We start from the raw sequence: 57671 nt of genomic DNA, 5'->3' as shown, positions 1-57671 counted from the left end.
GGCCGCCGCGGCGTACTGAGCGGCGGTCGGCGGGCCCGCGGGACGGAAGCGGCCGACCAGCAGGGCCAGGAGGATGCCGAACGCGCAGAACAGGGCCAGGCCGACGGCCGCGCGAGCGAAGCCCGCCGCGAGGGCGTCCGCCGTCGCGGCCCCGGCGGCGTGGTGGTGGCTGTAGACCGAGTCGAAGAGGGCCGCGGTGACGGCGGTGAGGACCGCCGCCCCGACGTAACGGCCCATGTTGGAGATCCCGGAGGCGGCGCCCACCTGCTCCTTCGTCACGCACGCGGTGGCGACGGAGGACGAGGGGCCGTTGGCCAGGCCCAGTCCGACGGCGAGCACCACCAGGGGCGCGACGAACGTCGCGTACTCCCAGGAGGCGTCGACGAAGGCGAAGACGGCGAACGCGGCGGTCGCGATCCCGAAGCCGCCCGCGATGACGGCACGCGCGCCCACCTTGCCGACGAACCGTGTGATCAGGGGAGCGGTCACGACGATGCCGGCCGCCGCGGGCAGCGTGGCCACACCGGCTTGAAGAGGGCTCATCCCCAGGCCGTCGGCGTTCTGGAAGTACAGACTGCAGATGTACATGATCGCGTTGATGCAGCCGGCGACCACGAGGATGGCGACGCTCGAACCGACCAGGATGTTGTTGCGCAGCAGTGCCAGGTCGATCAGAGGGGTGCGGACCCGCTTCTCTACCAGGACGAAGCCGACCAGCGCCACGACCGAGCACGCGAAGCACACCAGCGTCGGGGCGCTGAGCCAGCCCCAGTCCGCGCCCTCGGTCACCGCGAAGACGAACGGGACGAGCACGGCGGCGATCAGCGCCGTACCGGCGAGGTCGACGGAACGGGGACGTGACGGGTCGCGGGACTCCGGAACGGCCCGCAGCGTCAGCGGCACGCAGGCGACCGCGATCCCCGCGTCGATCCAGAACAGCCCCTGCCAGCCGGTGATGTCGACCAGCACGCCGCCGAGCAGCGGCCCGGCCGCGGCGCCGGCAGCCGAGGCCGCGCCCCACAGGGACACCGCCCGCATCTGGGCCTCGCCCGAGGAACCCGCCGACAGCAGACTGAGCCCACAGGCCAGGATCGTCGAGCCGGCCGCGCCCTGGACCGCGCGGCCGGCGATCACGGCTCCGGCGCTGTCGCCCAGCGCGATCAGCACGCACGAGGCCACGAACAGCAACAGGCCGCAGAGGAAGATGCGCCGCCGTCCGAAGATGTCGCCCAGGGCGCCCGAGGTGACGATCACGGCCGCACCGACCAGGGAGTAGCCGGTGACGGCCCACTGCAGCGTCGCCAGGGAGGCGCCGGTGTCCTCGCTGATGGCCGGCAGGAGGATGCTGACCGCCGAGGTGTTCGCGTTCACGACGAACGCGGAGACGCACGTCGCCGCCAGCACCCCGCCGCCCGCGCGGGCGGGCGCAGCCGGGGAGACGTCGCCGGTGCCCCCGCTCACCGGCTCGCCCGCAGGTGCCGGGGGAGTCCGCGACGAAGATCCACGATGGTCACACAGCCTCCGACCCTTCATCACACCGGTCCGGGCACCGTAGGCGCGCCGCCGAGATTTCCTGTGCTCGCCTCTCCGTCCGGCGGACCGTGTTCACCCGCACAGGGGCCTGTGACGCCCCGCCCGCGCCCCCGCGCCCCCGGGGCCGCGGGGAGAGGGGAGAGGGGGACCGGTGGGGTCGGCCGGGGGAGGGGCGGGACGACGCGTCGGGACGACCGGAGTCGGCTTTCCAACCGCCCGCCCGGCAGGCCGCCGAACTCCTGCGCGGGAGCGGCGGGACCACGGTCCGGGCGGAGCCTGCTCTGCCGCTGACGCCCGGAGGGATCAGGGGAGGTCGATGTGCACGTTCGTCGACTTCACCCGGGCGGTCACCGTCACGCCCACGTCCAGCCCCAGCTCCTCGACGGCCTCGCGGGTCACCAGCGACACCAGCCGGTGCGGGCCCGACTGGACCTCCACCTGCGCGGCCACGTCGTCGACCCGTACGCCCGTCACGATCCCCACGAACGAGTTGCGCACGGAGGTCGAGACACCGTCCTCCGGAACGGCGTGGAGCCCCGCCCCCCGATCGTGTGCGAAGCGTGCCAGGGCGACGCCCTCGATCACCCGCTTGCCGGCCCCGTCCCGCTCCATGCCCAGCTTGCCGCCGTCCGCCCACCGGCGAACGGTCTCCGAACTCACTCCGAGCAGCTGCGCGGCCTGCCCCATGCTGTACGACGGCACGTTCTCACTCTAGATGAACCAGTCCGGTGTCCGGACTGGTCGCAGCCGGTCGAGCCGCTTCTCGACCTCCTGAACGAGGTCACCACGTCCACGAATGGATCGCCTTCCGGCACTCCGCCGGGGGACGGCCGGGGCGAACGCGCCCCTCAGCCGGCCACTCCCAGGAAGCGCAGCACCGCCAGGACGCGGCGGTGGTCGGCGTCGGTCTGGGGGAGGTCCAGTTTGGCGAGGATGCTGTTGATGTGTTTCGCCACCGCGCTCTCGCCGACCACGAGCTGGGCGGCGATACCCGCGTTGGAGCGGCCCTCGGCCATCAGCGCGAGGACCTCGCGTTCGCGGGGGGTCAGCCGGTCCAGCGGGTCGCTGGGGCGGCGGACCAGCAGCTGGGCCACGACCTGGGGGTCGAGCGCGGTGCCGCCGCGGGTCACGCGCCGCAGCGCCTCGATGAACTCCTCGACGTCCGCGACCCGTTGCTTGAGCAGATAGCCCACGCCGCTGGTGTTGGTGGCGAGCAGCTCGGCCGCGTAGCGCTCCTCGACGTACTGGGAGAGCAGCAGCACGGCCGTCCCGGGGCTGTTCTCGCGGATCGAGAGGGCCGCGCGGACCCCCTCGTCCGTGAAGCCGGGCGGCATACGGACGTCCACCACCGCCAGGTCGGGCCGGTGCTTCTCGACCGCCGCAAGGAGGCCCGGCGCGTCGCCGGCCTCGGCCGCGACCTCGAAGCCCGCCATCTCCAGCACCTTGACCAGGCCGATCCGCAGCAGTACGGAATCCTCGGCGATCACGGCGCGTCTCACGTCGTGCACGGCAGCTCCACATCGATCACGGTCGGTCCCCCTGTGGGACTGCTCATCCGGAAGGTCCCGTCCACGGACCCCACCCGCTGGGCGAGACCCTTCAGGCCGCTTCCGCGGGACGGATCGGCCCCGCCCACTCCGTCGTCGGCGATCACCACCCGCAGTATCGCGCCCAGCCGGCTCACCGTCACATCCGCCCGGGTGGCCTCCCTGGCGTGCTTCGCGATGTTCGTCAGCGCCTCGGAGGCGACGAAGTACGCCACCGCCTCGACGGCGGGCGTCGCGCGCTGCGGCAGGTGCGGCGGCAGGTCCACCCGGAGCCGTACGGGCAGCGGGGACCGGGCCGCGAGGCCGGACAGGGCGGCGTCGAGGCCCAGTTCGTCGAGGACGGACGGGTGCAGGCCGCGCACGAGGTCGTTGAGCTCCTCGATCGCCTCCTTCGCCTCCCGGTGGGCCGCGTCGATCACGACGAGCACCTCCGGCGGCAGGTCGGTCAGGGTCGCCCTGGCGATCCCGAGGTTCAACGCCAGTGACACGAGCCGCTGTTGGGCCCCGTCGTGCAGGTCCCGCTCGATGCGGCGCCGTTCGGCGTCGGCGGCGTCCACGGCTCCGGCGCGGCTCTCGGTGAGATCGGCGACCCGTCGCGCCAGGTCCTCGCTCGGGTCGGGCCCGAGCAGCGCCGGGCCGAGGTGGGTCTCCGCCCGCACCAGGGCCGCCGCGAGGGCGGGCACCGCGGCGAGAGCGGCCAGGCCGGCCACGGAGACGTACAGCGCCTGGGTGGTGTAGCCGGGGTGCTCGACGCGCCAACGCCAGGGGACCGCCCAGATCCACGCGTACACGGTGGCGCCGGCGAGTCCCGTGACGAGCAGCGACAGCACCAGCGCTTCCAGCCCGCCGAGCAGCGGCCCGACGGCGCAGTGGTAGCCGATCCGCCGACGCGGCCGCCGCCGTTCCGGGCGGGGTATGTCCACGCCGAGCAGCCGCCGGAAGCGCCGGCGCTGGGCCGCGGTGAGGAGCGGAAGGCAGCCCGCCCCGAGGGCCACCACGACGCCCAGGATCACCGGCGCCTGGTCGTCCCGCCCCTCGACGATCTCCCACCCGAGGCCGAAGACCGCGAACAGCACGCAGGCCATGAGGAGATGAAGCGGCACCCCCAGGGCGAGGAAGGACGTGTCACGGGCCACGCGGGTCAGCGCACGCCGGGTCTTGGGCGGGACGTTCATGATCCAACCGTAGGCGCACGGACGTACGGGCCGCCATGAAGCGAGTGTCCGGGAGGGGGGTGTAGCTGGTGCCACCCCAAGCCGGACAGGGGCGTTACTGACTCCCGGCCCGGAAGAGCGGAGCGTTGATCACGAGCCCGAGAGCCGGGTTCGTGATCCGGAAGGCAGCCCCGCCATGACCCTGACCGCCGTTCGCCCAGCATCCGTCGACGAGGACGGCCGGGCCGGCCGCGCCCCCCGGCACGGGGCAGGCTGTGCACCGGTCGGCCGGATCCGTCGCCTGCAGGGGCGCGTCCTGATCGGGGCCGGTCTGGCCCTGCTGCCTTGGCTCGGCTATCTGGCCGGCACACTGCCACCCGCCGAAGCGGCGGGCTGGGTCGTGCTCGACACCCTGGAGGCGGCCGCGCTGCTGGCGGCGGGGACCCGGGTCCTGCACGCCGACCCCTCCTGCCGCGCCCCGTCGGTGGCCGCGGCCGTGCTCCTCGCCGCCGACGCCTGCATCGACCTCGCCACCGCGAGTCCCGGTGCGGAAAGGGCTGTTGCCCTCGCCATGGCCGTGGGCGCGGAACTGCCCCTCGCGGCCCTGTGCCTGACGCTCGCCAGGTCCGTGGGACGCGCGCGTCCGGAGGAACGCCGCGCGTGACGGACGCGGTCCGGGACCCCGGCCGGGGTGCCCGGCCCGGTCGGTTCGACTACCCGTTCGGCTACACCCGCGGTCCGGGACACCCGCCGGGCTGCTCGGCCCGGTCGGTTCGACCACCCGTTCGGCTACACCCGCGGTCCGGGACACCCGCCAGGGGGCCCCGGACCTACACGGTTACGAGACGACTGCCGTTCGGCTACGCCCTTTCGCGGTCCGCCCGCCGCCTCAGCGGATCTCGACGAGGAGGTCGCCGCCCTCCACCTGCTGGATCCGGCTGATGGCCAGGCGGGAGACCCGTCCGCTCCGCGTGGCGGTGATCGAGGCCTCCATCTTCATCGCCTCGATGGTGGCCACCGTCGCACCCGCCTCGACCTCGTCGCCCTCGGCGACGGCCAGCGTGACCACGCCCGCGAACGGCGCGGCCACATGACCGGGGTCGGACCGGTCGGCCTTCTCGGTCACCGGGAGATCCGCGGCCGCCGCGTTGTCGCGCACCTGGATCGGCCGCAGCTGGCCGTTCAGGGTGGACAGGACGGTGCGCATGCCACGCTCGTCCGCCTCGCCGACGGCCTCCAGCTCGATGAGCAGCCGCACGCCGGGCCCGAAGTCGACGCTGTACTCCTTCCCGGGGCGCAGCCCGTAGAAGAAGTCCTTGCTGTCGAGCACGCTGGTGTCCCCGTACGCCTGGCGGTGCGCCTCGAACGCCTTCGTCGGGCCGGGGAAGAGGAGGCGGTTCAGGGTGGCGCGCCGGTCCTTGGCCAGGCCGGTGCGCTCCTCTGCGGTGAGGTCCTGCATCGGCTTGGGGCCGGCACGCCCCTCCAGTGCCTTGGTGCGGAACGGCTCGGGCCAGCCCCCGGGCGGCGTGCCGAGCTCGCCGTGCAGGAAGCCGACGACCGAGTCGGGGATGTCGAAGCGGTTCGGGGTCGCCTCGAACTCCTCCGGCGCCACACCGGCGCCGACGAGGTGCAGCGCGAGGTCGCCCACGACCTTCGACGACGGCGTGACCTTGACCAGCCGGCCGAGCATCCGGTCCGCGGCGGCGTACGTCGACTCGACGTCCTCGAAGCGGTCGCCCAGGCCGAGGGCGACGGCCTGCGTGCGCAGGTTGGAGAGCTGCCCGCCGGGGATCTCGTGGTGGTAGACGCGGCCGGTCGGCGAGTCCAGACCCGCCTCGAAGGGGGCGTAGATCTTGCGGACGCTCTCCCAGTAGGGCTCCAGGTCGCCGACCGCCTGCAGGTCGAGCCCGGTGGGCCGGTCGGAGTGGTCGGTGGCGGCGACGATCGCCGACAGCGAGGGCTGCGAGGTGGTGCCGGCCATCGAGGCCACGGCGCCGTCCACCGCGTCCGCGCCCGCCTGGATCGCCGCGAGGTACGTGGCGAGCTGGCCGCCGGCGGTGTCGTGGGTGTGCAGGTGCACCGGCAGGTCGAACTCCCGGCGCAGTGCGGACACCAGGGTGGCCGCGGCGGGGGCGCGCAGCAGACCTGCCATGTCCTTCACGGCCAGGACGTGGGCTCCCGCGGCGACGATCTTCTCCGCCAGCCGCAGGTAGTAGTCCAGGGTGTACAGCTTCTCCGCGGGGTCGGAGAGGTCGGAGGTGTAGCAGAGCGCGACCTCGGCGACCGCCGTCCCGGTCTCCCGTACGGCCTCGATCGCGGGCCGCATCTGGTCGACGTCGTTGAGCGCGTCGAAGATGCGGAAGATGTCGATGCCGGTGGCGGCGGCCTCCTGCACGAAGGCGTCCGTCACCTCGGTCGGGTACGGGGTGTATCCCACGGTGTTGCGGCCCCGCAGCAGCATCTGCAGGCAGATGTTCGGCACCGCCTCGCGCAGCGCCGCCAGGCGCTCCCAGGGGTCCTCGGCGAGGAAGCGCAGGGCGACGTCGTAGGTGGCGCCGCCCCAGCACTCCAGGGACAGCAGCTGCGGCAGCGTGTGCGCCACCGTCGGGGCGACGGCGAGCAGGTCCTTGGTCCGTACCCGGGTGGCGAGCAGCGACTGGTGGGCGTCCCGGAAGGTGGTGTCGGTGACCCCCAGGGTCGGCGACTCGCGCAGGCTCCGCGCGAAGCCCTCCGGACCGAGCTCGGCGAGCCGCTGCCGGGAGCCGGCGGCCGGCCGGCCGCCGGGCAGCGGGGGCAGCTTGTCGGCCGGGGCGACGAGTTCCGGACGGGGACCGTGCGGCTTGTTGACGGTGACGTCGGCGAGGTAGGTGAGCAGCTTCGTGCCGCGGTCGGCCGAGTGGCGTGCGGTCAGCAGGTGCGGCCGCTGCTCGATGAAGGCCGTCGTGACCTCACCGGCCTGGAAGACCGGGTCGTCGAGGACGGCCTGCAGGAAGGGGATGTTCGTGGACACGCCGCGGATGCGGAACTCGGCCACCGCGCGCCGGGCCCGGTCGACGGCGGTCCTGAAGTCCCGGCCCCGGCAGGTCAGCTTGACCAGCATCGAGTCGAAGTGGGCGCTGACCTCGGTGCCGGCGTGGGTGGTGCCGCCGTCGAGCCGGATGCCCGAGCCGCCCGGCGAGCGGTACGCGCTGATCATGCCGGTGTCCGGGCGGAAGCCGTTGGCCGGGTCCTCGGTGGTGATCCGGCACTGCAGCGCGGCGCCGCGCAGGACCACGGACTCCTGCGTCAGGCCGAGGTCGGCGAGGGTCTCACCGGAGGCGATGCGCATCTGCGACTGCACCAGGTCGATGTCGGTGACCTCCTCGGTCACCGTGTGCTCGACCTGGATGCGCGGGTTCATCTCGATGAAGACGTGGTTGCCCTCGGGGTCGAGGAGGAACTCCACGGTGCCCGCGTTGCGGTAGCCGATCTGCCGGGCGAACCTCACGGCGTCGTCGCAGATGCGCTGCCGCACGGCGGGGTCGAGGTTCGGAGCGGGCGCGAGCTCGATCACCTTCTGGTGGCGGCGCTGCAGCGAGCAGTCCCGCTCGTACAGGTGGATGACGTCACCCTCGCCGTCGGCGAGGATCTGCACCTCGATGTGCCGGGGGTCGACGACGGCCTTCTCCAGGAAGACGGTGGCGTCGCCGAAGGCGGACTCGGCCTCGCGGGCCGCGGCCTCGATGGACTCGCGCAGCGTCGCCGGGTCCTCGACCCGCCGCATGCCGCGGCCGCCGCCGCCGGCGACGGCCTTGACGAACACCGGGAAGCCGATGCCGTCGGCGGCCGCGACCAGCTCGTCCACGTCGGTGGAGGGCGCCGAGGAGCCGAGCACGGGTACGCCGGCCTCGCGGGCGGCGGCCACCGCACGCGCCTTGTTGCCGGTCAGCTCCAGGGTCTGCGCGGACGGGCCCACGAACGTGATGCCCGCCTCCTCGCACGCGCGCGCGAGCTCCGGGTTCTCGGACAGGAAGCCGTACCCCGGGTAGACCGCGTCGGCACCGGCCAGCCGGGCCGCCCGGATGATCTCCTCCACGGACAGGTAGGCCCGTACCGGGTGTCCGGGCTCCCCGATCTCGTACGCCTCGTCGGCCTTGAGCCGGTGGAGTGAGTTGCGGTCCTCGTGGGGGAACACGGCCACCGTGCGCGCACCTAGTTCATAGCCAGCGCGGAACGCGCGAATCGCGATCTCGCCGCGGTTGGCCACCAGCACCTTGCGGAACATCCTGATCCCTTCACCCTGCCGGTGATGAGCAGTACGGGTCCGACACCTCACCCGAGTACCCGCCGCCTCGGAGCGGCACTCGCCCGCGTCGTGCCCGGCTCGTCTCGGCCACGCTAAGGGCTGCGCGGCGGCGTTCTGAAGCTTCCACGACAGTGACATGGATCATCGCGTCGCGGGCCTCCGTGAGGGGCACGAGCAATGCCCCGCCGTCCGCGGGCCAGCGCGGTGAGGGGCGACCGGAGGTTCCGCGTCGTCGGCGGCCGGGCGGACGGTCGCGCACCGCGGGTGCCGTGCGGTCCGCCCAGCGGCACGGCCGGCGGGCGGGGCCCGTCCAGCGGCACGGCCGGCGGGTGGGGCCCGTCCGGCGGCACATCCGGCGCCCGGTCAGTCCGCGACCCGGACCGCGCGCGCCGGGCGGATGGCGGCGGCGCGGCGGGCCGGGCCCAGGGTGGCCAGGACCGACGCGGCGAACGTGGCCGCGGCCAGCCCGAGGATGCTGGTCCACTCGAGCGGGAAGCCGCCTTCGAGCCCCTCGAAGGCCGCGCTGTTGCGGTACATGAGCCAGGTGGTGAGGACCCCGAGGAGCGAGCCGAGCACGATCCCCTCCGAGGCGACGAAGGCGCTCTCCCAGAGGAAGGACCGCCGCACGGTGCGCGCCCGGAAGCCGAGGGCCCGCAGGATGCCGATCGTGCGGCGGCGTTCACGCACCGCCCGGACCATGACGACGCCGAGGCCGGTGATGCCCACGCCGAGCCCCAGGGCCAGGAAGCCCTGCATGAGCCGGAAGAAGGCGGTGCTGGAGTCGAACTGGTGGCGGATCTCGGATGCGATGGGCGTGGCGACCAGGCTGGACGACAGCTGCTCGCCCTGCAGCTGGGTCGCCAGGGCGTCGGGGGAGACCCCGGGCCGGGTGCGGACGAGGGCGGAGGCGGTCTGCGCCTGGTCCCCGAACAGTGCGCGCATGCTCCGCTCGCCCATCACCACGGGGTAGGTGGTCGAGCTGGCGCCGGTGCCCGGGTAGAAGACCATCCCGTTGTCGAGGACGCCGGCGATGATCTTCCGTTCGCCGAGGCCCGTCCGGGGGGCCGTGACGGTGAGGGTGTCACCGGGGTCGTAGTAGTCGCCGGCCGGGCCGCCGGTGCTCCCGAGGAAGCCGTCCAGGACGACGTACCGGGGGTCGGTGGCCAGGGCGTGCCAGACCGCGGGGTCGTCGGCCAGCCCGGGCAGGCGCTCGCGGAAGGTGATGCCGCTGATCGCGCCGTCCGGCACGCCGACGGCCGCGACGTCCAGCGGCTGCGTGCCGCGGTGCCCCGGGTCGCTTGCCCGGCCGGTGGCGTTGAGCAGCGGCGTGACGGCCGCGATGCCGGCGGCCGAGGGGCCGCCCCGCAATGCGGTGAGCAGCCGGTCGCCCGCGACCTGGGGGTTGTGGTCGAGCCGCAGGGAGTAGCCGGCCGTGGCGTCGGCGACGACGCCGTCGACACCGGCGCGGAGGATGCCGGAGATCTCGGTCAGCAGCACGAGGACGAAGACGATCAGCGTGTACATCACGAGCGTGGCGCCGGTGCGGAAGCGCTTCGCCAGCGGGTAGGCGACCGCGAGGCGCGCGGCCAGACCGGACTCGGACGGGCGGTCGAGCAGCCGCCGTACGGGGCGGAGCAGCGTCTTCTGGTTGTCGCTGACGAGCACCACGGCGGAGAAGGCGGCGAGGGCTCCCTGGATGACGTACACGGACATGGAGGGGGTGTCGAAGATCGCGGGACGCAGGACCGGAGCCAGCAGCGTCCAGACGAGCACGGCGCCCGCCACGAGCGTGGTGACGGCGTGCCGGGGCATCGCCCGCAGCAGGGCGGGGGTGGCGAACGCGAGGGCGAGGGCGGGCATGAGGTAGGTGCCCTCGGCCTGGCTGCGGGCGATCGCGGGGACGGCCGCGAGCGCGAACAGGACCGACAGGGTGCCGCACACGACGAGCAGCCTGCGGCGCGGGGGGCGCCCCGTCGACGCCGGCAGGTCCCGGATGGCGGCGATGATGTTGAACCTGCTGATGCGGACGCTCGTCCCGACGATGGCCGCGACGGCGATCAGAAGGCCCAGGGCCACGCCGTTCAGGATGCTGGTGGGGGTGACGGCGAATGCGATCCGGAGGCTGCTGCCGCCGACCGACCAGCCACGGAAGATCTCCGCGGCGACCACGGCGACGCCCCAGCCGACGGCGACCCCGATGGCCGCCCCCGGCAGCGCGGAGAGCAGGGCGTACGCCGCCCCTTCGAGGGTGAACGAGCCGACCAGGCGCGAACGCGTCATCCCGAGGGCCCGCACCATGCCCATCTGGGCCTTCCGCTCCTCGCCCAGCATGACGAAGATGTTCACCAGCAGCAGCGCACCCGCGATGATGCTGAAGCTGCCGATCATCAGGAACAGCGCACCGAGCGAGTCCCCGGCCTTCTCGGCGTCCCGCAGCACCGTGTGTTTCGGGGTGTCGACCGCCGCCCGGCCGGAGAGCGGCCCCAGGGCCCGGCGGATGTCCTGGGTGACCGTGCCGGTCAGGGCGTCCCCGCTCTCGACGCCGCCGCGGTTGGAGACGAAGGTGACCGAGCGGGGTTCCGTCCCGGCGGCCCGGGCGGCCGCGTCCAGGGTGCCCGGCGCCAGGAACGCGTCCCGGTTCAGGCGGCCGCCCAGCCCGATACCGGCCAGACCTTTCTCCGGCACCACGCGGTCCACCCGGTAGGTGTGCGGCGCGCCGAACAGATAGAGCGTGACCGGCTCCCCGGCTCCCACGCGCAGGGACCGCGCCAGCGGTTCGTTGATCACGACCCGGCCGGGCTCCGGGTTCGGCCCGTCGATCCCGGAGCCCCCGCTCCGGGCGCCGAAGCGGGCCGCCGCGTCGAAGTCCATCTGCCAGGCAAGGACGCGCGGTTCGGCGATCGTGCGGCCTCCGGCGCGGCTGACGCCCGACGCCTGGGTGGTCGTGGCGTTCAGGACGCCGTCGATGTCGGGGTCGCCGGTGAGGACGGCCAGACGCCCGGCGGTGGCGCGCCCGTTGGGGCCGGGCGGTGCGACGACGCGCTCGTCCACCGGACCCAGCGTGCGGTAGGCCTCCTGCCGCACCGAGAAGTCCAGTGTGTCGCCGACGACCAGGGCGCCGATGATGACGGCCGTCCCCAGGACCGATCCGCCGATCACCAGCGCGGCCTCCGTACGCCGTCGGGCGATTCGGCGGAAGGCCAGCCGGCGCGAGACCGGCTGCCGGACCGCGACCACGGCCAGCACCACGAGCACGAGCGCGAGGACGACCAGCAGCGGGGCCAGGAGGTTCGGGTACATCGTCAGCCCCGCGAGGTGTCGGTGACCGCGTCCGGGGCCGGGACGGACCGCCGGAGGTCGTCGACCAGCCGTCCGTCGCGCATCCGGATCAGCCGGGGGACCCGGCCCCCGATGGCGGCGTCGTGGGTGACCAGGACGATCGTCTGGCCCTCCTCCCGGTTCAGCGCGCACAGCAGGTCCATGACCTGGTCGGCCATCGCGCTGTCGAGGTTGCCGGTCGGCTCGTCCGCCCAGACGACGGCCGGCCGCCCGGCGAGCGCCCGGGCGATGGTCACGCGCTGCTGTTCACCACCGGAGAGCTCGCTGGGCCGGTGCTCGACGCGATGGGCGAGGCCGACCCGGTCGAGCATGGCCAGCGCCCTGCGCCGGGCCTCGTGCGGGCGCGTGCCCACCAGCAGCAGGGGGAGCTCGACGTTCTCCGCCGCGGAGAAGACCGGGATGAGGTTGAAGGACTGGAAGACGAAGCCCATCGTGCGGGCCCGGTGCTCCGTGCGTGCGGCGTCCGACATCGCGAAGAGGTCGTGACCGTCGATCTCCACCCGGCCGCCGTCGATGTCGTCGAGCCCGGACAGGCAGTTCAGCAAGGTCGTCTTGCCGGAGCCGGAGGGACCCATCACCCCCACGAGCTCGCCCTGGCGTACGACGAGGTCGAGGCCGTCCAGAGCGGTGACCGCCACCGAGCCCGTCCGGTAGATCTTGCGGACTCCCGTGGCGACGAGGAGGGGGCGGTCGCTGTTCACGTCTTCCATCCGACGCCCGGAACCCCGTCCGCGGCTACGGCCGTCCAGGCCCCGGCGGGGGGACGAACGGCCCCGTCCGGGACCATGAGGCCCATGAGGATCATGAGGACCATGTGCACGGTCCTGAACTGGGTGCGCCCGCCCCCGGGACGACCAGGCCGCCACAGCCCCATGGGCCCGGTGACGGTCCGGAGCGGGCCGCGGCGCAGCGGACCGGACCCGCCCGGTCACGGTCCGCGAGACGAACCCGGGACGCGCGCCCATACTGAGGAGGACGGCGGCTGTCGGGGGCGCGTACGGACGAGAATCGCGGTGGCGATGGAGCAGGTGCCCTTCGACGAGGTGACCACCAGCGCGGCCCGGGACGCGGGCGGGTGGCTGGGGGCCCTCCCGGTCGCCGTGGTGGCGACCAGCGCGGACGGAGCGATCGTCCGCTGGGACCACGCGGCCGAGGACCTGCTCGGCTACACCCCGCACGAGGTGCTCGGCCGGCACATCGCCGAGCTGCTCCATCCCGACGCGGACCGCAGTCTCGGCCGTTCGCTGTGGGAGGGGGCGGCCACCGGGCGCGGTGTGATGGGCGTGGTGACGGCCTGGCACAAGGAGGGACGCCCGCTGGAGCTCGAGATCTGGGCGTGCCCGGTCCCGGCCCGGCACCGGGGCGGGACGACGGTGCTGGTGCTCGCCTCGGAGGCAGAGGCCGCGCGGCGGATCCGCGGCTCGTCGGCGGTGTGGGACGGTCTGTTCTCCCGGTCCCCGGTCGGCATCGCGATCCTGGACACCCACCTGAGGTTCCTGCGCGTCAACCCGGCGCTGGAGGCCATGAACGGTCTCTCGCAGGCCGCCCACATCGGACGCCGCCTCGTCGAGATCCTCCCCGACGTCAACGCCGCGGACATGGAGCGCGCGATGCGCCGGGCCCTGGACGAGGGAAGGCCCGTGCTGGACTCGCGCCGCACCGGCCGCACCCCGGCCGACCCGGACCACGACCACGTGTGGTCGGGGTCGTACGTGCGGCTGGAGGACACCGACGGACGCCCGATCGGACTCGCCGCCACCCTGATCGACATCACCGCCCAGCAGCAGGCGCAGCTCGAAGCCGAGGAGGGCAGGCGCCACCTGGCCCTGGTCAACGAGGCCACCCTCAAGATCGGCACCAGCCTGGACCTGGAACGCACCGCGCAGGAACTCGCCGACATCGCCGTACCCGACCTCGCGGACGCCGTCACCGTCGACGTCCTGGACAGTCTGGCCTCGGGCAGCGAGCTCGGCGGCGGCCTGGTCGGCGGCACCACGCTGCGCCGGCTGGCCAAGGCCCCGCTGACCGGATCACCCGTCACGGCCGTCCTCGCGCCGCTGGGGCGCACCCTCGGGTTTCCCGCCAACGCGCCGTACACCCGGGTGCTCGGCGCCTGCCGTCCGTACGTCGTCCCCGAGTTCGACGAGCAGGCCGTCGCCCCGGCGGTGGGTCACTCCACCGTGCCCGCGGAGCTGGTCCGGCTCGGGGTCCACTCGTTCATGATGATCCCGCTGTTGGCCCGCGGGGTGGTACTGGGCATGGCCACCTTCTACCGGACCCGGCCGCTGGGCCCCTTCACCGAGGACGAGGTCGCCCTCGCCGGTGAGCTGGCGGCCCGCGCCGCGGTCTGCGTCGACAACGCGCGCCTCTACCGCCGCGAACACGACACCGCCGCCGTCCTGCAGCGCAGCATGCTGCCCCAGCACATCAGCCCGCCACCGGGGATCGAGGTCGCGCACCGCTACCTGCCCGCGAGCGACGTCAACGAGGTCGGCGGCGACTGGTACGACGTCATCGGCCTGGAGGACGGCAGGGCCGCGCTGGTCATCGGTGACGTGATGGGGCACGGCACCGCGGCCGCGGCGGTGATGGGGCGGCTGTCCGCGAGCGTCAGGGCCCTCGCCCGCCTCGACCTCGCCCCCGAGGACATGCTGTACCAGCTGGAGGAGGCCCTGCACGACCTCGCCGAACCGATGCTCGCGACCTTCCTGTCCGTCGTGGTCGATCCGGCCACCGGTCGCTGCCGCATCACCAACGCGGGCCATCCGCCCCCGGCGACCGTCGCGCCCGACGGCTCCGTCCGCCTGCTGGAGGTACCGCCGGGGCTGCCGCTGGGCGTCGGCGGCATCCCCTTCGTCACCACCGATGTCGTGCTGCCCCTCGGCAGCCTCCTCGTCCTCTACACGGACGGCCTGGTCGAGGCCCGCAGCAGCGACATCGACGCGCGCCTCACCGAACTGACCGACCTGCTCGCCGCGCCCGTCCCGTCCCTGCCCGCGCTCTGCGACCGCCTGCTCACCCACCTGGTCCCGGCCGCGGCGGACGACGACATCGCCCTGCTCGTCGCCCGCATCGCCCCCGAGGCCTGAGCTCCTCCTCCCCTCCCCTCCCTTTCCCTTCCCCGCGCCCCTCCGGTGCCGGGCCGACACCCGCCCGCGTCGTTTCAATGCGGAATCGATGCGAGTTGTGACCAACGGTCTGCGGGTCGGAACGTGGAGGAACACGGGACCGGTCGGGTCCCGGCGGACCGCCGCAGCGGCGGACGGCCCTGGTGGATGCCGCCACCACCCGGAGGAGGAAGCGTCATGACCGCACACCGGATGACCGGCGACCTCGCAGTCCCGACAGAGCCCCACCCGCGCGAGGCGCGGCTCGACGGAGACGCGGCCGACGCCGTCGGCACCGCCCGCACCGGCGTCACTGCCGACGCCGCCGACCCCGGCGTCACTGCCGACCCCGCCGACCCCGCCGACGCCCTCGACAGCGACGCATCGATCGCCCGCCGACTCGTCCGGGGCGACGAGGGCTCGCTCGACGCGGCCTATCGCCGCTGGGGACGGCTGGTCCACACGCTCGCCGCCCGGGCGCTCGGCGACCCCCGCGAGGCGGAGGACGTCACCCAGCAGGTGTTCGTCGCGGCCTGGCGCGGCCGGGCCAACTTCCGCCCCGACCGGGGGACCCTGCCGGCCTGGCTCACCGGCATCACCCGACGGAAGATCGCCGACGCCCTGACCGCCCGCACCCGGCGCACCGAACTCACCTCGGTCCTCGGCGCCGTGCTGGAGCACGAGAGCAGGACGGCCGGCGAGCCCGAGGGGATCCTCGACCGGCTCGTCGTCACCGAGGAACTGGCCAGGCTGCCCCGAGTACAGCGCGACATCCTGGAACTCGCGTACTTCGCCGACCTGACCCAGACACAGATCGCCGACCACACCGGCATGCCGCTCGGCACGGTCAAGAGCCACGCACGCCGCGGCCTCCAGCGCATGCGCCACAACCTCGCCCTCGCCGCGACCCCGGGCTGACCCGTCCGGCCGGGCGAGGGCTCCGAACAACAGACAGCAGAGACACGGGTCGCGGCCGTCACCGGCCGCCGGCCCCCGCACGAGGGTGGAGACGATGAACGGACGAAGCATCGCGGTGGTGGGGGCCGGGGTCGCGGGACTCACCGCCGCCCACGTCCTGTCCCGGGCCCACGACGTGGTGCTGTACGAGTCCGAGGACCGGCTCGGCGGCCATGCGCACACCCACGAACTCCCGGCCCGCGAGGGGGCCACGCTCCACGTGGACACCGGCTTCATCGTCCACAACGAGCGCACCTACCCCCACCTCCTCCGCCTCTTCCGCGAACTCGGCGTCTCCACGCAGGACTCCGAGATGAGCATGTCCGTCCGCTGCGACGGATGCGGCCTGGAATACGCCGGTGCGCGGGGGATCCGCGGCCTCCTCGGCGGCGGGAACGTCCGCCGGGGCCGCCATCTCCTCATGCTCGCCGACATCCCGCGCTTCCACCGGGCCGCCCGGCGGCTGCTGTCCGCCGACGACACGACGCGGACGCTCGGGGACTTCCTCCGGGCCCACCGCTTCTCCGGCTACTTCGTCAGCCACTTCGCCATCCCGCTGGTCTCCGCGGTCTGGTCGTGCGCCGCGGACACGGCGCTGCGCTACCCGGCCGTGTACCTGTTCCGCTTCCTCGACCACCACGGACTCCTCTCGGTGACCGGCTCCCCGCAGTGGAAGACCGTCACCGGGGGCTCCGCGGCGTACGTCGAGCGCGTGGCCAAGTCCGTGAGCTCCGTCCGGACCGCGACCCCGGTCCGTGCCGTCGTACGCGGCGCCGACCGCGCCACGGTCGTGACCGCGGACGGTGAGTCGACGGAGCACGCGGCCGTCGTCGTCGCGGTCCACCCCGACCAGGCCCTGCGCCTCCTCGCCGATCCCACCGAGCAGGAACGGCGCGTCCTCGGTGCCTTCACCTACTCCCGCAACCCGACCGTCCTGCACCGCGACACCACGCTGCTGCCGCGCTCGCCGCACGCCCGCGCGTCCTGGAACTACCGGCTGCCCTCGTGCACCGCGCGTCCGGGCGCCGTCCAGGTCAGCTACGACATGAACCGGCTCCAGCGGCTCCGCGCGAGCGAGCCGCACATCGTCACCCTCAACCCGGACGACCGGCTCGACGAGTCCGCCGTCCTGGCCCGCATGACCTACGAACACCCCGTCTACACGCCGGAGTCCGTGGCGGCCCAGCGTCTCCTGCCCGGCCTCCGCAGCCCGGTCACGGCCTACGCGGGCGCGTACCACGGCTGGGGGTTCCACGAGGACGGCTGCCGCTCCGGCGTCGAGGCCGCCCGGCACCTGGGGGTGACCTGGTGATGCCCACCACGCCCGGGCCCCATACACCGGACACGCCTGCCGCCCCGACACGGGGCACGCCCGCTGCCCGTACACCGGACGCGCCCGGCCCCCGTACACCGGGAGCGCCCGAGCGCCGCACACCGGACGCCGTCGCCCCACCGCAGGTGCCCGCCCTGTACGACATAGAGATCACCCACACCCGGGTCACCCCCTTCCGCTACGCCCTGCGCCACCGCACCTACCAGTGGCTGGTCGACCTGGACGACCTGCCGGTGCTGCCCCGGCCGTTGCGCCCGCTCGCCCGCTTCGACCCCCGCGACCACTTCGACGGTGACGCCCCCACCCTCCGCGCCGGCCTCGACGCGTACCTCGCCGCCCACGGTGTCGAGGACGCGGACGGGCGGGTCCTGATGCTGACGCACGCGCGGGTCCTCGGGCACGTCTTCAACCCGCTGACCCTGTACTGGTGCCACGACAGCGCGGGGCGTCCAGTCTGCGCCGTCGCGGAGGTGCACAACACGTATGGCGGGCGCCACGCCTATCTGCTGCGCCCCGACGAGCGGGGCCGCGCCGAGGTCGCCAAGGACTTCTACGTCTCGCCGTTCCTCGACGTCGAGGGCGTCTACCGGATGCGCCTGCCGCTGCCCGGCGACCGCCTCGACCTCACCGTCCAGCTCCGCCACGGGGACGGCACCCGCCCCCTGACGGCAGTCGTCCACGGCACCCACCGGCCCGCACGCCCCCGCATGCTGCTCGCCGCCGCGCTGCGCCGCCCCTGGTCGACCCTCGCCGTCTCCGTCGGCATCCGCCGCCACGGGATCCGCCTCTACCTCAAGGGCCTGCCCGTCCGTCCCCGACCTCGCCCCCTCTCCACCCCGAAGGAAGGCACTCCGTGACCCCCTCCGTCCTTTCGGCCGCACCCGTCACTCCGGCGGACGCGGTCCCGGTGGACCCGGTCCGCTGGCCCGACGTCGCCCGGCGGCCCCGCGCCTCGGCCGTACGCACCGCCGTCGCCCGGCGCCTCGTCGAACGGGCGCTCGCCCGGCTGCCCCTGCGGATACAGCACACCGCTGACGGCTCCTCCGTCGCGCCGGGCCATGGGGACCTCGGCACGCTGCCCCGGGGCCGTGCGGGTGACGCCGCGGTGCCCACGCGCCGCGAAGGCGACACCGCCCTGCCGACCCTGACGCTCCACGACCCCGTCTCCTTCCACCGCCGGATCGGCGCCGACGGCCTCATCGGCTTCGGGGAGTCGTACATGGCCGGCGAGTGGGACGCCGACGACCTCGTCGGGCTCCTCACCGTGCTCGCCCGGCACGTCGACGAACTCGTCCCCGCCCCGCTGCGCCGACTGCGCGGCGCCTGGGTGCGGCGCCGGCCCGCCGCCGACCGCAACACCCCCGACGGGGCGCGTACCAACATCCAGCGCCACTACGACCTCTCCAACGAGTTGTTCGCCCTCTTCCTCGACCCCGGCCTCAGTTACTCCTCGGCGGTCTTCGACCCCCTCCCGGAGCACGACGGCCCCCTTTCCGACGCGGAGTTCACCGCCGCCCAGCACCGCAAGATCGACCGGCTGCTCGACCTGGCCGGTGCCGGTCCCGGCACGGAGCTCCTGGAGATCGGCACCGGATGGGGCGAACTCGCGATCCGCGCCGCCGCCAGGGGAGCGCGGGTCCGCACCGTCACCCTCTCCGCGGAACAGCTCGCCCTCGCCCGCGTGCGCGTCGCGCAGGCCGGGGTCGCCGACCGCGTCAGCGTCGAACTCCTCGACTACCGCGACATCCGCGGCCGCTACGACGCCGTCGTCAGCGTCGAGATGATCGAGGCCGTAGGCGCCGAGTACTGGCCCGACTACTTCGCGGCCCTCCGGCGGCTCCTCGCCCCGGGCGGCCGCGTCGCACTCCAGGCCATCACGATGCCGCACGAGCGGATGCTCGCCACCGCCCGCACCCACACCTGGATCAGCAAGTACGTCTTCCCCGGCGGTCTGATCCCCTCGCCGGAGTCCCTCGCCCGGGAGAGCGCCGCCGCGGGCCTCCGCATCACCCACGACAGCGGCTACGGCGCCCACTACGCGGAGACCCTCCGTCAGTGGCGGGAACGCTTCCGCGGTCAGGAGACCGCGGTCGCCGCGCTCGGCTTCGACCCGGTCTTCCGGCGCCTGTGGGAGTTCTACCTCGCCTACTCCGAGGCCGGGTTCCGATCCGGCTACCTCGACGTCCGCCAGCTCCTGCTGACGGCGGACCCCCGCACGGAGGCAAGCCGATGAACGACGGGCGAGCCGTCCCGCATCTCGCCGTACGGACCGGCGCCGACGGCGAGGCCTCCCTGCCCGTCACGCCCATGCTTTGCGAGGCCTCCCTGCCCGTCACGCCCGTTCTCCGGGCCCGCGAGGCCTCCCTGCCCGTCACGCCCGTTCTCCGGGGCGGCCCCGCTCCCCTGGCGGCCGCGCCCGTTCTCCTGTGCGGGGGAGTCTCGTGACCGTCGTCGACACCGGAGTCCTCGCCGTCGTGACGGGCGCCTCGGCCGGCGCGGCGCTCGCGGTCATGCTGGTGGCCTTCGCCGTCGGGACGGCGAAGGGCCTGCACCGGGTCGTGGACGTCGCCTGGGGGATCGCCTTCGCGGCCGTCGCCGTCGTGGCCTGGTCCCTTGCGGCGGGCCACGGCGACGACGTGCGCCGCACCGTCGTCGCGCTGGCCACCGTCCTGTGGGGACTGCGGCTCGCGGCCCACATCGCCCGGCGGGGACGCGGTCACGGCGAGGACCCGCGATACGCCCGGATGCTGGCCCGCGCCCGCGGCAACCCCACGCTCTACGCGCTGCGGACCGTCTACCTGCTCCAGGGCGGACTCGTCTGGCTGGTCTCCCTGCCGGTCCAGGTCGGCGTCCTGCTTCCCGAACCGCTCGGACCGACCGCCCTCCTGGGCCTGGCCGTGTGGGCGACCGGCCTCTCCTTCGAGGCGCTGGGGGACCGTCAGCTCGCCCGCTTCAAGGCCGATCCGGCCAACCGGGGCCGCGTCATGGACCGGGGACTGTGGAGCTGGACCCGGCACCCCAACTACTTCGGCGACTTCCTCGTCTGGTGGGGCCTGTACCTGACGGCCTGCGCCACCTGGCAGACCGCCCTGCTCACCCTGGTCTCGCCGCTCGTGATGAGCGGCCTGCTCATCTGGGGCAGCGGCAAGCGCCTGCTGGAGGCACACATGGCCGACCGCCCCGGCTACGCCGCCTACCGGGCCCGCACCAGCGGCTTCTTCCCCCGCCCGCCACGCCGTACGACGCCCGCGCCGACCCGCTCCTAAAGTGTCTTCCCGGTCACGCTCCTAGGTTTGATCACCTTGGGCGTGGCCGCTCCTCTTTCTCTGATGCTGCTGTGGCGTGGCGGACCGGCCTGCCTTTTACTTGTAGACATAGGGAGCGGCCAGCGCTAGGCCTGGGCAGGTGAGGGCGCATGCGATAGGCCAACCCGAGCACCCACTCACCCCACTGGTGTTCCGATCCCGCAGTCATCTATCAGATGCGTCAGCTCCGCGAGCACGTCGGCCCTTCCGGCTAGTACCAGATGGCCCAGATCGCGCGCATTACTGCGGAAGGTGAGATTATGCTGCAGCTTCGAACATGGGGCACGGCCGTGCTCGTGCTATCGGCAGTCTCCCTGGCCCCCGTTTCAGGCCGTACGCTGGCCGCCGCTTCAGACGCCAACCTGTCCACGGCGGTCTATCTGTCTGACGGCTCTCGGTTCCCGGGGTGGTCGCAGTGGAGCGACCGGGACGGTGGCTGGATTGACGGAACCCAGTGGGTTGCCGGGGATTTTAACGGTGACAGGAAGGCCGACCTTGCCACGGTGTGGAACAACGGCGGTTCGAACACGATAACGGTGAGCTTGTCGACCGGTTCGGGCTTCAATCGCAGTCACTGGGCCACGAACGCGGGTGGCTGGATGGATTCGACCAAGTGGGCCGCCGGGGATTTCAACGGTGATGGGAAGAGTGACCTCGCCGCGTCCTGGAACAACGGTGGCAACCTGTCCACGGCGGTCTATCTGTCTGACGGCTCTCGGTTCCCGGGGTGGTCGCAGTGGAGCGACCGGGATGGTGGCTGGATTGACGGAACCCAGTGGGTTGCCGGGGATTTTAACGGTGACAGGAAGGCCGACCTTGCCACGGTGTGGAACAACGGCGGTTCGAACACGATAACGGTGAGCCTGTCGACCGGTTCGGGCTTCAATCGCAGTCACTGGGCCACGAACGCGGGTGGCTGGATGGATTCGACCAAGTGGGCCGCCGGGGATTTCAACGGTGATGGGAAGAGTGACCTCGCCGCATCCTGGAACAACGGCGGCAACCTGTCCACGGCGGTCTATCTGTCTGACGGCTCTCGGTTCCCGGGGTGGTCGCAGTGGAGCGACCGGGATGGTGGCTGGATTGACGGAACCCAGTGGGTTGCCGGGGATTTCAATGGTGACAGGAAGGCCGACCTTGCCACCGTCTGGAACAACGGCGGTTCGAACACGATAACGGTGAGCCTGTCGACCGGCTCGGCCTTCAATCGCAGTCACTGGGCCACGAACGCGGGTGGCTGGATGGATTCGACCAAGTGGGCCGCCGGGGATTTCAACGGTGACGGGAAGAGTGACCTCGCCGCATCCTGGGCCAACGGCGCCCCCAATCCGCCGGCGGCCTCGAAGGAGCAGCGGTTCCTCGACCTGATCAACAGTGAGCGTCAGAAGTACGGGTGCGCCCCGCTGAAGGCCGATCCGAAACTCACGGAAACCGCGCGCGCCCACAGCAAGGACCTGGCCGGCAACCCGAACCTCACGGCCGCGGGCACCGCGAATCGCGGCCACGTGGGCAGTGACGGCTCGCTTGCCTGGGACTCGAACGGTGGTGCGACTACAGGGCGCATCCACAGGGACCTGGGCGCATCGGCTGCCCGAGCCCAGGGCGAGAACGTCCACTGGGGCAAGGGAGACACCTTCGAGAAAGCGATGGACGACTGGATGAACCACGACGAGGCGTCCAAGTGGGGCCACAAGTACAACATCGTGGGCTGCGACCCCGGTGACCCGAAGAACCCGTACTCCAACGGTGACATCGCGCGCTACAACCCCCCGCCCACCGTCAACTACAAGCTGGTCGGAGTCGGCATAGACCAAGCCGCTGACGGCACCGTCTACATCACGCAGGACTTCGCAGGCTGACTCCCCCGGACGGGCATGCATCCGCCACGCCCCCGCACCAGAGCCCCCGGCCCCGGCGTCGAGACAGACGCCGGGGCCGGGGCTGCGTACGCGTGCTACCAAGCCGTCACCCTCGCATCGCTGCTGATGTGAGCGTGGCGTGTGACGACAACTCCCAGGGCTTTCCTGCCGGTCACGCCGGGCTCGCGGTCCGGCCTGGTCGACGAGGCACCCCTCAGCCTCCGGCGGGCGCCGCCCGGTTCTCGTAGCGGCGTGCGATGACGTCGATGGCCTCGCGCAGCCCGGTGGGCCGGACCATGCCCGGGCCGGGCCGCCCGCCGAGCCAGCCGGGACCGGCGAGCAGGACGAGCGGGGCGGTGCGCGCTCCCCTCACCCCGAACGCCGTGCCGGCGACGTGCCGGGCCAGGGCGTGGTTCGCGGTGGACCGCGCCTGCGACCAGAGGGCCACGGCTGCCGGACCCAGCCTCCGCACCGCCGCGTCCAGGGCCTCGGCCGGAACCGCCGCACCGAACATCCGGGTCGGCAGGCCCTGTTCGGCCAGCCCCGCCGCGAGCGCCTCCAGCGGCAGCGTGTGCTGCTCCGCCGGGACACAGGCCAGCACGACCGGCGCCGCCGGGGAGACCGCCGAGGGGGCGGCGACGACGGCCCGCCGGAGCGCGGTGGAGACGTGCCAGGAGAGCAGGTGCTCGACCTCGACGTAACGGTCGTCGGAGGACTCCCACTTGCGGCCCACCGCGTGCAGGGTCGGGGCCATCACCTCCTCCCACGCGGTGACCAGCCCGTGCTGGGCCAGGACCTCCTGCAGGATCCTGTCCATGGACGGACCGTCGAGTCGCACCGCGGCGCGGGCCAGTCCTCGGCACTCCTGCCGTACGTCACCCAGGGGCAGGCCGCTCGCGGGTCCCGTGCGGCGCCCGCTCCGCGGCGACCGGTCGGCGGGCAGCGGAAGCGGCTCCACCGGCACCTGCTCCACCCGCTCTACCCGCTCCACCTGCTCGACCGGCTCGACCGGCGCGGCGGGCAAGGCGGACAGGGCCGGGGCGACCGGCCGGGCGGTGGGCTCCCCGGTGGTCTCGGACCCGGCGCCGGCCCGTACCCGCTGGGCGGCCCGGGCCGCCTCGGCGGGCGGGACGCCGGACGACGTGAGGCGGCACATCTCCTCGAGCATCGCCACGTCCGCCGGGCTCCATCTGCGGTGCCGTCCGTCCCCGCGCACGGCCGGGCCGATGCCGTAGCGCTGGTCCCAGGAGCGCACCGTGGTCGGCGAGACTCCCAGACGCCGCGCCACCGCGCCCGTCGTGATCCCGTGCGTCGTCGTGGCCATTCCTCCACCTTACGATGCGGAAACGATGCGCATGTCCGGGCGGCCGTTCCGCAGGTCGTCGAGGACCTCCCTGGCCGCGCGTGCCCCGGACGCCAGCGCCCCCTGCAGCGACCCGGTGGCCCGGTGGTCGCCGCACACGTACCGGCCGGGCGCGAACCGCGTGCTCCGCGACAGCGGGACGGGACCGGGCATCGCCGGGAGGGCGTCGCGCACCGTGACGCGGTGGACGAGCTCCCAGTCGCCCGTGTCCGTCCCGTACACCTCGCCCAGGGCCCGCACGACCGCGTCCGCCGTGGCCGGGCCGGGGGAGCCGAGCACCGACGTGGACACCAGCGCGCGCCCGTCGGCCGAGAAGCGGGGCTGGACGGCGGTGAGGACACAGGTGTTGAGGAACCGGCGGTGGGAGTCGACGACGAGCACGGGCTCCGTCAGCGGGGGCCGGGCCGTCGCGTGGTAGAGCGTGGTGACCGTCCGGCCGTCCGGGACACGGAGCCCCGGCAGCAGCCCGGCCGCGACGCGCTGCCCGGTGGCGACGACCACCGCGCGGGACTCCACCTCGTGGCCGCCGGCCAGGGCCACGCCGTTCCCCGTCAGGGCCGTGACCGGGTTGCCGGTCCGCAGCACGTCCGCGGGCAGCCGGGCGGCGAGCTGGGCGGGAACGGCCCCGATCCCGTCGGCCGGGAGACAGAGGGTGCCGCGCAGCATGCTCCGCCACACCAGGTGGAAGAAGCGGGCGGAGGTCTCCAGCTCGTCCTCCAGGAAGACCCCGGAGAGGAAGGGCCGGAAGAACGTCTCCACCAGCTGCGGCGACACGCCCGCCTCGGCCAGGGCCGTGAGCGTGGTCCCGTCCCGGCCGCGCCGCAGCACGGACGCCGGCGCCAGCACGTCCCGTGCCGTCAGCGCGGAGAGCGCGAGCAGGTCACGTCCGGACGCGAGCCGTCCCGGCAGCAGGTCGCGGCTCTCCCGGAGCCGCCGGGAGGGGTCGGTGAACCGGAGCGGACCGTCCTCGGTGTGCACGAGCACTCCGGGCGTGAAGGGCCGCAGCCGCAGCGCCTTCAGGTCGATGCGGCGTTTCACCTGCGGATACGAGGTGTTGAAGACCTGGAAGCCGCGGTCCACGGTGAAGCCCGCCACGCGGTCGGTGCGCATCCTTCCGCCGACCGTCCCGTCCGCTTCCAGCAGCAGGACCCGCAGGCCCGCCGCCACCAGGTCGCCTGCGCAGGCGAGCCCGGCGGCCCCCGCTCCGACGACCACCACGTCGTACCGTCCGCCGTCCGTGCTCCGCATGCCGTCACCTTTCCTCGCCTTGCCCTGGGTTCCCCGTGTTCCCCGACTTCCCGGGTTCCCGTGTTCCCGTGTTCCCTCGTACGGGCCGAGCGCCAGGCACCCACGGGCCGGACGCCGCCCGGGGAGCCCCGGGGCTGTGGGGCCCGGCCCGGGGACGGTGCAGCGGGCGTACCGAACCGGTGGCCACCTCACGGAGCCTGCCCGCCCCGTTCCCGTTCCTGCTCCAGCAGGGCCGGCAGGTCCCGCAGACGGTCGAGGCCGTGCACCGCCCGGGAGATCCGGGCGTTGTGCCGCAGCGTCCCGCGGTGGCGGTGCAGGAAGGCCCAGTAGCCCGCCGTGAACGGGCAGGCGTCCTCGCCCACCCGCCGGTCCGGGCGGTAGGGGCAGGGCCCGCAGAGATCGCTCATGCGATCGATGTAGGCGCCGCCCGAGGTGTACGGCTTGGTGGTCATCCGGCCGCGGCCGCCGTCGGCGTACTGCGACATGCCCACGACGTTGGGCAGCATCACCCAGTCGTATCCGTCGACGAAGCTGCGGTGGAACCAGTCGGTCACGGCGGCCGGGTCCCAGCCGCGTTGGAGCGCGTAGCTCCCCAGCACCATCAGCCGCGGGATGTGGTGGGTCCACCCCGTGTCCCGGACCTGGCGCAGCACCGTCGCCAGGCAGTGGGACGACACGGCGTCCGCGTCGAGGTCGTCCCACCAGCCGGGCAGGGCGGCGGTGTGGCCGAGCGCGTTGGACGTCCGGTAGCCCTCGCCGAAGTGCCAGTAGAGCTGCCATACGTACTCGCGCCAGCCGGCGATCTGCCGGACGAAGCCCTCGACCGAGTTCAGCGGTGCCCGGCCGGCCCGCCAGGCGGCCTCGGCGCCCTCCACGCACTCGGCCGGGTCGAGCAGGCCGAGGTTCAGGGACGAGGACAGCAGACTGTGGCTCAGGGTGTCGTCCTCGGCGAGCATCGCGTCCTCGTACGCGCCGAATTCGGCGAGCCGGTGGCGCAGGAACCGGTCCAGCGCGGCGAGGGCCTGACGCCGGTCCGCCGGGAACAGTCGCGGACCGTCCCGGCCGACGAAGGAGACGTCCCCCTCCCGCTCCCAGCGGTCGAGGTCACGGCGGACCTCCTCGTCGACGGCGTCCTCCCGGGGCCGGTACGGCGCGGGGGCCTCCAGCGTCCGCGCCCCGGGTGGCGGCGGCTCCCGGTTCTCGTGGTCCAGGTTCCAGGTGCCGCCCGCGGGTCGTCCGCCCTCCATCAGGAGGTCGTGGTCACTGCGGACGCGCCGGTAGAAGGTCTCCATCCGGAGTGCGCTCCGCCCGTCCGTCCAGGCGGCGAAGTCCTCGTGCCGCACCAGGAAGCCGCGCGGCGGGAGAACGGTGACGTTGTCCAGCGACCGCACGAGCCGCAGCGCCGCCCGCGACGTGGGGTGGTGCACCGTCACCCGCCCGTCACCGACGGCCTGTCGCAGCCCTTCCCGGTACGTCTCGGCGCGCACGTAGCGCACGCGGTCGCCGAGTTCGGCGGCGCGGTGCCGCATCGCCGACAGGATCAGGTGGGCCTTCGCTCGGTGGAACCGTCGCCGGCGGAAGACGGCACGGGACTCGATCATCACCACGGGGGCGTCCCGGGAGGGACCGCCGGCCCCCGCCGCGAGGAAGGCGGGGCCGAGTTGGTCGCCGAAGAGCCAGTGCGTAGCCGTCATACCGGTCCTGATCGCTCCGTTCCTGCGGGTGCCCTGTCGCACCCCTCTCCTCTTTCGGCCGGCGGGCGGGCCGCGGATGCGGTCGCCCGTGGATTCCGGGCACCGTCCCGCCGAGTGCACCGGCGGGCACCCGGGCGCCGGGGCGTGGGGACGCCTCCGCGCCCTGGTCTCCCGAAGGCCCAGGGGGCGGGGGGACGCCTCCGCGCCCCGGTCTCCCGAAGGCCAGGGGGCGGGGGAACGCCTCCGCGCCCCGGTCCCCCGAAGGCCCAAGGGGCCTGGACCCCCGCCCGGCATCGGCTGCCGCCAAGTGGTGGGAAACGGGTCTCTATCGGGTGAGGCCCCGGGAAGCGTCGCCGTCCTTCCCGTCCGGGTTGCCCGACGATCGCTGGGGCCGCGCACCGATCCGCGGCCCCGGCGCGAGGCTTCCACGACGACCCGGAAGGGCTGCCATGCGCATCCTGCTCATCGCCAGCAGCTACAACAGTCTGACCCAGCGGGCCCGGGCCGAGCTCCAGGACCGCGGGCACGCCGTCTCCGTGGAGGTCACGCCCGACGGGGTGGCGATCCGGGACGCCGTCGCGCGGCACGCGCCTGACCTGGTCCTCGCGCCCCTTCTGAAGGCGGTCGTGCCCCGGGACGTCTGGTCGACCCGCCACTGCCTGATCGTCCACCCGGGTCCGGTGGGCGATCGTGGGCCGTCCTCCCTGGACTGGGCGATCCACGACGGCGCCACCGAATGGGGCGTCACCGTCCTGCAGGCGGACGAGGAGATGGACGCGGGCGACGTCTGGGCGACCGTCGCCTTCGAGGTCCCGGCGGTGGCCAAGAGCGACCTCTACCGCAACGAGCTGTCCGACGCCGCCATGACCGCCGTGCACCTCGCCGTCGAGCGGATCGCCGCCGGAGCCGCCCCGTCCCCGCAGACGGGGCCGGTGCGCGCGCGGCCGGCCGTCCGCCAGGAGCAGCGCCGGATCTCGTGGGACGAGGACACCGAGACGGTCCTGCGCGGCCTGCGCGCCGCCGACTCCCAGCCCGGCGTCCTGGACGAGCTGCTCGGGGCCGAGTGGTTCCTGCACGGGGGCCACCCGGAGGACGCTCTGCGCGGCCGCCCCGGCGAGCTGCTGGCCACCCGGGCGGGCGCGGTCTGCCGCGCCACGGCGGACGGCGCCGTCTGGATCCCGGAACTGCGCGCCCGCACCGCCCGGGGCGAGCAGCGCGCGTGCAAACTGCCCGCCACCCTCGCCCTCGCGGGCCGGCTGCCGGAGCTCCCCGAGCCGCCCGTGCCCGCCGACGCACCGGCGTCCGGCCGGACCTGGTCCGACATCCGCTACCGGGAGCACGGCCCGGTGGGGGTGCTGTCCTTCGCCTTTCCCGGGGGTGCGATGAGCACCGACCACTGCCGTCGCCTGCTGAGGGCCTACCGGGCGGCCTGCGGGCGCCCCACCTCCGTCGTCGTCCTCGGTGGGCAGCGCGACTTCTTCTCCAACGGCATCCACCTCAACGTGATCGAGGCCGCCGCCGACCCGGCCGCCGAGGCGTGGGACAACATCAACGCCATGAACGACCTGGTCGAGGCGGTCCTGACCACGACCGACCGGCTCGTGGTCAGCGCCATCGGCGGCAACGCGGCCGCGGGCGGGGTCATGCTGGCGCTGGCCGCGGACGAGGTGTGGTGCCGCCAGGGCTCCGTCCTCAACCCCCACTACCGGCGCATGGGCCTGTACGGGTCGGAGTACTGGACGCACACCCTGCCCCGCAAGGTGGGCCCGGTCCTCGCGGAGCGCCTCACGCAGGGTGCCCGGCCCGTCTCGGCCGACGCCGCCCGGAGCATGGGACTCGTCGAGCGGGTCGTCGACTGCGCGCCGGGCGCTTTCTCCGCCGAGATCACCCGCTTGGCCGCCCGACTGGCCACGCACCCCGGCGTCGCCTCCCGCGTGGCGGCGAAGAAGGCGGAACACGAGGTCAGGGAGGCGCGGACGCCCCTCGCGGCCCACCGGGAGCAGGAGCTCAGCCGGATGCGGGCGATCTTCGACGATCCCGCCGCGCCCTTCCACGGCCTGCGCAGGGCCTTCGTCCGCAAGGAGGGTCAGATCGCGGGATCCCCCGACTTTCGGGGTGCGGGCCCGGCCGGTCCGGCCGACCGTTGACTCGTACGCGGGGCCCGAAGAAGGCCGCCGCCCCATTCCTCCGCAGGAGGCGACCCATGAACGACACCACGCAGGCCCCGGTCGAGGATCGGGGCGCCGCTCCCGGCACCGACGAGAAGCCGATCCACATCCTCTGGATCAACGCGGGACTGAGCTGCGACGGCGACTCGGTGGCCCTGACCGCCGCGATGCAGCCCAGCATCGAGGAGATCGCGCTGGCGGGGCTGCCCGGACTGCCGAAGATCGCGGTCCACTGGCCGCTGATCGACTTCGAGTGCGGTCCGGTGGGTGGCGCCGACACGTTCATCGAGTGGTTCTTCAAGGGGGAGCGGGGCGAGATCGACCCGTTCGTGCTGGTCGTCGAGGGTTCGATCCCGAACGAGGACATCAAGCCGGAGGGGTACTGGTGCGGCTTCGGCGACAACCCGGAGACCGGCCAGCCCATCACCACCAGCGAATGGATCGACCGGCTGGCCCCCAAGGCGCTCGCGGTGGTCGCGATCGGCACCTGCGCCACGTACGGCGGCATCCACGCCATGGCGGGCAACCCCACCGGTGCGATGGGCGTCCCGGACTACCTCGGGTGGGACTGGAAGTCCGGCGCCGGCATCCCCATCGTGTGCGTGCCCGGATGCCCCATCCAGCCGGACAACTTCGCGGAGACCCTGACGTACCTGCTCTACCAGGCGGCCGGCTCCGCGCCGATGATCCCGCTGGACGACAAGCTCCGCCCGACCTGGCTCTTCGGCGCGACGGTGCACGAGGGCTGCGACCGCGCCGGCTACTACGAGCAGGGACAGTTCGCCACCACCTACGACTCGCCCAAGTGCCTGGTCAAGCTGGGCTGTTGGGGGCCGGTCGTGAAGTGCAACGTCCCCAAGCGCGGCTGGATGAACGGCATCGGCGGATGCCCGAACGTCGGTGGCATCTGCATCGCCTGCACGATGCCCGGCTTCCCGGACAAGTTCATGCCGTTCATGGACGAGCCGCCCGGCGCCAAGGTCTCCCGCACCGCCAGCGGCATCTACGGCTCCGTCATCCGCCGGCTGCGGGACATCACGGCGAAGACCGTGGACAAGGAGCCGAAGTGGCGGCACACCGGCGACCGGATCACCACCGGATACCGGCCGCCGTGGTGACCGGGCCGGCCGGCCCGCAGACCCCTCAACCGACCACCGTTCGTGAAGTCGAAGAACCGACGAAGGGCACCGAACAGACCATGGCATCTCAGGCGAAGACGAAGGGCGACGGCAGCGGCCTGGTGGAGATGGCCTGGGACCCCATCACGCGGATCGTGGGCAGTCTCGGCATCCACACCAAGATCGATTTCAAGCAGCGGCGCGTCGCCGAGTGCTACAGCACCTCCTCCGTCTTCCGCGGCTACAGCGTCTTCATGCGCGGCAAGGACCCGCGCGACGCGCACTTCATCACCAGCCGCATCTGTGGCATCTGCGGCGACAACCACGCCACGTGTTCCGTGTACGCGCAGAACATGGCGTACGGCGTGAAGCCCCCGCACCTCGGCGAGTGGATCATCAATCTCGGCGAGGCCGCGGAGTACATGTTCGACCACAACATCTTCCAGGAGAACCTGGTCGGGGTCGACTACTGCGAGAAGATGGTCCGCGAGACCAACCCCGGGGTCCTGGAGCTCGCCGAGCGCACCGAGGCCCCGCACGCCGCGGAGCACGGCTACCGCACGATCGCCGACATCATGCGCTCCCTCAACCCCCTCGAAGGCGAGTTCTACCGCGAGGCGCTGCAGGTCAGCCGCTACACCCGGGAGATGTTCTGCCTGATGGAGGGGCGTCACGTCCACCCCTCCACGCTCTACCCCGGCGGCGTCGGCACCATCGCGTCGGTACAGCTCTTCACCGACTACCTCAGCCGGCTGATGCGCTACGTGGAGTTCATGAAGCGGGTCGTCCCGCTCCACGACGACCTCTTCGACTTCTTCTACGAAGCGCTGCCCGGCTACGAGGAGGTCGGCCGCCGCCGCGTGCTGCTCGGCTGCTGGGGGGCCCTCAACGACCCCGAGCACTGCGACTTCACGTACGCCAACATGACCGACTGGGGCCGGCGGATGTTCGTCACCCCGGGTGTCGTCGTCGACGGCAAGCTCGTGACCAACGACCTCACCCGGATCAACCTCGGCATCCGCATCCTGCTCGGCAGCTCCTACTACGAGGACTGGCAGGGACAGGAACAGTTCGTCACGCACGACCCGCTGGGCAACCCCGTCGACCCCCGGCACCCGTGGAACCAGCACACCATCCCGGCCCCGCAGAAGCGCGACTTCGACGACAAGTACAGCTGGGTGATGTCCCCGCGCTGGTTCGACGGCAAGGACCACCTGGCACTCGACACCGGCGGCGGCCCCATCGCGCGCCTGTGGTCGACCGCCCTGTCCGGCCTGGTCGACATCGGCTACGTCAAGGCCACCGGGCACAGCGTCGTCATCAACCTGCCCCGGACGCTGACCAAGCCGGAGACCACCTTCGAGTGGAAGATCCCGCAGTGGAGCAACGCCCTGGAGCGCAACCGCGCCCGGACCTACTTCCAGGCGTACGCGGCGGCCGTCGCCCTGCACAGCGCCGAGAAGGCCCTGGAGGAGGTCCGCGCCGGACGCACCCAGACCTGGGAGAAGTTCGAGGTGCCCGACGAGTCCATCGGCGTCGGCTTCACCGAGGCCGTCCGGGGCGTCCTCTCCCACCACATGGTGATCCGGGACGGCAAGATCGCCAACTACCACCCGTATCCGCCCACGCCGTGGAACGCCTCCACCCGGGACACCTACGGCACCCCCGGCCCCTACGAGGACGCGGTGCAGAACACCCCGATCTTCGAGGAGAACACGCCCGAGAACTTCAAGGGCATCGACATCATGCGCGCCGTCCGCAGCTTCGACCCGTGCCTGCCGTGCGGTGTGCACATGTACACCGGCAACGGCCGCACGGTGAAGGCGATGCACGTGCCCACCGGCCTGAGCGGACTGGGCGGATGAGCGCCGTGACCGCCGAGCAGGCGGGCCGTCGGGTCGAGGAGGTCCTCGACCGGCTGGCGGACACCGGGGACGCCGAAGCCGTCGCGGCGGCCGAGGACCTCGTACGGGTCCTCATGGAGTTCTACGGCAGCGGGCTCACCCGCGTCGTCGAACTCCTCGGACGGTCCCCGGCCGGGCCCCCCGCCGAACCGCTGGCCGCCCTGCTCGCGGACGCCCTCGTCGCGAGCCTGCTCAACCTGCACGGACTGCATCCGGAGGACCTGCCCAGCCGCATCGACCGCGCCCTGTCCGGCCTGCCGCAGACCGTGCGGAACGCCGGCTTCGACGCGGCGAGCGGCGTGCTGACGCTGGGCGTCGCCTCCTCCTCCGGCTGCGGATGCGGGAGCACCCGGGAGGCCACCCGGCAGGCGGCGCTCGACGCCCTCGCCTGCTTCGCCCCCGAAGTGACCGGCGTCGAACTGGAACCGGACGGCCCGCGCGAGCCCGCACTGCTCCAGATCGGGGCCCGCCCGACGCACGCGAGCCAGGGCGGCCCCGCATGACCGGACTCCCGACCCGTACGGGGGCCCGCACGGGCCCCCCCGGCCTGCGGCGCTTCACCGCCCCGCGCCCGCCCCGCGAAGAGCGGTGCGAACTGTGCGGGGCCCGGCTCGCCGGCGCGGGCCACCGCCACCTGGCCGACGTCGACCGGCGGGCCCTGGCCTGCGCCTGCGGCCCCTGCGCCCAGCTCATGGACCACTCGGCCGCCACACGGGGCCGGTTCCGCGCCGTGCCGGACCGCGTCCTCGCCGATCCGGCGCACCGTGTCGACGACGCGGTGTGGGAGTCGCTGCGGATCCCGGTCTCGGTCGCCTTCCTCTTCCACAACTCCGCGTTCGGCAGGGCGGTGGCGCTCTACCCCAGCCCCGCGGGCGCCACCGAGAGCGAACCGGAGGACCTCGCCTGGGAGTCCGTGCGGGACGCCACCCGGCTCGCCGACCTCCTCGAACCCGACGTGGAGGCCCTGCTGATGCGCCGCCACCAGGGGCGCACGGAGTGCTTCCTGGTGCCGATCGACATCTGCTACGAACTGGTGGGCCGCATGCGACTGCACTGGCAGGGCTTCGACGGAGGAGCGGAGGCACGCGCCGACCTCGACGCCGTCTTCGCCCGCGTCCGCGGAGCGGCGCGCGAGGCGCAGGGGAGCCGGACGTGACCGAGTTCTCCTTCGCCTGCACCGACGTCCGCGCCGACACCTACGCGGCCGGACCGACGCTGGTCTTCCGGCTGCGCATCACCGCGACACCGGGCACCCGGGTGCACGCCCTGGCGCTCCGCTGCCAGATCCGCATCGAGCCCGCCCGGCGCGGGTACGACGACGCCGAGGCCGAAGCCCTGGGCGACCTGTTCGGCGAACGCTCCCGCTGGGGCAGCAGCCTCAACCCGGTGCAGTTCGCCCAGGTCTCCGTGATGGTCCCCGGGTTCACCGGAGAGATCGACACCGACCTCGTCGTGCCCTGCACCTACGACACCGACATCGCCGCGAGCCGCTACTTCCGGTCGCTCTCCGACGGCGAGGTGCCGCTGCTCCTGCTGTTCTCCGGCACCGCCTTCACGGGCGCCGGAGGCTTCCACGTCGAGCCCGTGCCCTGGGACAAGGAGGTCGTCCACCGCATGCCCGTCAAGGTCTGGCGCGAGATGATCGACCAGCACTTCCCCGGCTGCGGCTGGATCCGGCTCCCGAACGACGCGATGGACGCCCTCCTCGCCTACCGGTCCCGCCGGGCCCTTCCGTCCTGGCAGGCCACCGTCGAGTCGCTGCTCGACGGGGCGGGGGAGAGGACCCGATGACCACCGCCGTCTTCACCTCCGACACCGAGGCGCGGCTCGCCGTCGCCCGGCAGGTCGCCGACGCCGTCCTCTTCGAGGGCTACGTGCTCTACCCGTACCGGGCGTCCGCCGCGAAGAACCGGTTCCGCTGGCAGTTCGGGGTCCTCGTACCCCCTTCCTGGAGCGCCGCCGGGGAGCACTCGCAGCAGCACACCGCCTGTCTGATGGAGCCCAGGCCCGGCGCCGAACTCGCCCTGGAGGTGCGCTTCCTGCACGTCCAGCGGCGGACCGTGGAGGAGCTCCGCGCCGACGGCAGCCACGCCCCGGTCCCCGAACTGCGCCTGGCGGACCGGGTCCTGCCGGCGTGGGACGAGGGCGTCGAGGAGCGCGTCACCCTCACCGTTCCCGTCGGCGCACTGGACGGCGAGGGCGTCACCGAGCCCTTCACCCGTCCCGCCGCCGAGGAGACCGAGGACGTCACCGACGCCGAGGGGCGCGTCCGCGGCCGCCTGGTACGCCGCCGCGAGGCGATCAGCGGCGTCCTCCGGATCTCCGCCGCCGAACTCGACGGCCCGTACCGCGTCCGGCGCCTGTCCGTCACGGTCGAGAACGACAGCTGCTGGAACGCCGGACCGGACGCCGACCGGCACGCGGCGCTGGCGCACTCCCTGGTCGCCACGCACACCCTGCTCCGCCTCGACGCCGGGTCCTTCCTGTCGATGACCGACCCGCCGGAATGGGCCAGGAGCGCCGTGGCCGCCTGCGACAACCGGCACACCTGGCCCGTGCTGGCCGGCGAACCCGGACGCGCCGATCTCGTGCTCTCCTCGCCGATCATCCTCGACGACCACCCGGCCATCGCCCCCGAGAGCCCGGGCGCCCTCTACGACGCCACGGAGATCGACGAGATCCTCGCCCTGCGCACCGCGGCCCTCACCGACGAGGAGAAGCGGGAGGCCCGCGGGACCGACGCCCGTGCCGCGGCCGTCATCGACCTGGCGGACACCATGCCGCAGGAGGTGCTGGAGCGTCTGCACGGAGCCGTACGCAGCCTGCGCGAGGTCACGGGACCGCGGGAGCCCTCCGGCGCCGACCTCCTCGTACCGGACGCCCCCTGGTGGGACCCGGCGGGCGACCCGTCCGTCGACCCGGCACGGGACCACGTCCTCGTCGACGGACGGGCCGTGCGCGCGGGCAGCAGGGTGCTCCTGTGCCCGCGGCTGCGCCGCTCCGACGCCCAGGACCTGTTCCTCGACGGCCGCAACGCCCTCGTCGAAGCCGTGCTGCACGACGTCGACGGCGGGGTGCACATCGCGGTGACCCTGGAGGACGACCCGGGCGCCGACATCCGGCGCGAACAGGGCCGGTTCCTCTACTTCCAGCCCGACGAGGTCCGCGCCCTGGAGGACGTGTGAACGACCCCGAGCCCCCGGCCGGCCCGCGCACCCTCGTGGCGGGCGTCGGCAACGTCTTCCTCGGCGACGACGGCTTCGGCGTCGAGACCGCGCGGCTGCTCGCCCAGGGGCAACTGCCGCCCCACGTCGAGGTGGCCGACGTCGGGATCCGCGGCGTCGACCTCGCCTACCGGCTCCTCGACGGCTGGGACACCCTCGTCCTCGTCGACGCCACGGCGCGCGGCGGCACACCCGGGACGCTCTACCTGATCGACGCCACCACGCCGGACGACCGTGCCGCCGACCCCGGGGCCGTGCCGCTCGACGGCCACCGGATGACACCCGACGCCGTCCTCGCCCTGCTGGACACCCTGTGCGCGGGCACGGGCGCCGCGCCGCCCCGCAGGATCCTCGTCGTGGGCTGCGAACCCGCCTGCCTCGACGAAGGAATGGAACTCAGCCCCCAGGTCGCCGCCGCCCTGCCCGAGGCGGTCCGCATGGTGACCGAACTGGTCGGCCGGGAAGCCGCCGTCCGAAGCCCGACACGGAGAGCAGCAGCATGAGCAAGAACGTCATCGCCACCACCTTCGTCGCCGTCACCGCCGCCCTCGCCGCCGCGACCCTCCTCAAGGGGGTCCTGCCCGACATCCAGCGCTACCTGCGCATCAGCAGGATGTGACCCGTCCGCCCGACGCACCACAGGCTCCGCTGTCCGGGGCCCCCGCCGCGGGGGCCCCGGACAGCGGTCCGACTCCACCGAACGGACGACACCCCGGCGCCCGCCCGGCGAGCCGGGCGGGCCCGCCAGAGCACCTGACTTGTAATGGCGGCCCGGAGACACCCAGCGAGGGACGGAGAGCGATGCACGAGATGTCCGTCGCCCTGGCCGTCGTCGACCAGGTCGAGACGGCCGCGCGGTCCCGCGGGGCCGAGGGCGTCCGAAGCATCCGCCTGGAGGTGGGCGAGCTGGCCGGCATCGTCGCCGACTCGCTCCGGTTCTGCTTCGAACTCGCCTGCGCCGGCACGGTCGCCGAGGGCGCCGAACTGATCACGCACACGGTCCCCGGCACCGCACGCTGCGCGCCCTGTTCCCGGGTCTGGGAGGTAGGCATGCCACCGCACCTGCTCTGCCCCGACTGCGGGGGAGCGTCCGTCGAACTCGTCTCCGGCCGCGAACTGCGGATCCGCGAGGTCCACTGGACCGATCCCGCCGCGAGCGGCGCACCACGCAGCGAACCCCTCACCGAGAAGAGCCCCACATGTGCCGAGTAGTCGACCTCCAGCGGGCGGTCCTCGCAAGGAACGAGGCCGCCGCGGGCATCCTGCGCGCCGAACTGACCGCCCGTGGCACGACGGTGATCAACCTGATGTCCAGCCCCGGCAGCGGGAAGACCGCCCTGCTGGAGCGCACCCTGCGTCTTTCCACCGAACGCGGCGTCAGCACGGCCGCGCTCACCGCCGACCTCGCCACCGAGAACGACGCCGAACGCCTGGCCCGGGCGGGCGTCCCCGTCAAGCAGGTGCACACCGACGGGCTGTGCCACCTGGAGGCCGACATGGTCGCCCGGCATCTGCACGACTGGCTGCCCGAGGAGACCCGCCTGCTGTTCGTGGAGAACGTCGGCAACCTCGTCTGTCCGGCCGGCTACGACCTCGGCGAATCCCTCCGGGTCGTCCTCGCCTCGGTCACCGAGGGCGAGGACAAGCCCCTGAAGTACCCCACCGCCTTCGGCCTCGCCCAGCTGGTGCTCGTCACGAAGACCGACCTGGCCGCGGCCGCGGAGTTCGACGAGGCGGCCTTCCGCCGCAACGTGGAGCAGGTCAACCCGGGCGTCGAGGTCCTCCTCACCTCCGCGCGCGACGGCCGCGGCGCCGGGACGCTGCTCGACCGGGCGCAGGCCGCGGCCGAGGGCGCCGCCCTCCACACCCCCGTGATGGCCCAGGCCGGCGCGTGACCGCGGTACGCCCGGGAACAGCACCCCCCAGGCCCGTCCGGCGCACCCGCGTCGTCGTGCGCGGAGTCGTCCAGGGCGTGGGCTTCCGGCCCTTCGTCTACGCCCTCGCCACCGGCCTGCGCCTGTCCGGCCACGTCACCAACACCCCCGACGGCGTCGTGGCCGAGGTCGAAGGGGACGCCGGCGACGTCGCGGCCTTCTGCGCCCGCATCGCCCCCGAGGCGCCGCCCCTGGCCCGGGTGGAATCCGTCGAGACGACCGGAGTCGCCACGAGCGGCGGCAGCGGGTTCAGCATCGTCCCCTCCCGCCAGGACGGCGAGGTCCGGACCCTCGTCCCCCCGGACACGGCCACCTGCGACGACTGCCTCCGGGAACTCGCCGACCCTGCCGACCGGAGACACCGCCACCCCTTCGTCACGTGCACCCATTGCGGGCCCCGCTTCACCATCGTCACCGGCCTGCCCTACGACCGCGCCCACACCACCATGGCCGGCTTCCCCCTGTGCCCCGACTGCGCGCGGGAGTACGAGGACCCGGCGGACCGGCGCTTCCACGCGCAGCCCGTCGCCTGCCCCGAGTGCGGCCCCCGACTGCGACTGGTCGCCGCACCGGGCCGGCCGGCCCCGGCGGACCCGGGCACCGATCCGGTGGCCGCCGCCCGGCGGTTGCTCGCGGACGGCGCGATCCTCGCGGTCAAGGGCCTGGGCGGATACCACCTCGCCTGCGACGCCACGAACCCCGCGGCCGTGGCCGAACTGCGCCGGCGCAAGGCACGCGGGGACAAGCCCTTCGCCGTGATGGCCGCGGACCTCGCGGACGTCGAGCCGCTGGTGCGCCTCGGCCCCGCGGAGCGGGCACTCCTCACCGGTCGCGTCCGGCCCGTCGTCCTCCTGCGACGCCGTGACACCCCGCCGCGCCCCGGCGTCACCGCCCCGGCGCCCGGGGTGGCCCCCGGCAGTCCGGACCTCGGCGTCATGCTCCCGTACACCCCGGTGCACCACCTGCTCCTCGGACTCGACGGCGACCCGCACGGGCCCCGCCTCCTGGTCATGACCAGCGGGAACCTCTCCGGCGAACCGATCGTCACCGACGACGCGGACGCCCTGACCCGGCTCGCCGGCCTGGCGGACGCCTGGCTGCTGCACGACCGGCCCGTCCACGTCCCCTGTGACGACTCCGTCGTACGCGTCAGCGACGGCCAGGAGCTCGTCCTCCGCCGCTCCCGCGGCTACGCCCCGCTGCCGCTGACGCTGCCGGTCGAGGTGGTCCCCACGCTCGCGGTCGGCGGGGACCTGAAGAACACCTTCTGCCTCGGCCAGGGCCGCAAGGCCTGGCTGTCCGCGCACATCGGCGACATGGACTCCCTGGCGACGCAGCTGGCCCTCACCTCCGCCGAGCGGCAGCTGGAGTCCGTCACGGGCGTCACCCCCGGCCTTCTGGCGGCCGACCGCCACCCCGGATACCGGTCCACGCGCTGGGCCGCCCGGCACGCGGCGGGACGTCCGGTCGTCCCCGTACAGCACCACCACGCGCACGTCGCCGCCGCCATGGCCGAGAACGGCCTCGACGGCGGCAGCCCCGTCCTCGGGGTCGCCTTCGACGGCACGGGCTACGGCCTCGACGGCGCCGTGTGGGGAGGGGAGTTCCTGCTCGCGGACTACGCGGGGTTCTCCCGGTACGCGCACCTCGCCTACGTCCCGCTGCCCGGCGGGGACGCGACCGTCCGCCGGCCGTACCGCATGGCCCTGGCCCACCTCTACGCCGCAGGCCTCCCGGCCGACCCCGCCCTGCCGTGCGTGAGTGCCTGCCCCCCCGAAGAACTGCGCCTTCTCCAGCAGCAGTTGGCCCGTGGCCTGAACTGCGTGCCGACCTCCAGCATGGGCCGCCTCTTCGACGCCGTCGCCTCCCTCGCGGGGATCTGCCACCTCGCCGGCCACGAGGCGCAGGCGGCCGTCGCCCTGGAGGCCGCGGCCCTGCGCCGACCGGCGGTGCGGGAGGACGCGCGCTACACCTTCCGGCTGCTCGCGCCCGGGCCCGGCGGTCCGCTCACCGCCGACCCGTCCCCCCTGCTGGCCGCGGCCGCCGACGACGTGCGCGGCGGGGTTCCGGCGGCCCTCGTCGCGGCCCGCTTCCATGACGCCGTGGCCCGCCTGGTGCACACCGTCTGCGGCGCGGCCCGCGGCGAACTGGGCGTGGAGACGGTCGCCCTGACCGGGGGGGTGTTCGCCAACACGGTGCTCGCGTCGGCCTGCGCCCGCCTCCTGACCCAGGACGGCTTCACCGTCCTGCGCCACCGCCTGGTCCCGCCCAACGACGGAGGACTGGCCCTCGGCCAGCTCGTCGTGGCCGGACGGGTCACCGCCGACCAGGACGCCGGCGCACGACCACGACAGCGACAGTGAGGAGACGCACATGTGCTTGGCGGTCCCTGGAAGGGTGCTGGACGTCGAGGACCGGGACGGCACCCGGATGGCCACCGTCGACTTCGGCGGCGTGGTCAAGGAGGTCTGCCTGGAGTACCTGCCGGACCTGAAGGTCGGCGAGTACGCGATCGTCCACGTCGGCTTCGCCCTGCAACGGCTGGACGAGGAGTCGGCCCGGAGGACGCTGGAGCTGTTCGAGACGCTCGGCATGCTCCAGGAGGAGTTCGGCGACCCGTGGGAGACGGCCGCCGGAACGGCGGAAGGCGAGCGGCAGGCGCCCGACGGCGTCGCCGGAGAGGTGCACCGGTGAAGTACATCGACGAGTTCCAGGACCCCGAGCTGGCCCGGCGGCTGCTCGACGAGATCCATGCCACGGTGACCCGGCCCTGGGCGCTGATGGAGGTCTGCGGAGGCCAGACCCACAGCATCATCCGGCACGGCATCGACCAACTCCTGCCGGAGCAGGTGGAGCTGATCCACGGTCCCGGCTGCCCGGTGTGCGTGACCCCGCTGGAGGTCATCGACAAGGCCCTGGAGATCGCCTCGCGCCCCGGCGTGATCTTCTGCTCCTTCGGCGACATGCTGAGGGTTCCCGGCACCGGCCGGGACCTGTTCCAGGTGCGCGGCCAGGGCGGCGACGTCCGGGTGGTCTACTCGCCGCTCGACGCGCTGCGCATCGCCGAGCAGAACCCCGGGCGCGAGGTGGTGTTCTTCGGGATCGGCTTCGAGACCACCGCCCCGCCCAACGCCATGACGGTCCATCAGGCGCGCAGGCTCGGCATCCGCAACTTCAGCCTCCTGGTCTCCCATGTCCGGGTCCCACCCGCGATCGACGCGATCATGCGGTCCCCGGACTGCCGGGTCCAGGGCTTCCTCGCCGCGGGCCACGTCTGCAGCGTCATGGGCACCGCGGAGTACCCCGAACTCGCCGCGCGGTACCGGGTGCCCATCGTGGTCACGGGCTTCGAGCCACTGGACATCCTCGAAGGCGTCCGGAGGACCGTGCTCCAGCTGGAGCGGGGCGAGCACACCGTCGACAACGCCTATCCCCGTGCCGTACAGGACGGCGGAAACCCGGCGGCAAGGGCCATGCTCGACGACGTCTTCGAGGTCACCGACCGGGCGTGGCGCGGCATCGGTGTCATCCCCGACAGCGGCTGGCGGCTGTCGGAGCGGTATCGCGACTACGACGCCGAGATCCGGTTCTCCGTCGAGGGGATCGACACGCGCGAACCGGCCGAGTGCCGCAGCGGGGAGGTCCTCCAGGGACTTCTCAAGCCCCACGAGTGCGAGGCGTTCGGCACCCTCTGCACCCCGCGCTCCCCCCTGGGCGCCACGATGGTGTCGAGCGAGGGGGCCTGCGCCGCCTACTACCTCTACCGGCGGCTCGACCTCGCCTCCCCGGGACGCCGCGGCCAGGCCCGGAGCGTGCCGACCCCGGGCCCCGCCTCGCCGGACGCGCCGACCCCCGACGCCGTGCCGTCGACCGTCTCCTCCCCGAACCTCCCGCCCCTGGAAGGAAGTTCCGTTGTCTGACACGACCACGAGCACCGCGGACCCCGCCACTCCGGGAGCGGAGCCGGACATGCTCGCCTGGACCTGCCCGGCACCGCTGAGGGACCAGGCGCGGGTCGTGATGGGCCACGGCGGCGGTGGTGCCCTGTCCGCCGAACTGGTCGAGCAGATCTTCGTCCCCGCCTTCGGCGGTCCGGCGCTCTCGGTCACCACGGACGCGGCCGCCCTCGAACTCGGGGGTGCCCGGCTGGCCTTCTCCACCGACTCCTTCGTGGTGCGCCCGCTCTTCTTCCCCGGCGGCAGCATCGGCGACCTGGCCGTCAACGGAACGGTGAACGACCTCGCGATGAGCGGGGCGAGGGCGGCCTTCCTGTCCTGCGGCTTCATCCTCGAAGAGGGCGTCGAGACCGAGGTCGTCGCCCGGGTGGCGGACGCCCTCGGCGCGGCGGCGCGTACGGCGGGCGTCCAGGTGGTCACCGGCGACACCAAGGTCGTGGAGGCCGGCCACGGGGACGGCATCTACGTCAACACGTCGGGGATCGGGCTGATCCCGGAAGGGGTCGATCTGCGTCCGCAGCGCGTCGTCCCCGGTGACGTGGTGATCGTCAGCGGACCCGTCGGCGTCCACGGCGTGGCGATCCTGAGCGTGCGGGAGGGCCTGGAGTTCGGCGTCGAGATCGAGAGCGACTGTGCGCCGCTCGGCGGTCTCGTCGAGGCGATGCTCGCGGTGACGCCGGACCTGCACGTGCTGCGCGACCCCACGCGGGGCGGACTGGCCGCCTCGCTCAACGAGATCGCCGTCGCCTCGGGCACCGGCGTGGCCCTCCAGGAACGCGCCGTGCCCGTGCCCGATCCCGTGGCCAACGCCTGCGCGATCCTCGGCCTCGACCCGATGTACGTGGCGAACGAGGGCAAGCTGGTGGCCTTCGTCCCCCGTGAGCGGGCCGAAGCCGTGCTGGAGGCCATGCGTGCCCACCCGCTCGGAGCGGGCGCGACCGTCATCGGGGAGGCCGTGGCCGAGCACCCGGGCATGGTCGTCGCCCGGACCGGCCTCGGCGGCACGCGGGTGGTGGACATGCCGCTCGGCGAACAACTCCCACGGATCTGCTGACCGCAGGGCGCGGGCGGCGTACGGCCGCCCGGCGCATGCGCGCGGGCGCCGGCGGGCGGCCGCGTGCGTGCGGCCGCTGCTCGAGGGCCGGTCGGAGGGCGCGACGGGTCGGGTCACGACCGGCCGGCATCCGAGGAGGCCGGCCGGTCGTGACCGGGGCTTCCGGGGACGGGCCCGTCGGGCTTCCGTCGAAACCCTCCCGGAAGGCTCCGGCGCCCCGGGACCCTGGACGGCGAAGCGTTGCCGGGTCCGGTCCCCGGGGCGAGCCCGTGGTCCGGCCTTCCGGCGTGGCGCGCCTTCCGGACACCCGGCGTGAACGCGCGGCAGCTTCGGCCGTGCCGCGGGTCTGACGGCGCTGGTTGGGGGCATAGTAGGGGAGTGATCACCAAAAGTGACGAGGATGGCGGCGGCCACGACGGCGGCCGCGGGGGATCTGAAGGCGCCGGTGACGAGGAGGCACAGGTCATCGTGGTGGGGGCGGGCCCAGCGGGTTCCGCCGCCGCCGTGCACCTGGCGCGCGCCGGTGTGGACGTGCTGCTCCTGGAGAAGAGCGGCTTCCCCCGCGAGAAGGTCTGCGGCGACGGCCTGACACCGCGCAGCGTCGACCAGTTGGTGCGGATGGGCATCGACATCGACGCGCCCGGCTGGATGCGCAACAAGGGGATGCGCTGGGTCTGCGGCGGCCACCAGGTGGAGCTGGACTGGCCGCGCCTGGGTGCCCTCCCCGACTTCGGCCTGACCCGGAGCCGGCACGACTTCGACGACCTGCTCGCCACGCACGCGAGCGCCACCGGCGCGCGCCTGCGGACGCACGTGAAGGTGACGGGCCCGCTGACCGACCGGGCGGGCCACGTCATCGGTGTCACCGCCTCCCGCGGTCCGGGCGGGGAGCCGGTGAGCTACCGGGCCCCGCTCGTGGTCGCCGCCGACGGCGCCTCGGCGCGTACGGCCCTGGGCCTGGGGCTCGAACGCGACGCGAAGCGCCCCGTCGCCGCGGCCGCCCGCCGCTACTACCGCAGCGAGGCCCGCACCCACGACCCCTACCTGGAGCTGTGGGCCGACCTGCGCTGTCCCCGCACCGGAGCGGACCTGCCGGGCTACGGATGGGTGTTCCCCCTGGGGGACGGGCGCGTCAACGTGGGACTCGGCGCCCTCCCGCAGCAGCGCCGGCGCCGGCCCGTGGACCTGCGCGCGGTGCTGGAGCACTGGCTGCCCCGGCTGCCCGCCGAGTGGGGACTGCACGAGGAGAACGCCGACTCCCCGCTGCGCAGCGCGCCGCTGCCGATGGGACTGAACCGGCGACCGCAGTACCGCCGCGGCCTGCTCCTCGTCGGCGACAGCGCCGGCATGGTCAGTCCGTGGAGCGGCGAGGGCATCGCCCAGGCCATGGAGGCCGCGGAGGTGGCGGCGGAGATCATCGCCCTGGCGCTGGCCCGGCCGGCCGGGCCGCGCCGCGAACACGCGCTGCACCAGTACCCGGTCGAGATCCAGCGCCGCTGGGCGCGCTACTACCGGCTGGGGAACGTCGCGGGCGACCTGCTCTTCTCCCGCTTCGGCTTCCGGCCGGTCCTCCACCCCCGGGTGATGGCCTCGCCCCGGCTGCTGCAGGTCCTGGCCCGGCTGCTGACCCATGTGAGCGACGAGCCGGCGCAGGACACGATCGACGCCGCCCTGCACGGGCTCCTCCGCCTCGTCCCCGTGTCGCGGCGGTAGCGCCGGCGTGCTCACCGGCCGTGCGCATGGCCCGCAGGAACGCCGGCACCGGGGCCGGTCGCCCCGGCGGCCGGCCGGGGCTCCGGCCGCCTCACCGGCCGTCCTCGGCCCCCGGCGTCCAGTCGGCTCCCGGGTGCCGCCGACGGTAGGCGGCGACGGCCGCCTCCACGGTGGGGAAGAAGCGCCGGGCGTCGAGCGTCCGCATCAGCCCGTACCGCTCGATCGCGTGCCGCACGGGGTCCTTGAGCTCGGCGAACACCAGGTGCACGCCCTGTGCCTCCAGCGTCTCGGCCAGCTCCCGCAAGGTGTCCGCCGCGGTGGTGTCCACGTCGGTCATGGGCTCCGCCGCGATCACGATCCAGCGCGGCGGCGGTTCCGCCCCGGCCAGGCGCCTGATCTCCTCCCGGAAGGTCCGGGCGTTCGCGAAGACCAGCGGGGCGTCGAAGCGGTAGACGACCAGGCCGGGCAGCAGCTGGGCCCCGGCGTGGGAGCGGACGTCGTGGTAGCCCTCCAGGCCCGGCACCCGCCCCAGCACGGTGCGGTACGGCCACCAGGCGCGGCGGAAGACGTTGAGCACGGACAGCGCCACGGCGACGGCGATCCCGGCCAGCACACCGATCAGGGCCACGCCGGCGAACGCGGCGCAGCAGAGCAGGAACTCCGTCCGGCGCTGCCGCCACAGGCGCACGGCGGCCGGGATGTCGGCAAGCGACAGTGACGCCGTGATCACCACGGCGGCGAGGGCCGGCTGGGGCAGGTCGCGGAACAGGCCCGGCACCAGCACGAGCATGAGGACGACGATCACCGCGCCGACGACCCCGGTGAGCTGGCTCCTGGCGCCGGCGCGCTCCGCGACCGCCGTACGCGATCCGCTGGTGCTGACCGGGAAGCCCTGGAAGAGACCGGCCGCCAGGTTGGCCACGCCGATCGCGGCCATCTCCTGGTTGCCGCGCACCTCCTGACCCTGGCGGGCCGCGAAGGCCGAGGCGTTCGAGATCGTGTCGGCCAGGGACACCAGCGCGATGCCCAGCGCGCCGCCGAGCAGCAGCGACAGGTCGGCGAGCCGCACGTCCGGGACGGTGAAGGGCGGGAACCCCTCGGGAAGTTCACCGACCAGCGAGACCCCGCGCGCGCCCAGGTCGAACACGGTGGTCGCGGCGATCGCCAGGACGACCATCACCAGCACCGCGGGCACCTTCGGCAGGAAGCGCTGGAGGACCAGGATCACGGCGATCCCGCCACAGCCGACCGCGGCGGCGGCCGGTACCGTCGCCCCCTCGCCGAGCTTGGCCACGAAGCCGGTGAACTCGCCGATCAGGTCGTCCGCCTCGACCTTGAAGCCGAGCAGCTTGGGCAGCTGGCCGATCAGGATCGTCAGCGCCAGGCCGTTCATGTAGCCGATCATCGTCGGCTTGGAGATCAGGTCGGCCACGAAGCCGAGCTTCGCGACCGAGGAAAGGATCATGATGCCCGCCACCATCAGAGCGAGCATCGACGCCAGCGCGACGGCCCGCGCGGGATCCCCGTCGGCCGCCACAAGGGGCAGCACCGTCGCGGCGATCATCGGGCCGAGCGAGGAGTCCGGGCCCAGCACCAGGATCCGGGAGGGCCCGGACAGCGCGTATCCGAGCAGGCAGAGCACCGTCGTGTACAGGCCGGTGATGGGCGGCAGCCCCGCCAGTTCGGCGTACGCCATGCCCTGCGGCACCAGCAGCGTGGTCAGGACGATCCCCGCCACCAGGTCCTTGACCAGCCACTCGCGCCGGTACGACGAGAACGCGCGGACCCCGGGGACGGCCCGCCACCACGAGGGCGTCATGCGGCTCTGGACCGCCGGACCGGCGGCCTGGCCGGGGACGGCGGGGCCGGCTGCCGGCCCGGGAACGCGAAGGGAAGCGCGCCGAGGAACCCGGTGGGCGTACGCGCGTCCCGTTCACCCTCCGAAGTCCGGCGCGGTCCTCCCCCGGAATCCGACCGTTCCGTCATCGTCCTGCCTCCGATCCGTGGCCGCGTCCGGCTCCGGACCGGGCGTGCGGATGTCGGCCCGGCCGCCCTCGGTCCCGCGGACCGCGTCCAGGGCCTTCCGGGACCGCCGTTCGACCAGGATAGGGAGGTACGCCCTGATCCGGGCCTGTTCGAAGTGGTCGTAGGAGGCGGCGACCGCGGCCTCGACCGCGGCCGTGTCGACCGAGGGGTAGGCGCTCGTCAGCCGCGCCACGAGATCCCTGAGGGAGGGCGACTCGTCCGACGGCCCGGAGGACGGCACTCCGGACGGCTCCTCGCGACCGGGCTGCCCGGCCGCTCCGCTCGCCGCCGGCGCCTCGCCCGGCACCGCTGCCGCGGGCCTCCCGGTCGCCTCGGACGTCATGGCCGCGGCGGGCGTCCCCGTCGGGGTTCCGGGAAGACGACCGGTCCCCTCGGCAGGACGGTCGGGGCCGACGGGCGGAGTCCGCTCCTCCACCGTCATGGCCACACCCATGCCACGTCCCACGACCTCCCGACCGTAGAACCACCCGACCCGCCGTCGTCGCGGGAAGGCCCGTCAGGTTCATTGTCGGCGCGCCCGGACAAGATCGCTCTCCGGAGGGACACCCCGCTCGGGACGGCCGGGGGACCCCGCCGGCCGAAGGGCGTCGGCCCAGCGTGTGTCAGGCCGAGGGCGTCGGCGCGACCACCGGGACCCGCAGCGGCGCGCGGAAGGAGAGCAGCCCGAGGGTGGGCGCCTGGGCCGCTTCGGGTGCGAGCCGGACGCCGGGCAGGCGGCGGGCCGCCGCGCGCAGGGCCACGGCCGCCTCCGTACGCGCCAGGGCCGCCCCCGGGCAGCGGTGGCGCCCCACCCCGAAGGCGAGGTGATGGCGGATGTTCGCGCGGCCGGGGGCCATCCGCCCGGGGGCGTCGAAGACGTCCGGGTCCGAGCCGCTGCCCATGAGCATCAGCAACAGCTCGGCACCGGCAGGCAGTTCGACGCCGCCCAGTTCCAGCGGGCGCGCGGTCACCCGGCGCCACGACGTGACGGGCGGCTCGCGCCGCAGCACCTCCTCGACCCACGCCTCGGCGAAGCCCTCCTCGTGTGCGGGCCGCGGCCACACCCCGGGCTCGGCGAGTGCGCGGCGCAGAACGGTGGAGATCAGCTGTCCGGTCGTGGACTGCCCGGCGATGAAGACGAAGAAGCACGCCCCGACGGCGGTCCGCGGATCCAGCAGCGTCCCGTCGGGCAGGCGGTGCCGGGCCAGGGCCCCCACGAAGCTGTCCTCCGGCGCGGGCCTGCGGCTCACGAGCTCCGTGAGCCACTGGTGGAACTCCCCGACCAGCTGCGCCAGTTCGAGTCGGCGGGCGGGCGAGGGGCGCCCCCAGAAGAGCTCCAGGGAGGCGTCGCTCCAGCGCACCAGCGTGGCGGCGTCCAGATTCTCGATGCCGAGGAGCTCCATCATCACCCGGCAGGGCAGCGTGTGCGCGAACGCGGAGAAGAGGTCGCTCTCCCCGGTGCCGCCGAGCTCCTCCAGCACCGAGTCGAGCAGTTCGTCCGCGATCCGCTCGATCACCGGGACGGCGGCCGCCACCCGCTGGGCGTTGAAGAAGCGCGTGACGACGCGGCGCAGGCCCGCGTGACTCTCGGACGCGTTGTTGGCCAGCGCGGGGCGCAGCCGGAAGCCCGCCCGGGCGAGGACCCGAAGCACCGGGACGCCCAGGGGCGTGACCGCGTTCTGGGCGTTGTCCGGCCGGAAGGCGGCCGGATCGAGGAGCACCCTGCGGATGTCCTCGTAGCGGCTGACCAGCCACAGCCCGGTGGCGGGATCGTGGTGGACCGGAGCCTCGGACCGCAGACGGTCCAGCCAGGGGTACGGGTCGCCGACGAAGCCCTCGTCGAAGAGGTCGAGCAGCCCGAAGGGGTCCTGCGGGGCCGCCCCCGCGATCGTCGGGGCGACCGAGCGCTCGTACGGGCAGGATCCGGCGGCAGCCGGAGAGGACGCGGGCGCGGTGAGGGCGGAAGTCACGCTCGCGGACGCTAGCACGCGCCCGCGCCCGGAGCGGGCGGTGTGTGCGGGGGATCACTACGCGCGATCGCCCCAGGCCACGCGGCCATGCTCACCACCCCGCTCGCTCCGCACCAGCGCCGCCGTGGCCCGCGCGGGCGTCCCTCATGTCGGCGCTGGTGGAGCCCTTCGTGCGGAGACGCCCGGAACTGGCCGGATGGGCCTGTCCCCGACGGTCCGCACGGCTCGCCGGGGACCGTCCGCCGACCCGCGCGCGATCGCGATGTCGAGGACGATCCCGCAGCCCACCCCGCAGCCCACCCCGCAGGACGAGCACACCGCCCGCGCGCGGACCGTTACACCCCCCCGCCCGCCTGACGGGCGAACGGTGTGAGATCAGGCCGACGCGGGGGTGTAGTGGCCGGCGTCGTCGCCTTCGACGATGTGACTGAGCGTGCCGTCGACGGCGGCCGGGACGTCGCCCGCGACGGTCACCCGGTGCAGCAGGCGGGGCAGGTCGCCGTAGTCGTCCGGGGCGTAGTGCTGGGTGATGCGGTTGTCGAACAGGACGAGGTCGCCCGGCTGCCAGGCCACCCGCAGGATGTTCTCGGGGCGGGTGACGTATCCCTGGAAGATGCGCAGCAGGTCACGGGATTCGGAGGGGCCGAAGCCGATGATGCTCTGGGCGAAGCCTCCGATGAACAGCCCGCGCTCCCCGGTCTCGGGATGCACGCGGACGACCGGGTGGGCGGTGCGGTAGGTGCGGGACACGAACCGCCTGCGGTGCTCGGCCGCCTTCTCGTTCTTCGGGGCGGCGTAGTCGTAGGCGTTGGTGTGCACCGCCCACAGCTTGTCGGCCAGCTCGCGCAGCGGCTCGGGCAGGTCCCGGTACGCGGCCGCGGTGTTGGCGATGAGGGTGTTGCCGCCGTACGGCGGGACCACGATGCTCCGCAGCGTGGACGCCTTCGGCGGGGTGCGGACGAAGGTGACGTCCGTGTGCCAGTGGTTGGCGCGGATGCCTTCGTCGCCGTCGACGGGCAGGATCTCGGGCCGGCCCTCGACGGACGGCACGGTCGGGTGCGCGGTGGTCAGCGGGCCGAAGAGGGAGGCGAAGCGGAGCTGGCCCTCCTCGTCGAGCTGCTGGTTCCGGAAGACGAGCGCCTTGTGCTCCAGGAGCGCGGCGTTGATCTCCGAGACGACTGCGGGGGCGAGGTCGCTGCCGAGGTCCACGCCGACGATCTCGGCGCCGATACGGCCTCCGATCCTGCGGACGTCGAAGGCGGTGCTGGTGGTCATGTGCGGGGTCCTTCCGTGAAGGTGCGGGTCAGGAGATGGAGAGGTGAGGCGAGGAGAGGTGAGGCGAGGGGAGGTGAGGCGAGGGGAGGTGAGGCGAGGGTCGTGAGGGGCGGGGGACGTGAGGGCTTGGGGCGCCGGTGGTCCCGGGGAGGCCCGACTCGTTCACAGGGACCGTCCCGCCGCCGCGGTCGACCGGCCGGCGGGGCGCGCCAGCCCGTAGTGCTCGCGAAGGGTGCGGCCGGTGTACTCGGTGCGGAACAGGCCGCGGCGCTGCAGGATCGGCACGACGTGGTCGACGAAGTCCTCCAGTCCGCCGGGCAGATGGGGCGGCATGATGTTGAAGCCGTCCGCGGCGCCCTGGGTGAACCACCGCTGGAGCTCGTCGGCGATCTGCTCCGGAGTGCCGGCGAGGACGCGGTGGCCGCGCCCGGCGCCGAGGCGGGCGATGAGTTCGCGCACGGTCAGGTCGTCGCGACGGGCGAGTTCGGCGACGAGCGTGAAACGGCTCTTGTTGCCGTTGATGTCCCGCTCCTCGGGCAGGTCGGGCAGCGGCCCGTCCAGCGGCACTCCCGTCAGGTCGGTGCCGAGCATCCCGGACAGCTGGGCGAGCCCGTACTCGGGGATCTGCAGCTCCGTCAGCTCCTGCTCCAGGGCGCGTGCCTCGGCCTCGGTCGGGCCGATGACGGGGGCGATGCCAGGGAGCACCAGCAGCTGGTCCTCGTCGCGGCCGTGGCGCGCGAGCCGGGACTTGAGGTCCTTGTAGAAGGCCTGGCCGTCGGCAAGCGTCTGCTGGGCGGTGAACACGGCCTCGGCGTACTGCGCGGCGAACTCCTTGCCGTCCTCCGACGAACCGGCCTGCACCAGCAGCGGGTGGCCCTGTGGACTGCGCGGAACGTTCAGTGGCCCCCGCACCGCGAAGTGCTCGCCGCGGTGGTCGATCTCCCGCACCCGGTCGGTGTCCGCGTAGACGCCGCGCTCACGGTCGAGCACGATCGCGTCGTCCTCCCAGCTGTCCCACAGCTTGGTGGTGACCTCGACGAACTCCCGGGCCCGCGCGTAGCGCAGCCGGTGCTCGAGATGCTCGTCGCGGCCGAAGTTGCGGGCCTCGTTCTCGGTGCCGGAGGTGACGATGTTCCAGCCGGCACGGCCGCCGCTGATGTGGTCCAGGGAGGCGAACTTGCGGGCGGTGTGGAAGGGCTCGTTGAAGGTGGTGGAGACGGTGGCGATCAGGCCGACGTGCTCGGTGACCGCCGCCAGCGCGGACAGCAGGGTGAGCGGTTCGAGGCCGCCGAGCGCGTTGTACCGGGCGTTCCCCCACAGGGCGAGACCGTCGGCGAGGAAGACGGAGTCGAGCAGGCCGCGCTCGGCGGTCCGCGCGAGCTGCTGGAAGTAGCGCAGATCGGTGATCCGCTCGGGCTGGGTGCGCGGGTGGCGCCAGGCGGCGTCGTGATGGCCGGCGTTCATCAGGAAGGCGTTGAGGTGCAGGCGGCGGGGGCTGGTCGCGGTCATGGGCTTCCTCGGGTCGGGGCGGTGGGACGACCGGCGTGGCGGGACGATCGGGGCGGGGAGGGTCGGGGGGCAGGTCGGGCCAGGCCGGCCAGGTCGCGCCAGGCCAGGCCAGGTCGAGCCGTGCCGTGCCCGGCCGTGCCGTGCCGTGCCGGGCCGGGCCGGGAGGGTGGTGGCCCGGTCATGGCCGGGTGGGAGGCCGGTCAGGGGCCGGTCAGGAGCCGGGCGAGACGCGCCAGGAGCTGAGCCGGCGTTCCAGGGCCACCAGGAGCTGGTTGAAGGCCACGCCGATGGCGGAGATCGTGACGATGCCCGCGTACATCTGGGGGATCGCGAAGTTGTACTGCGAGGCGTTGATCAGGTAGCCGAGGCCCGCCTTCGCACCGATCATCTCGGCGGCCACCAGGACCAGGATCGACACCGCTCCTGCGAGCCGGATGCCGGTGAAGATCACCGGCACGGCGGAGGGGAGGATGACCTTCTGGAACAGCCGGGGCGCGGACAGGTCCATCGACCTCGCGAGCTTCAGCAGCGTGGGGTCGACGTTCCGTACGGCGCTGATCGTGTTGAGCAGGACGGGCCAGGCGCACGCGTAGACCACGATGGAGATCTTCGAGGTCTCCCCGATGCCCAGCAGCAGGACGAAGACCGGCAGCAGGGCCAGGGCGGCGGTGTTGCGGAACACTTCGAGGAGCGGGCCGAGGAGTTCGGCGACGGGCCGGTACCAGCCGATCAGCAGACCGAGGGGCACGGCGAGGGCCAGGGCCAGCCCGAATCCGCTGAACGAGCGCACCAGACTGGCGTAGGTGTGGTCGGCGAGTTGCCCGTCGGCGGCCAGCTCCCACCAGGCGACGGCCACCTCGCTGAACGGCGGCAGGAAGACCCGGTCGACCAGTCCGAGCCGGGGCGCGGCCTCCCACAGCAGCAGGAGGGCCGCGATCGCGGCGGACTTGGTGGCACCGGTGACCAGGAGGGTGGCGAGCCGTCGGACCGCCCGGCGGACCGGTGCCGGCCGGGCCGGGAGTCGGAGCGACGGTCGCGGCGGTGGGGACGGGACGGCATCGGACGGGACGGGACCGGGCGAGGCGGGAGCGGCTGCGGGGGAGGCGGACGTTGACGGCGCGGTCGCGGAGGAGGCGGACGGCGACGGGGCGGGCGGGGAGGGTGCCGGATCGTGGGGGGCGTCGGCGGGGCTCTCCGCAATGGGCGGGGGAGTCTTCTCGGTGGTGGTCCGGGTGGTGAGGCTCATGCGGTTGCCTCCTGCTTCTCCAACTGCTGGGCCCTGGCCACCTCGTCGTGCAGAAGGGACCAGATCCGGTGCCGGTGGTGGGCGAACTCGGGGCTGGAACGGATGTCGTCCGTTCCGGTGCGGGGGCCGAGGGTGACCGGCACGACCTGCTTGACGCGTCCCGGCCTGGACGTCATGACGGCGACGCGCTGTCCCAGGTAGACGGCTTCGTCGATGCTGTGCGTGATGAAGACGACGGTCTTTCCGGTCCGTTGCCAGATGCGGAGCAGTTCGTCCTGCAACGACTCGCGGGTCTGGGCGTCCAGTGCGGCGAACGGCTCGTCCATGAGCAGTACGTCGGGGTCGTAGGCGAGGCTGCGGGCGATCGCCACCCGCTGCCGCATCCCGCCGGACAGCTCGTGCGGATGCCGGTTCTCGAACCCGGCGAGGCCGACGAGGTCGAGGAACTCCCGTGCTCGTCCGCGCCGTTCGCGACGCGGTACGCCGGTGGCCTCCAGGCCGAACTCGACGTTGCCCAGTGCCGTGCGCCAGGGCAGCAAGGCGTACTGCTGGAAGACGATCCCGCGGTTCAGGCCGGGACCGGTGACGGGCTCGCCGTCGAGCAGGATCCGTCCGGACGTGGGCCGGGCGAGGCCGCCCAGCAGATCCAGCAGGGTCGACTTGCCGCAGCCGCTGGGACCGACCAGGACGACGAACTCACCCGGCGCTACCTGCAGGTCGATGTCCTCGACCGCGGTGAACTCCCTGGACCTTCGGGTCCCACCCGCCGTCCGCTTCGGATCCCTGACCGTGAAGTCCTTGCGTACGCCCTCGAACACGATCTTGGGTGCGGTGGATGCCGGCATGGGATCAACTCCCGCTCTTCGACGCGGAGGGAGCCGGTGAGGCGGGCTTCGCCGCACCGCCCCGACCGGCCGTGTTGAAGTCGTTGGTGTAGAGGTCATGCAGTGTGACCTGACCCTTGCGGATGTCGCCGCGCTCGGACAGCCAGTCGATCCAGAGCTGGAGCTCCTTGCCGTCGATACGGCCCGTCGGATCGGCGACGCCGTAGGACCGCCAGTACCGGAGGGGCGCCGTGTCCTCGTTGCGTCCGCGCTTCTTCACGATGTCCGTCATCCGGGCGACGACCTCGTCGCGCGGAGTGGTGCGCGACCATGCGATGGCCCGTCCCACGGCGGTGACGAACGTCCTTGCCGTGTCCGGATTCTGCCGGAGGAAGCGTTCCGTCATCACGTAGGAGCCGGCACTGAAGGCACCGAGAAGTTCGAAGTCCGTGAACAGCGGGCGGATTCCGCCTGTGGCCAGGGCCTTGTCGCGCAGGATTCCTCCGAGCACGGCCACGTCGATCTGTTTCTGGCGCAGCGACTGCTCGGTGTTCACCGGAGGCACCACCAGCGGCTCGACCTTGTCGACGTCCGCCTCGGACACGCCGCCACGCTGGAGATAGATGTCGAGCATGGCCTCCGCGTGGGCTCCGAGCGTGTTCATTCCGACCTTCTTCCCGGCCAGGTCGCGGGCGGATCGGATCGGGCTGTCGTCGAGCACGTAATAGCCGCTGTAGGCGTCCTTGTCGGAGCCGTAATAGCTGATGACCGCTTTGATGGGAGTCTTGTTGGCGGCCAGTTTGACGACCGCGCCGTTGAACGCCCCGCCGAAGTCCGTCTGCCCGGTGGCCGCGGACTGGATGTCCTGCGGCCCGCTGATCGTGTTGCCGACCCACTCCAGCTTCACGTCCTCCAGGTAGCCGAGGTCCTCGGCCAGCTCCGGCAGGATGACCTGCCCCGCCCAGCCCTGGTACCGCAAGGTCCGGGTCCGGCCCGCGCCGGACGCCCCCGAGGCGGAGGTGCCGCAGCTCACGGCGGCCGCCGAGAGGCCGAGCAGAGTCAGGAACTGTCGTCGGGTCGACGCCGTCGTGGTCATGGAAAGTCCTGTTCACGTGAAAGGGAGCGGCTGGGGGAGCTGATGCCGCGCTCTTCTGCGGGTACGGCAACGGGCTCCACGACGCGTCGCCTGGCGACCCCGGGGAAACGCGCTGCCGGAAACGGCGCGTCAGGGACCGGAAAGGCGGTGCATTCGCGGAGAGCCGGAAACGGCACCCCGTCGGAGAAATCCTCCGAAGAGGTGGAAGAGCGGGGGCGGAATCCGCAGCGGCACGGTCGAGAACTCTTGACCGGCCGTGAAGAGAGCAGAGGAGATACGCCTTTCGGCGGTTCTACCGGCCGACGGCACAGATGGCGCTGGCTTGACGTCGCAGATCGACGTGGAGCCGCGCGGCGAGGATGTCTGACGCGCTCACGACCAAGAGGCTGGCAGCGAAATCCGGACGCGTCAACGTCTCTTCCCCCTGCGTCTCGCATAGTGAATCGAGCTACATACGCGTGAAGTGCGGCGTTCACAACCGGCCCCCTGCCCGCGCCCGCGACGCGGTCCTCGCCCGCCCGCGACGCCGTCCCCGGACGCCTGGACACCACCCCGCCCGCCAGCCATCGGTCGGTCCTGCCGCCCGTCGGTTCCGTCCTGTCGGCCGTGGTTCCGTCCAGTCGGCCCTGGGTTCCGTCCGGCGGCCCGTCGGTCCGTCCGGTCGTCCCCGGAGGCGCCCGCCCGTAGGCTGGAAGGGCCGGGGGCGTCCGGTGCGAGGTGGGTGAGTACGTGGCGGGGTCACTCGGCCAGGGAGCGGCCACGGCGGTGGGCACCTTCCGGTACGTGGGGCGCCGTCGTGAACTGGACCTGCTCCTGGCCGCCGCACGGCACCCGCCCGCCGTCGTGCTGATCGAGGGCGAGGCCGGCATCGGCAAGTCGCGGCTGGTCGGCGAGGCCGCCGCGGTGCTGCGCGCCGAAGGCCGGCCGGTGCTGACCGGCTTCTGCCAGCCGCTCCGCGAGCCCTTCCCCTACGGACCGGTGTCCGACGCGCTGACCAAGGCCGGTCCCTGGCTGCCGGAGGGCGCCCTGCCCGACGCCGTCGGCGCCCTGGTCCGGCTCCTGCCCGGCCTGGCGGACCGGCTCCCGCCGGCGCCCCCCGCGACCGGAGGGGAGCAGGCCGAACGGCTCCGGCTGGTCCACGGCGTGCGCGCGTTCCTCGCCGCGCTCGGGCCGACCGTGCTCATCATCGAGGACATGCACTGGGTCGACGAGGCCACCAGGGACCTGCTCCTGCTCCTCGCCCGCGACCTGCCGGACCAGCTCGGCCTCGTACTCACCTACCGTGCCGAGGACCTGCCCCCGGACACGTCGGTGCTCGGCGCCGCGTACCGCCACCCGTCGGGCGCGGGCGGCGCCGTGATCAGGCTCGGCCCGCTCACGGCGGAGGAGACCCGGGAACTGGCCTCCGCCGCGCTGGGCCCCGTCGCCACGCCCGCGCTGGCGTCCGCACTCCACGAACGGAGCGAGGGCCTGCCGCTCGTCGCCGAGGAGGACCTGCTCACGCTCGCCGGGCAGGGCGGCACGATCGACCAGCGGGAGGCGGTGCGCCGCCTCCAGGACACCGACGTGCCGAAGGGCCTGCGGGAGGCGGTCACCGAGCGGCTGGTGGCCCTGTCGGAGGCCGGTGCGGCGATCGTCGACGCCGCGGCCGTGCTCGCCGTCCCCTCGGACGAGGCGCTGCTCGCCGCCGTCGCCGGGCTGGACGCCGAGACCGGTACCGAGGGGCTGATCGAGGCCTTGCGCAGCTCGCTGCTCCGCGAGACGGAGGACCACCGCTACGCGTTCCGCCACGTCCTCGCCCAGCAGGTCGCGTACGGGCACGTCCCGGCGCCGCGGCGGGGCCGGCTCCACCGGTCGGCCGTGGCGGCGCTCGGGGCACGCACACCGGCCCCGCTCGTACAGATCGCCCACCACACCCTGGCGCTCGGCGACCGCGCCGCGTGGCTGCACCGGGCCGAGGAGGCCGCCGAGCAGGCCGCCGCGGTCGGGGACCAGGGCACGGCCGCCGCACTGCTCCACCGGATCCTCGACGAGCCCGACCTCGACACCGCGCGTCGCTCCCGGGCGGCCACCGCGCTCGCGCGGATCGCCTACAACGGGGTCGACTTCACCGCCGGGGCCCAGCTGCTGCGGCGGCTGGTGGGTGACCCGCACCTGCCGAGGGCGGTCCGCGGGGAGATCCGCATGGGCCTCGGACTGCTGTTGCTGAACGAGGCCGCCTCCCCCTCGTGGGTGCGCGAACTCGAACGCGCGGTCGAGGAGCTCGCGGAACGTCCCGTCACGGCGGGCCGGGGGATGCTCGCCCTCGCGCTCGACGAGCGTGCCGGGCCCGAGTGGTCCGCACGCTGGATGGAACGGGCGCGGCGGACACTCGCGGACAGCGGGGACGAGGGCCTCCGGGTCGCCTTCGACGCGACGCGACTGACGCTCCTCGGCTGGCAGGGGGACCACACGCTCTGGGACCTCCTCGACCGCCTGCCGCGGGACGCGGACTCCCCGGCCCGGCTCTGGCAGACCGCCCGGGCGCTCCACAACGTCGCCGAGGCGGCCATCGCCCTCGGACACGACCGCCGCGCCGCCGCACTGGTCACGGAGAGCCGGCAGCAGGGCCGCCGGGCCGGCGCGGTGATCGTGGAGTGCTACGGGCGCGTCCTCGAACTGTGCCTGGACACCCTCGCCGGGCGCTGGGACGGCCTGGAGGACCGCTTCGACGCCCTCATCGCCGCCTATCCGGACATCGGCGTGCCCCGCGCGGAACGCCTGCTCGCCCTGGGCACGCTGGCGTTCGCGCGCGGGCAGCGCGGCGCGGCGCTGGAGCGGTTCGCCGAGGCGGTGCAGCACGGGGAGCGCCAGATCGCCGTGGGGACCGAGCTGCGCGGCACCGCCGGCCTGATGTCCGTCCGGCTCGCTCAGGGAGCCGAGCAGGAGGCCTGGGCCGCGGCCGGGCCCGCCCTCGCCGTACTCCGGCGCGCACAGGCCTGGACCAAGGCGACCGGCCTCGTCCCCGCGGCCGTCGAGGCCGCACTCGGCTGCGGCGACCGCGCCTCGGCCGAGCGGCTCGCCGAGGAGGTGCGCGAGGGGATCCGGGGCCGGGACGCCCCCGCGGCGACGGCCGAGCTGCACCTGGCGGACGGACTGCTGCTGCTCGCCGCCGACCCCGGGCGCGCGGCCGAGGAGTACGCGGCCGCGCATCACGCCTGGCGGGACGTCGGACGCCCGTACGAGGCGGCGCGCGCCGCCGAACGCCAAGGCCGGGCGCTCGCGCCGGCCGGCAGGCCCGAGGAGGCCGCGGCGGCCCTGGCGGCGGCCGCCGACTCGTACTCCGCCCTCGGCGCCCCCGCCGATCTCGCCCGCTGCCGGCACCTGACGGCGGACCTCGGCCTCACCCGGCCCGGGACACCGGGGCGCCGCGGCTACGGGGACCGGCTGTCACCGCGTGAACGGGAGGTTGCCGAACTGCTGGCGACCGGCGCCACCAACCAGGCCATCGCGGACACGCTCTACCTCTCGCCGCGGACCGTCGAGAACCACGTGGCCCGCGTCCTGCGCAAGCTCCGCACCACTCGCAAGGCCGTGGCGGACGCGCTGGGGGAGCCGGGGCCGGACGCCTGACGCACCCCTGGCGGCTCGGAGGGGCCGCCACACCTCTCCCCGGCCCGCGCGGCCGGAGTCCGCGGACGCGGCGAAGCGGGCGCACCACGCCCGCCACCTGCCGTACGTGCCGAGCCCGCGTACCCGGCACAGGGCCACACTCCCCCCAGCCGGCCACGCCCGGCGGCGCAGACCCGGCCCGGACGGGCGGCGGCGCCCCGGCGGGCGTGCCGGCACCGGAGTCCGCGTACCCGGCACAGGGCCACACTCCCCCCAGCCGGCCACGCCCGGCGGCGCAGACCCGGCCCGGACGGGCGGCGGCGCCCCGGCGGGCGTGCCG

General features: G+C 73.6%; 45 protein-coding genes (1 of these 45 only partly in view). 26 read left to right on the top strand and 19 right to left on the bottom strand.

The genetic code is table 11. From position 1 onward, the window contains the following. From ACIRQF_RS03475 to ACIRQF_RS03460, 4 genes are all read right to left on the bottom strand, one after another. Positions 1-1461, bottom strand: partial view of an MFS transporter gene (locus tag ACIRQF_RS03475; protein ID WP_404088434.1) — the 5' portion only. Its footprint begins 57 nt before the window's first position; only the first 1461 of its 1518 coding nucleotides appear in the window; the start codon lies at positions 1459-1461; its stop codon lies beyond the left edge, outside the window. A 375-nt stretch (positions 1462-1836) separates the two neighbouring features. Then, complete coding sequence (locus tag ACIRQF_RS03470; RefSeq protein ID WP_389757292.1) at positions 1837-2235, bottom strand: molybdopterin-binding protein; 399 nt, start codon at positions 2233-2235, stop codon at positions 1837-1839. A gap of 146 nt (positions 2236-2381) precedes the next feature. Next, positions 2382-3020, bottom strand: a complete 639-nt coding sequence (locus tag ACIRQF_RS03465; protein WP_376628468.1) for a response regulator — start codon at positions 3018-3020, stop codon at positions 2382-2384. Between the two features lie 8 nt (positions 3021-3028). Continuing rightward, positions 3029-4255, bottom strand: coding sequence for a sensor histidine kinase (locus ACIRQF_RS03460; RefSeq protein WP_404088432.1), 1227 nt, complete (start codon positions 4253-4255; stop codon positions 3029-3031). A gap of 175 nt (positions 4256-4430) precedes the next feature. On the opposite strand from ACIRQF_RS03460, the gene ACIRQF_RS03455 reads away from it, so the two are divergent. After that, positions 4431-4898 (top strand): hypothetical protein, encoded by a 468-nt coding sequence (locus tag ACIRQF_RS03455; RefSeq protein ID WP_404088430.1) that lies wholly within the window; start codon positions 4431-4433, stop codon positions 4896-4898. Positions 4899-5123: 225 nt separating this feature from the next. Here ACIRQF_RS03455 and ACIRQF_RS03450 read toward each other — a convergent pair whose 3' ends face one another. The 3 genes from ACIRQF_RS03450 to ACIRQF_RS03440 form a co-directional block, all read right to left on the bottom strand. Beyond that, positions 5124-8498 (bottom strand): pyruvate carboxylase, encoded by a 3375-nt coding sequence (locus ACIRQF_RS03450; RefSeq protein ID WP_404088428.1) that lies wholly within the window; start codon positions 8496-8498, stop codon positions 5124-5126. Positions 8499-8882: 384 nt separating this feature from the next. After that, positions 8883-11819, bottom strand: coding sequence for an ABC transporter permease (locus ACIRQF_RS03445; RefSeq protein ID WP_404088427.1), 2937 nt, complete (start codon positions 11817-11819; stop codon positions 8883-8885). 2 nt (positions 11820-11821) lie between these two features. Then, positions 11822-12568 carry an ABC transporter ATP-binding protein gene (locus tag ACIRQF_RS03440; protein ID WP_404088425.1) on the bottom strand — a complete coding sequence of 249 codons (747 nt, stop codon included), beginning with the start codon at positions 12566-12568 and terminating at the stop codon, positions 11822-11824. A 309-nt stretch (positions 12569-12877) separates the two neighbouring features. On the opposite strand from ACIRQF_RS03440, the gene ACIRQF_RS03435 reads away from it, so the two are divergent. From ACIRQF_RS03435 to ACIRQF_RS03400, 8 genes are all read left to right on the top strand, one after another. Next, complete coding sequence (locus ACIRQF_RS03435; RefSeq protein WP_376628466.1) at positions 12878-14947, top strand: SpoIIE family protein phosphatase; 2070 nt, start codon at positions 12878-12880, stop codon at positions 14945-14947. Between the two features lie 216 nt (positions 14948-15163). Then, positions 15164-15883 carry a sigma-70 family RNA polymerase sigma factor gene (locus ACIRQF_RS03430; protein WP_404088423.1) on the top strand — a complete coding sequence of 240 codons (720 nt, stop codon included), beginning with the start codon at positions 15164-15166 and terminating at the stop codon, positions 15881-15883. Between the two features lie 94 nt (positions 15884-15977). Next, complete coding sequence (locus ACIRQF_RS03425) at positions 15978-17234, top strand: NAD(P)/FAD-dependent oxidoreductase (protein WP_404088421.1); 1257 nt, start codon at positions 15978-15980, stop codon at positions 17232-17234. After that, on the top strand, positions 17234-18112 hold the full coding sequence (locus ACIRQF_RS03420; protein ID WP_404088420.1) for a DUF1365 domain-containing protein: 879 nt from the start codon (positions 17234-17236) through the stop codon (positions 18110-18112). Before ACIRQF_RS03425 ends, ACIRQF_RS03420 begins: the two co-directional genes overlap by 1 nt. After that, on the top strand, positions 18109-19488 hold the full coding sequence (locus ACIRQF_RS03415; RefSeq protein ID WP_404088418.1) for a class I SAM-dependent methyltransferase: 1380 nt from the start codon (positions 18109-18111) through the stop codon (positions 19486-19488). Before ACIRQF_RS03420 ends, ACIRQF_RS03415 begins: the two co-directional genes overlap by 4 nt. After that, positions 19485-19700, top strand: coding sequence for a hypothetical protein (locus tag ACIRQF_RS03410; protein WP_404088416.1), 216 nt, complete (start codon positions 19485-19487; stop codon positions 19698-19700). Before ACIRQF_RS03415 ends, ACIRQF_RS03410 begins: the two co-directional genes overlap by 4 nt. After that, positions 19697-20521, top strand: a complete 825-nt coding sequence (locus ACIRQF_RS03405) for a DUF1295 domain-containing protein (protein WP_382485519.1) — start codon at positions 19697-19699, stop codon at positions 20519-20521. The genes ACIRQF_RS03410 and ACIRQF_RS03405 overlap by 4 nt, the downstream gene beginning before the upstream one ends. 260 nt (positions 20522-20781) lie before the next feature. Further along, positions 20782-22419 carry an FG-GAP-like repeat-containing protein gene (locus tag ACIRQF_RS03400; RefSeq protein WP_404088414.1) on the top strand — a complete coding sequence of 546 codons (1638 nt, stop codon included), beginning with the start codon at positions 20782-20784 and terminating at the stop codon, positions 22417-22419. 214 nt (positions 22420-22633) lie between these two features. Here ACIRQF_RS03400 and ACIRQF_RS03395 read toward each other — a convergent pair whose 3' ends face one another. From ACIRQF_RS03395 to ACIRQF_RS03385, 3 genes are all read right to left on the bottom strand, one after another. After that, entirely contained in the window at positions 22634-23743 is a 1110-nt protein-coding gene (locus tag ACIRQF_RS03395; protein WP_404088412.1) for a MerR family transcriptional regulator, read from the bottom strand. 9 nt (positions 23744-23752) lie between these two features. Beyond that, positions 23753-25030: an NAD(P)/FAD-dependent oxidoreductase gene (locus tag ACIRQF_RS03390; protein ID WP_404088410.1), complete on the bottom strand. Its 1278-nt coding sequence runs from the start codon at positions 25028-25030 to the stop codon at positions 23753-23755. 188 nt (positions 25031-25218) lie between these two features. After that, on the bottom strand, positions 25219-26724 hold the full coding sequence (locus ACIRQF_RS03385; RefSeq protein ID WP_404088408.1) for a cryptochrome/photolyase family protein: 1506 nt from the start codon (positions 26722-26724) through the stop codon (positions 25219-25221). Between the two features lie 449 nt (positions 26725-27173). Here ACIRQF_RS03385 and ACIRQF_RS03380 point away from each other — a divergent pair, with 449 nt between their 5' ends. The 16 genes from ACIRQF_RS03380 to ACIRQF_RS03305 all read left to right on the top strand — a co-directional run bounded on the left by ACIRQF_RS03380 (position 27174) and on the right by ACIRQF_RS03305 (position 43795). Further along, positions 27174-28871 carry a hydrogenase maturation protein gene (locus ACIRQF_RS03380; protein ID WP_404088406.1) on the top strand — a complete coding sequence of 566 codons (1698 nt, stop codon included), beginning with the start codon at positions 27174-27176 and terminating at the stop codon, positions 28869-28871. Between the two features lie 56 nt (positions 28872-28927). Next, a complete protein-coding gene (locus tag ACIRQF_RS03375; protein ID WP_376628280.1) occupies positions 28928-30010 on the top strand; it encodes a hydrogenase expression protein HypE in 1083 nt (360 codons plus the stop codon). A gap of 80 nt (positions 30011-30090) precedes the next feature. Continuing rightward, positions 30091-31875 (top strand): nickel-dependent hydrogenase large subunit, encoded by a 1785-nt coding sequence (locus ACIRQF_RS03370; protein ID WP_376628279.1) that lies wholly within the window; start codon positions 30091-30093, stop codon positions 31873-31875. Further along, the gene (locus tag ACIRQF_RS03365) at positions 31872-32417 is read left to right on the top strand and encodes a hypothetical protein (protein ID WP_376628277.1); all 546 of its coding nucleotides are present in this window, start codon (positions 31872-31874) and stop codon (positions 32415-32417) included. The genes ACIRQF_RS03370 and ACIRQF_RS03365 overlap by 4 nt, the downstream gene beginning before the upstream one ends. Beyond that, entirely contained in the window at positions 32414-33070 is a 657-nt protein-coding gene (locus ACIRQF_RS03360) for a DUF5947 family protein (RefSeq protein ID WP_404088403.1), read from the top strand. The genes ACIRQF_RS03365 and ACIRQF_RS03360 overlap by 4 nt, the downstream gene beginning before the upstream one ends. Then, complete coding sequence (locus ACIRQF_RS03355; RefSeq protein WP_382485537.1) at positions 33067-33705, top strand: DUF6084 family protein; 639 nt, start codon at positions 33067-33069, stop codon at positions 33703-33705. Before ACIRQF_RS03360 ends, ACIRQF_RS03355 begins: the two co-directional genes overlap by 4 nt. After that, complete coding sequence (locus ACIRQF_RS03350; RefSeq protein WP_404088400.1) at positions 33702-35099, top strand: hypothetical protein; 1398 nt, start codon at positions 33702-33704, stop codon at positions 35097-35099. The genes ACIRQF_RS03355 and ACIRQF_RS03350 overlap by 4 nt, the downstream gene beginning before the upstream one ends. Continuing rightward, positions 35096-35641, top strand: coding sequence for a hydrogenase maturation protease (locus ACIRQF_RS03345; RefSeq protein WP_404088398.1), 546 nt, complete (start codon positions 35096-35098; stop codon positions 35639-35641). Before ACIRQF_RS03350 ends, ACIRQF_RS03345 begins: the two co-directional genes overlap by 4 nt. After that, a complete protein-coding gene (locus ACIRQF_RS03340; protein WP_376628269.1) occupies positions 35638-35757 on the top strand; it encodes a DUF6893 family small protein in 120 nt (39 codons plus the stop codon). The genes ACIRQF_RS03345 and ACIRQF_RS03340 overlap by 4 nt, the downstream gene beginning before the upstream one ends. Positions 35758-35939: 182 nt before the next feature. Next, a complete protein-coding gene (hypA, locus tag ACIRQF_RS03335; protein WP_404088396.1) occupies positions 35940-36350 on the top strand; it encodes a hydrogenase maturation nickel metallochaperone HypA in 411 nt (136 codons plus the stop codon). Next, entirely contained in the window at positions 36338-37033 is a 696-nt protein-coding gene (gene hypB, locus ACIRQF_RS03330; RefSeq protein ID WP_404088394.1) for a hydrogenase nickel incorporation protein HypB, read from the top strand. Before hypA ends, hypB begins: the two co-directional genes overlap by 13 nt. 56 nt (positions 37034-37089) lie before the next feature. Then, complete coding sequence (hypF, locus tag ACIRQF_RS03325) at positions 37090-39435, top strand: carbamoyltransferase HypF (RefSeq protein WP_404088392.1); 2346 nt, start codon at positions 37090-37092, stop codon at positions 39433-39435. 10 nt (positions 39436-39445) lie between these two features. Beyond that, positions 39446-39766 (top strand): HypC/HybG/HupF family hydrogenase formation chaperone, encoded by a 321-nt coding sequence (locus ACIRQF_RS03320; RefSeq protein ID WP_376628262.1) that lies wholly within the window; start codon positions 39446-39448, stop codon positions 39764-39766. Then, positions 39763-40992 carry a hydrogenase formation protein HypD gene (gene hypD, locus ACIRQF_RS03315; protein ID WP_404088390.1) on the top strand — a complete coding sequence of 410 codons (1230 nt, stop codon included), beginning with the start codon at positions 39763-39765 and terminating at the stop codon, positions 40990-40992. The genes ACIRQF_RS03320 and hypD overlap by 4 nt, the downstream gene beginning before the upstream one ends. A 49-nt stretch (positions 40993-41041) precedes the next feature. Continuing rightward, entirely contained in the window at positions 41042-42082 is a 1041-nt protein-coding gene (gene hypE / locus ACIRQF_RS03310) for a hydrogenase expression/formation protein HypE (RefSeq protein WP_404089501.1), read from the top strand. A gap of 378 nt (positions 42083-42460) precedes the next feature. Further along, positions 42461-43795 (top strand): geranylgeranyl reductase family protein, encoded by a 1335-nt coding sequence (locus ACIRQF_RS03305; protein WP_376628259.1) that lies wholly within the window; start codon positions 42461-42463, stop codon positions 43793-43795. A 91-nt stretch (positions 43796-43886) separates the two neighbouring features. Here ACIRQF_RS03305 and ACIRQF_RS03300 read toward each other — a convergent pair whose 3' ends face one another. The 9 genes from ACIRQF_RS03300 to ACIRQF_RS03260 all read right to left on the bottom strand — a co-directional run bounded on the left by ACIRQF_RS03300 (position 43887) and on the right by ACIRQF_RS03260 (position 54116). Beyond that, complete coding sequence (locus ACIRQF_RS03300; RefSeq protein ID WP_404088388.1) at positions 43887-45614, bottom strand: SulP family inorganic anion transporter; 1728 nt, start codon at positions 45612-45614, stop codon at positions 43887-43889. Between the two features lie 114 nt (positions 45615-45728). Beyond that, positions 45729-46061, bottom strand: coding sequence for a three-helix bundle dimerization domain-containing protein (locus ACIRQF_RS03295; protein ID WP_404088386.1), 333 nt, complete (start codon positions 46059-46061; stop codon positions 45729-45731). Between the two features lie 382 nt (positions 46062-46443). After that, positions 46444-47790: a cytochrome P450 gene (locus ACIRQF_RS03290; RefSeq protein ID WP_404088384.1), complete on the bottom strand. Its 1347-nt coding sequence runs from the start codon at positions 47788-47790 to the stop codon at positions 46444-46446. Between the two features lie 375 nt (positions 47791-48165). Further along, positions 48166-49065 (bottom strand): TauD/TfdA dioxygenase family protein, encoded by a 900-nt coding sequence (locus ACIRQF_RS03285; RefSeq protein ID WP_376628251.1) that lies wholly within the window; start codon positions 49063-49065, stop codon positions 48166-48168. Positions 49066-49227: 162 nt separating this feature from the next. Continuing rightward, the gene (locus ACIRQF_RS03280; protein WP_404088382.1) at positions 49228-50574 is read right to left on the bottom strand and encodes an LLM class flavin-dependent oxidoreductase; all 1347 of its coding nucleotides are present in this window, start codon (positions 50572-50574) and stop codon (positions 49228-49230) included. A 211-nt stretch (positions 50575-50785) separates the two neighbouring features. After that, complete coding sequence (locus tag ACIRQF_RS03275) at positions 50786-51820, bottom strand: ABC transporter permease (protein ID WP_404088380.1); 1035 nt, start codon at positions 51818-51820, stop codon at positions 50786-50788. Beyond that, positions 51817-52665 (bottom strand): ABC transporter ATP-binding protein, encoded by an 849-nt coding sequence (locus ACIRQF_RS03270; RefSeq protein WP_382487126.1) that lies wholly within the window; start codon positions 52663-52665, stop codon positions 51817-51819. The genes ACIRQF_RS03275 and ACIRQF_RS03270 overlap by 4 nt, the downstream gene beginning before the upstream one ends. Before the next feature lie 4 nt (positions 52666-52669). After that, positions 52670-53740 carry an ABC transporter substrate-binding protein gene (locus tag ACIRQF_RS03265; protein WP_376628245.1) on the bottom strand — a complete coding sequence of 357 codons (1071 nt, stop codon included), beginning with the start codon at positions 53738-53740 and terminating at the stop codon, positions 52670-52672. A gap of 292 nt (positions 53741-54032) precedes the next feature. Beyond that, a complete protein-coding gene (locus tag ACIRQF_RS03260) occupies positions 54033-54116 on the bottom strand; it encodes a putative leader peptide (RefSeq protein WP_376628462.1) in 84 nt (27 codons plus the stop codon). 353 nt (positions 54117-54469) lie between these two features. On the opposite strand from ACIRQF_RS03260, the gene ACIRQF_RS03255 reads away from it, so the two are divergent. Next, positions 54470-57352 (top strand): AAA family ATPase, encoded by a 2883-nt coding sequence (locus ACIRQF_RS03255; protein WP_404088377.1) that lies wholly within the window; start codon positions 54470-54472, stop codon positions 57350-57352. Positions 57353-57671 lie beyond the last annotated feature (319 nt).

It is taken from the genome of Streptomyces sp. NPDC101191 (assembly GCF_044767915.1).
In the GTDB taxonomy this organism is placed as follows: domain Bacteria; phylum Actinomycetota; class Actinomycetes; order Streptomycetales; family Streptomycetaceae; genus Streptomyces.
Note: the sequence above shows the minus strand (reverse complement) of the source record. Positions and strands in the feature narration are given on the sequence as shown.

What these genes read in the sequence shown, in the direction of transcription:
- ACIRQF_RS03450 (WP_404088428.1), bottom strand. Translation starts at nt 8,498, where the DNA reads ATGTTCCGCAAGGTGCTGGTGGCCAACCGCGGCGAGATCGCGATTCGC.
- hypA (WP_404088396.1), top strand. Translation starts at nt 35,940, where the DNA reads ATGCACGAGATGTCCGTCGCCCTGGCCGTCGTCGACCAGGTCGAGACG.
- ACIRQF_RS03360 (WP_404088403.1), top strand. Translation starts at nt 32,414, where the DNA reads ATGACCGGACTCCCGACCCGTACGGGGGCCCGCACGGGCCCCCCCGGC.
- ACIRQF_RS03350 (WP_404088400.1), top strand. Translation starts at nt 33,702, where the DNA reads ATGACCACCGCCGTCTTCACCTCCGACACCGAGGCGCGGCTCGCCGTC.
- ACIRQF_RS03370 (WP_376628279.1), top strand. Translation starts at nt 30,091, where the DNA reads ATGGCATCTCAGGCGAAGACGAAGGGCGACGGCAGCGGCCTGGTGGAG.
- ACIRQF_RS03395 (WP_404088412.1), bottom strand. Translation starts at nt 23,743, where the DNA reads ATGGCCACGACGACGCACGGGATCACGACGGGCGCGGTGGCGCGGCGT.
- ACIRQF_RS03365 (WP_376628277.1), top strand. Translation starts at nt 31,872, where the DNA reads ATGAGCGCCGTGACCGCCGAGCAGGCGGGCCGTCGGGTCGAGGAGGTC.
- ACIRQF_RS03320 (WP_376628262.1), top strand. Translation starts at nt 39,446, where the DNA reads ATGTGCTTGGCGGTCCCTGGAAGGGTGCTGGACGTCGAGGACCGGGAC.
- ACIRQF_RS03265 (WP_376628245.1), bottom strand. Translation starts at nt 53,740, where the DNA reads ATGACCACGACGGCGTCGACCCGACGACAGTTCCTGACTCTGCTCGGC.
- ACIRQF_RS03285 (WP_376628251.1), bottom strand. Translation starts at nt 49,065, where the DNA reads ATGACCACCAGCACCGCCTTCGACGTCCGCAGGATCGGAGGCCGTATC.
- ACIRQF_RS03390 (WP_404088410.1), bottom strand. Translation starts at nt 25,030, where the DNA reads ATGCGGAGCACGGACGGCGGACGGTACGACGTGGTGGTCGTCGGAGCG.
- ACIRQF_RS03380 (WP_404088406.1), top strand. Translation starts at nt 27,174, where the DNA reads ATGCGCATCCTGCTCATCGCCAGCAGCTACAACAGTCTGACCCAGCGG.
- ACIRQF_RS03400 (WP_404088414.1), top strand. Translation starts at nt 20,782, where the DNA reads ATGGCCCAGATCGCGCGCATTACTGCGGAAGGTGAGATTATGCTGCAG.
- ACIRQF_RS03300 (WP_404088388.1), bottom strand. Translation starts at nt 45,614, where the DNA reads ATGACGCCCTCGTGGTGGCGGGCCGTCCCCGGGGTCCGCGCGTTCTCG.
- hypE (WP_404089501.1), top strand. Translation starts at nt 41,042, where the DNA reads ATGCTCGCCTGGACCTGCCCGGCACCGCTGAGGGACCAGGCGCGGGTC.
- ACIRQF_RS03280 (WP_404088382.1), bottom strand. Translation starts at nt 50,574, where the DNA reads ATGACCGCGACCAGCCCCCGCCGCCTGCACCTCAACGCCTTCCTGATG.
- ACIRQF_RS03460 (WP_404088432.1), bottom strand. Translation starts at nt 4,255, where the DNA reads ATGAACGTCCCGCCCAAGACCCGGCGTGCGCTGACCCGCGTGGCCCGT.
- ACIRQF_RS03410 (WP_404088416.1), top strand. Translation starts at nt 19,485, where the DNA reads ATGAACGACGGGCGAGCCGTCCCGCATCTCGCCGTACGGACCGGCGCC.
- ACIRQF_RS03420 (WP_404088420.1), top strand. Translation starts at nt 17,234, where the DNA reads ATGCCCACCACGCCCGGGCCCCATACACCGGACACGCCTGCCGCCCCG.
- ACIRQF_RS03445 (WP_404088427.1), bottom strand. Translation starts at nt 11,819, where the DNA reads ATGTACCCGAACCTCCTGGCCCCGCTGCTGGTCGTCCTCGCGCTCGTG.
- ACIRQF_RS03440 (WP_404088425.1), bottom strand. Translation starts at nt 12,568, where the DNA reads ATGGAAGACGTGAACAGCGACCGCCCCCTCCTCGTCGCCACGGGAGTC.
- ACIRQF_RS03340 (WP_376628269.1), top strand. Translation starts at nt 35,638, where the DNA reads ATGAGCAAGAACGTCATCGCCACCACCTTCGTCGCCGTCACCGCCGCC.
- hypB (WP_404088394.1), top strand. Translation starts at nt 36,338, where the DNA reads ATGTGCCGAGTAGTCGACCTCCAGCGGGCGGTCCTCGCAAGGAACGAG.
- ACIRQF_RS03455 (WP_404088430.1), top strand. Translation starts at nt 4,431, where the DNA reads ATGACCCTGACCGCCGTTCGCCCAGCATCCGTCGACGAGGACGGCCGG.
- ACIRQF_RS03425 (WP_404088421.1), top strand. Translation starts at nt 15,978, where the DNA reads ATGAACGGACGAAGCATCGCGGTGGTGGGGGCCGGGGTCGCGGGACTC.
- ACIRQF_RS03435 (WP_376628466.1), top strand. Translation starts at nt 12,878, where the DNA reads ATGGAGCAGGTGCCCTTCGACGAGGTGACCACCAGCGCGGCCCGGGAC.
- ACIRQF_RS03385 (WP_404088408.1), bottom strand. Translation starts at nt 26,724, where the DNA reads ATGACGGCTACGCACTGGCTCTTCGGCGACCAACTCGGCCCCGCCTTC.
- ACIRQF_RS03375 (WP_376628280.1), top strand. Translation starts at nt 28,928, where the DNA reads ATGAACGACACCACGCAGGCCCCGGTCGAGGATCGGGGCGCCGCTCCC.
- ACIRQF_RS03430 (WP_404088423.1), top strand. Translation starts at nt 15,164, where the DNA reads ATGACCGCACACCGGATGACCGGCGACCTCGCAGTCCCGACAGAGCCC.
- ACIRQF_RS03275 (WP_404088380.1), bottom strand. Translation starts at nt 51,820, where the DNA reads ATGAGCCTCACCACCCGGACCACCACCGAGAAGACTCCCCCGCCCATT.
- ACIRQF_RS03270 (WP_382487126.1), bottom strand. Translation starts at nt 52,665, where the DNA reads ATGCCGGCATCCACCGCACCCAAGATCGTGTTCGAGGGCGTACGCAAG.